Annotated in this window: 56 protein-coding genes (2 of these 56 running past the window's edge); 26 read left to right on the top strand and 30 right to left on the bottom strand. The window is 59.5% G+C overall.

Annotated features, from left to right (window positions below):
- Positions 1-244, bottom strand: partial view of a LuxR C-terminal-related transcriptional regulator gene (locus KI231_RS17505; RefSeq protein ID WP_103305735.1) — the beginning only. Its footprint begins 359 nt before the window's first position; the window shows 244 of its 603 coding nt (coding positions 1-244); it begins with the start codon at positions 242-244; its stop codon lies off the left edge, out of view.
- Positions 245-358: 114 nt separating this feature from the next.
- On the opposite strand from KI231_RS17505, the gene KI231_RS17500 reads away from it, so the two are divergent.
- A complete protein-coding gene (locus KI231_RS17500) occupies positions 359-1,987 on the top strand; it encodes an ATP-binding response regulator (RefSeq protein ID WP_212809243.1) in 1,629 nt (542 codons plus the stop codon).
- A 35-nt stretch (positions 1,988-2,022) separates the two neighbouring features.
- Here the strand turns inward: KI231_RS17500 and yecR are convergent, their stop codons facing one another.
- The 4 genes from yecR to KI231_RS17480 form a co-directional block, all read right to left on the bottom strand.
- Entirely contained in the window at positions 2,023-2,331 is a 309-nt protein-coding gene (gene yecR / locus KI231_RS17495) for a YecR family lipoprotein (RefSeq protein WP_212809242.1), read from the bottom strand.
- A 33-nt stretch (positions 2,332-2,364) separates the two neighbouring features.
- Positions 2,365-2,679: a hypothetical protein gene (locus KI231_RS17490; RefSeq protein ID WP_103305738.1), complete on the bottom strand. Its 315-nt coding sequence runs from the start codon at positions 2,677-2,679 to the stop codon at positions 2,365-2,367.
- An 825-nt stretch (positions 2,680-3,504) separates the two neighbouring features.
- Positions 3,505-4,677 carry a cystathionine gamma-synthase gene (locus KI231_RS17485; RefSeq protein WP_103305739.1) on the bottom strand — a complete coding sequence of 391 codons (1,173 nt, stop codon included), beginning with the start codon at positions 4,675-4,677 and terminating at the stop codon, positions 3,505-3,507.
- Complete coding sequence (locus tag KI231_RS17480) at positions 4,674-6,050, bottom strand: pyridoxal-phosphate dependent enzyme (RefSeq protein WP_103305740.1); 1,377 nt, start codon at positions 6,048-6,050, stop codon at positions 4,674-4,676. The genes KI231_RS17485 and KI231_RS17480 overlap by 4 nt, the downstream gene beginning before the upstream one ends.
- 234 nt (positions 6,051-6,284) lie before the next feature.
- Between KI231_RS17480 and KI231_RS17475 the strand changes: the two genes are divergently transcribed.
- From KI231_RS17475 to KI231_RS17460, 4 genes are read left to right on the top strand one after another with little or no spacing between them, the layout of a single operon-like run.
- Positions 6,285-6,482 carry a hypothetical protein gene (locus KI231_RS17475; protein ID WP_212809241.1) on the top strand — a complete coding sequence of 66 codons (198 nt, stop codon included), beginning with the start codon at positions 6,285-6,287 and terminating at the stop codon, positions 6,480-6,482.
- A 48-nt stretch (positions 6,483-6,530) separates the two neighbouring features.
- Positions 6,531-7,757, top strand: coding sequence for a YcaO-like family protein (locus KI231_RS17470; RefSeq protein WP_212809240.1), 1,227 nt, complete (start codon positions 6,531-6,533; stop codon positions 7,755-7,757).
- Positions 7,750-9,195, top strand: a complete 1,446-nt coding sequence (locus KI231_RS17465) for an ABC transporter transmembrane domain-containing protein (protein ID WP_212809239.1) — start codon at positions 7,750-7,752, stop codon at positions 9,193-9,195. The genes KI231_RS17470 and KI231_RS17465 overlap by 8 nt, the downstream gene beginning before the upstream one ends.
- Entirely contained in the window at positions 9,192-9,458 is a 267-nt protein-coding gene (locus tag KI231_RS17460; RefSeq protein ID WP_212809238.1) for a hypothetical protein, read from the top strand. Before KI231_RS17465 ends, KI231_RS17460 begins: the two co-directional genes overlap by 4 nt.
- Before the next feature lie 123 nt (positions 9,459-9,581).
- Here KI231_RS17460 and KI231_RS17455 read toward each other — a convergent pair whose 3' ends face one another.
- The gene (locus tag KI231_RS17455; RefSeq protein ID WP_212809237.1) at positions 9,582-10,517 is read right to left on the bottom strand and encodes a Ppx/GppA family phosphatase; all 936 of its coding nucleotides are present in this window, start codon (positions 10,515-10,517) and stop codon (positions 9,582-9,584) included.
- Positions 10,518-10,825: 308 nt separating this feature from the next.
- Here KI231_RS17455 and KI231_RS17450 point away from each other — a divergent pair, with 308 nt between their 5' ends.
- Both KI231_RS17450 and map read left to right on the top strand, forming a co-directional pair.
- A complete protein-coding gene (locus KI231_RS17450) occupies positions 10,826-11,053 on the top strand; it encodes a ParD-like family protein (RefSeq protein WP_007918027.1) in 228 nt (75 codons plus the stop codon).
- A complete protein-coding gene (map, locus tag KI231_RS17445) occupies positions 11,050-11,841 on the top strand; it encodes a type I methionyl aminopeptidase (RefSeq protein ID WP_212809236.1) in 792 nt (263 codons plus the stop codon). Before KI231_RS17450 ends, map begins: the two co-directional genes overlap by 4 nt.
- Before the next feature lie 172 nt (positions 11,842-12,013).
- On the opposite strand, the gene KI231_RS17440 is transcribed toward map, so the two are convergent.
- The 5 genes from KI231_RS17440 to ribBA all read right to left on the bottom strand — a co-directional run bounded on the left by KI231_RS17440 (position 12,014) and on the right by ribBA (position 17,400).
- A complete protein-coding gene (locus KI231_RS17440) occupies positions 12,014-13,168 on the bottom strand; it encodes an ABC transporter ATP-binding protein (protein WP_212809235.1) in 1,155 nt (384 codons plus the stop codon).
- A gap of 17 nt (positions 13,169-13,185) precedes the next feature.
- Entirely contained in the window at positions 13,186-13,995 is an 810-nt protein-coding gene (locus KI231_RS17435) for an ABC transporter permease (protein ID WP_007918021.1), read from the bottom strand.
- 6 nt (positions 13,996-14,001) lie between these two features.
- Positions 14,002-14,949 carry an ABC transporter permease gene (locus KI231_RS17430; protein ID WP_194934423.1) on the bottom strand — a complete coding sequence of 316 codons (948 nt, stop codon included), beginning with the start codon at positions 14,947-14,949 and terminating at the stop codon, positions 14,002-14,004.
- Complete coding sequence (locus tag KI231_RS17425; RefSeq protein WP_212809234.1) at positions 14,946-15,971, bottom strand: ABC transporter substrate-binding protein; 1,026 nt, start codon at positions 15,969-15,971, stop codon at positions 14,946-14,948. The genes KI231_RS17430 and KI231_RS17425 overlap by 4 nt, the downstream gene beginning before the upstream one ends.
- Before the next feature lie 319 nt (positions 15,972-16,290).
- Positions 16,291-17,400 (bottom strand): bifunctional 3,4-dihydroxy-2-butanone-4-phosphate synthase/GTP cyclohydrolase II, encoded by a 1,110-nt coding sequence (gene ribBA / locus KI231_RS17420; protein WP_212809233.1) that lies wholly within the window; start codon positions 17,398-17,400, stop codon positions 16,291-16,293.
- Between the two features lie 68 nt (positions 17,401-17,468).
- On the opposite strand from ribBA, the gene KI231_RS17415 reads away from it, so the two are divergent.
- Positions 17,469-17,765, top strand: a complete 297-nt coding sequence (locus tag KI231_RS17415) for a DUF1330 domain-containing protein (RefSeq protein ID WP_103305747.1) — start codon at positions 17,469-17,471, stop codon at positions 17,763-17,765.
- Between the two features lie 162 nt (positions 17,766-17,927).
- Here the strand turns inward: KI231_RS17415 and KI231_RS17410 are convergent, their stop codons facing one another.
- The 7 genes from KI231_RS17410 to KI231_RS17380 all read right to left on the bottom strand — a co-directional run bounded on the left by KI231_RS17410 (position 17,928) and on the right by KI231_RS17380 (position 23,259).
- Positions 17,928-18,491 (bottom strand): NUDIX hydrolase, encoded by a 564-nt coding sequence (locus tag KI231_RS17410; protein ID WP_212809232.1) that lies wholly within the window; start codon positions 18,489-18,491, stop codon positions 17,928-17,930.
- A gap of 1 nt (position 18,492) precedes the next feature.
- Entirely contained in the window at positions 18,493-19,245 is a 753-nt protein-coding gene (locus KI231_RS17405; protein ID WP_103305749.1) for a GntR family transcriptional regulator, read from the bottom strand.
- A gap of 58 nt (positions 19,246-19,303) precedes the next feature.
- Positions 19,304-19,693: a carboxymuconolactone decarboxylase family protein gene (locus tag KI231_RS17400; protein WP_212809231.1), complete on the bottom strand. Its 390-nt coding sequence runs from the start codon at positions 19,691-19,693 to the stop codon at positions 19,304-19,306.
- Between the two features lie 134 nt (positions 19,694-19,827).
- Positions 19,828-20,313 (bottom strand): flavin reductase family protein, encoded by a 486-nt coding sequence (locus KI231_RS17395; RefSeq protein ID WP_194934316.1) that lies wholly within the window; start codon positions 20,311-20,313, stop codon positions 19,828-19,830.
- 12 nt (positions 20,314-20,325) lie between these two features.
- Entirely contained in the window at positions 20,326-21,807 is a 1,482-nt protein-coding gene (locus KI231_RS17390) for an aldehyde dehydrogenase (RefSeq protein ID WP_212809230.1), read from the bottom strand.
- Positions 21,804-22,637 carry an alpha/beta fold hydrolase gene (locus tag KI231_RS17385; protein WP_212809229.1) on the bottom strand — a complete coding sequence of 278 codons (834 nt, stop codon included), beginning with the start codon at positions 22,635-22,637 and terminating at the stop codon, positions 21,804-21,806. Before KI231_RS17385 ends, KI231_RS17390 begins: the two co-directional genes overlap by 4 nt.
- A gap of 31 nt (positions 22,638-22,668) precedes the next feature.
- Positions 22,669-23,259, bottom strand: a complete 591-nt coding sequence (locus KI231_RS17380; protein WP_007917992.1) for an amino acid synthesis family protein — start codon at positions 23,257-23,259, stop codon at positions 22,669-22,671.
- Positions 23,260-23,709: 450 nt separating this feature from the next.
- Between KI231_RS17380 and KI231_RS17375 the strand changes: the two genes are divergently transcribed.
- Together KI231_RS17375 and KI231_RS17370 are read left to right on the top strand one after the other, a co-directional pair.
- Positions 23,710-24,753, top strand: a complete 1,044-nt coding sequence (locus tag KI231_RS17375; protein WP_212809228.1) for a WD40/YVTN/BNR-like repeat-containing protein — start codon at positions 23,710-23,712, stop codon at positions 24,751-24,753.
- Positions 24,750-27,134, top strand: a complete 2,385-nt coding sequence (locus KI231_RS17370) for an efflux RND transporter permease subunit (RefSeq protein ID WP_212809227.1) — start codon at positions 24,750-24,752, stop codon at positions 27,132-27,134. Before KI231_RS17375 ends, KI231_RS17370 begins: the two co-directional genes overlap by 4 nt.
- 178 nt (positions 27,135-27,312) lie before the next feature.
- Here KI231_RS17370 and KI231_RS17365 read toward each other — a convergent pair whose 3' ends face one another.
- Both KI231_RS17365 and KI231_RS17360 read right to left on the bottom strand, forming a co-directional pair.
- A complete protein-coding gene (locus KI231_RS17365) occupies positions 27,313-28,032 on the bottom strand; it encodes a FadR/GntR family transcriptional regulator (protein WP_103305757.1) in 720 nt (239 codons plus the stop codon).
- A gap of 187 nt (positions 28,033-28,219) precedes the next feature.
- A complete protein-coding gene (locus KI231_RS17360) occupies positions 28,220-29,956 on the bottom strand; it encodes an IlvD/Edd family dehydratase (RefSeq protein WP_212809226.1) in 1,737 nt (578 codons plus the stop codon).
- A gap of 193 nt (positions 29,957-30,149) precedes the next feature.
- Between KI231_RS17360 and KI231_RS17355 the strand changes: the two genes are divergently transcribed.
- The 8 genes from KI231_RS17355 (at position 30,150) to KI231_RS17320 (ending at position 37,001) form a co-directional block, all read left to right on the top strand.
- On the top strand, positions 30,150-31,472 hold the full coding sequence (locus KI231_RS17355) for an MFS transporter (RefSeq protein ID WP_103305758.1): 1,323 nt from the start codon (positions 30,150-30,152) through the stop codon (positions 31,470-31,472).
- Between the two features lie 153 nt (positions 31,473-31,625).
- Positions 31,626-32,618 carry an AraD1 family protein gene (gene araD1 / locus KI231_RS17350; RefSeq protein WP_212809225.1) on the top strand — a complete coding sequence of 331 codons (993 nt, stop codon included), beginning with the start codon at positions 31,626-31,628 and terminating at the stop codon, positions 32,616-32,618.
- Between the two features lie 9 nt (positions 32,619-32,627).
- Entirely contained in the window at positions 32,628-34,208 is a 1,581-nt protein-coding gene (locus KI231_RS17345) for an aldehyde dehydrogenase (NADP(+)) (RefSeq protein ID WP_103305760.1), read from the top strand.
- Positions 34,209-34,389: 181 nt separating this feature from the next.
- Entirely contained in the window at positions 34,390-34,680 is a 291-nt protein-coding gene (locus KI231_RS17340; RefSeq protein ID WP_103305761.1) for a DUF5629 family protein, read from the top strand.
- Positions 34,667-35,842, top strand: coding sequence for a lactonase family protein (locus KI231_RS17335; protein WP_212809224.1), 1,176 nt, complete (start codon positions 34,667-34,669; stop codon positions 35,840-35,842). The genes KI231_RS17340 and KI231_RS17335 overlap by 14 nt, the downstream gene beginning before the upstream one ends.
- A gap of 156 nt (positions 35,843-35,998) precedes the next feature.
- Entirely contained in the window at positions 35,999-36,178 is a 180-nt protein-coding gene (locus tag KI231_RS17330) for a hypothetical protein (protein WP_007917967.1), read from the top strand.
- A 356-nt stretch (positions 36,179-36,534) separates the two neighbouring features.
- Positions 36,535-36,747, top strand: coding sequence for a hypothetical protein (locus KI231_RS17325; protein ID WP_212809223.1), 213 nt, complete (start codon positions 36,535-36,537; stop codon positions 36,745-36,747).
- Positions 36,744-37,001 (top strand): hypothetical protein, encoded by a 258-nt coding sequence (locus tag KI231_RS17320; protein ID WP_212809222.1) that lies wholly within the window; start codon positions 36,744-36,746, stop codon positions 36,999-37,001. The genes KI231_RS17325 and KI231_RS17320 overlap by 4 nt, the downstream gene beginning before the upstream one ends.
- A gap of 203 nt (positions 37,002-37,204) precedes the next feature.
- On the opposite strand, the gene KI231_RS17315 is transcribed toward KI231_RS17320, so the two are convergent.
- Genes KI231_RS17315 through KI231_RS17305 form a run of 3 tightly spaced genes read right to left on the bottom strand, consistent with a single transcriptional unit; the run spans position 37,205 to position 42,668 of the window.
- Positions 37,205-37,789, bottom strand: coding sequence for a glutathione S-transferase (locus KI231_RS17315; protein WP_212809221.1), 585 nt, complete (start codon positions 37,787-37,789; stop codon positions 37,205-37,207).
- Positions 37,786-41,427: an AAA family ATPase gene (locus tag KI231_RS17310; protein WP_212809220.1), complete on the bottom strand. Its 3,642-nt coding sequence runs from the start codon at positions 41,425-41,427 to the stop codon at positions 37,786-37,788. Before KI231_RS17310 ends, KI231_RS17315 begins: the two co-directional genes overlap by 4 nt.
- The gene (locus KI231_RS17305) at positions 41,424-42,668 is read right to left on the bottom strand and encodes an exonuclease SbcCD subunit D C-terminal domain-containing protein (RefSeq protein WP_212809219.1); all 1,245 of its coding nucleotides are present in this window, start codon (positions 42,666-42,668) and stop codon (positions 41,424-41,426) included. The genes KI231_RS17310 and KI231_RS17305 overlap by 4 nt, the downstream gene beginning before the upstream one ends.
- Before the next feature lie 295 nt (positions 42,669-42,963).
- Here KI231_RS17305 and KI231_RS30355 point away from each other — a divergent pair, with 295 nt between their 5' ends.
- From KI231_RS30355 to KI231_RS17275, 7 genes are all read left to right on the top strand, one after another.
- The gene (locus KI231_RS30355; protein ID WP_492577971.1) at positions 42,964-43,233 is read left to right on the top strand and encodes a DUF8617 domain-containing protein; all 270 of its coding nucleotides are present in this window, start codon (positions 42,964-42,966) and stop codon (positions 43,231-43,233) included.
- 312 nt (positions 43,234-43,545) lie between these two features.
- Positions 43,546-43,932 carry a hypothetical protein gene (locus tag KI231_RS17300; RefSeq protein WP_212809218.1) on the top strand — a complete coding sequence of 129 codons (387 nt, stop codon included), beginning with the start codon at positions 43,546-43,548 and terminating at the stop codon, positions 43,930-43,932.
- Positions 43,933-44,114: 182 nt separating this feature from the next.
- The gene (locus KI231_RS17295) at positions 44,115-44,576 is read left to right on the top strand and encodes a PM0498 family protein (RefSeq protein WP_212809217.1); all 462 of its coding nucleotides are present in this window, start codon (positions 44,115-44,117) and stop codon (positions 44,574-44,576) included.
- A gap of 124 nt (positions 44,577-44,700) precedes the next feature.
- The gene (locus KI231_RS17290) at positions 44,701-45,114 is read left to right on the top strand and encodes a hypothetical protein (RefSeq protein WP_212809216.1); all 414 of its coding nucleotides are present in this window, start codon (positions 44,701-44,703) and stop codon (positions 45,112-45,114) included.
- Positions 45,115-45,123: 9 nt separating this feature from the next.
- Complete coding sequence (locus tag KI231_RS17285) at positions 45,124-45,357, top strand: hypothetical protein (protein ID WP_212809215.1); 234 nt, start codon at positions 45,124-45,126, stop codon at positions 45,355-45,357.
- Between the two features lie 71 nt (positions 45,358-45,428).
- Entirely contained in the window at positions 45,429-45,821 is a 393-nt protein-coding gene (locus KI231_RS17280; RefSeq protein WP_212809214.1) for a hypothetical protein, read from the top strand.
- 60 nt (positions 45,822-45,881) lie between these two features.
- Positions 45,882-46,367 carry a hypothetical protein gene (locus KI231_RS17275; protein ID WP_212809213.1) on the top strand — a complete coding sequence of 162 codons (486 nt, stop codon included), beginning with the start codon at positions 45,882-45,884 and terminating at the stop codon, positions 46,365-46,367.
- A gap of 345 nt (positions 46,368-46,712) precedes the next feature.
- Here the strand turns inward: KI231_RS17275 and KI231_RS17270 are convergent, their stop codons facing one another.
- The 7 genes from KI231_RS17270 to KI231_RS17240 form a co-directional block, all read right to left on the bottom strand.
- Positions 46,713-48,350, bottom strand: coding sequence for a BatD family protein (locus KI231_RS17270; protein WP_212809212.1), 1,638 nt, complete (start codon positions 48,348-48,350; stop codon positions 46,713-46,715).
- Positions 48,347-50,083, bottom strand: a complete 1,737-nt coding sequence (locus KI231_RS17265) for a tetratricopeptide repeat protein (protein WP_212809211.1) — start codon at positions 50,081-50,083, stop codon at positions 48,347-48,349. The genes KI231_RS17270 and KI231_RS17265 overlap by 4 nt, the downstream gene beginning before the upstream one ends.
- Positions 50,080-51,159 carry a vWA domain-containing protein gene (locus tag KI231_RS17260; protein ID WP_212809210.1) on the bottom strand — a complete coding sequence of 360 codons (1,080 nt, stop codon included), beginning with the start codon at positions 51,157-51,159 and terminating at the stop codon, positions 50,080-50,082. Before KI231_RS17260 ends, KI231_RS17265 begins: the two co-directional genes overlap by 4 nt.
- Positions 51,152-51,649, bottom strand: coding sequence for a DUF4381 domain-containing protein (locus tag KI231_RS17255; protein WP_095050116.1), 498 nt, complete (start codon positions 51,647-51,649; stop codon positions 51,152-51,154). Before KI231_RS17255 ends, KI231_RS17260 begins: the two co-directional genes overlap by 8 nt.
- Positions 51,646-52,590, bottom strand: a complete 945-nt coding sequence (locus KI231_RS17250) for a DUF58 domain-containing protein (protein ID WP_103305775.1) — start codon at positions 52,588-52,590, stop codon at positions 51,646-51,648. Before KI231_RS17250 ends, KI231_RS17255 begins: the two co-directional genes overlap by 4 nt.
- Before the next feature lie 5 nt (positions 52,591-52,595).
- Positions 52,596-53,555 (bottom strand): AAA family ATPase, encoded by a 960-nt coding sequence (locus tag KI231_RS17245; RefSeq protein ID WP_003218556.1) that lies wholly within the window; start codon positions 53,553-53,555, stop codon positions 52,596-52,598.
- Positions 53,556-53,889: 334 nt separating this feature from the next.
- Positions 53,890-54,243, bottom strand: coding sequence for a hypothetical protein (locus tag KI231_RS17240; RefSeq protein WP_212809209.1), 354 nt, complete (start codon positions 54,241-54,243; stop codon positions 53,890-53,892).
- A gap of 504 nt (positions 54,244-54,747) precedes the next feature.
- Here KI231_RS17240 and KI231_RS17235 point away from each other — a divergent pair.
- A protein-coding gene (locus tag KI231_RS17235; protein ID WP_103305777.1) for an NAD-glutamate dehydrogenase crosses the window boundary here: on the top strand, positions 54,748-55,993 show its start. Its footprint extends 3,650 nt past the window's final position; the window shows 1,246 of its 4,896 coding nt (coding positions 1-1,246); the start codon lies at positions 54,748-54,750; the stop codon falls past the right edge of the window.

Raw genomic sequence — 55,993 nt, 5'->3', positions numbered from 1 at the left:
CGATCAGCGTGGTGCGCGGCAAGCGGCGACGCAGTTCGGCGAGCTGACTGACGCAGGTCAGGCCGGGAAAGCGCAGGTCCAGAATCAGGCTATCCGGCTCGTCGCCACAGGGCAGCAGCGCCAGTACGGCGTCGAGGTCGCCAGCCTGTTCAATATTTGCGTCGGGGAGCAGGCGCTGCACCGTGCGCAGCATCGCTTCGCGAAACATCGGGTGATCGTCGGCTATGATAATTCGGCATGTCATGGCGTGACCCTCCCTGGGCCGGGTGTTGCTGATGGCATGCACCTTAGCACCCGGTGCGGGCATTGCCTGTCGGTTTGTGCTGATTATGACGATTGCGGCACAAGGACGTTCACCATGAAGTTCGAGAAGAACACCGAGCTCGATCAGGCCAATCTGCGCATTATCATCGCCAGCATCGCGTTGGTTTACATTGGCGTACTGGGCGTCTTACCGGCCCAGCGCTTCGATACCTATCTGCCGGTTGTCACCTATATCTGCGTGTTTTTGCTGGCCTCGATTGTGCTGCGCCAGACGATTGTGCGTTGGCCGGGGCATTATCCGGCACGGCGGATTTTCGCCATGGTCCACGATTACACCGGCACCTGCTTCGGGCTGGTGGTCGGTGGCGAAGCGGCATTGCCGCTGTATGCGGTGATTATCTGGGTCAACCTCGGCAACGGCATGCGTTACGGCTCGCGTTATCTGGCAATTGCTACGGTGTTGGCATTGCTGGCGTTGCTCGCGGTGTATCGGCTGACGCCCGTGTGGCAGGCGCAACCGTTCATGGTGTTGATGCTGATGATCACCAGTACGGTGATTCCGTTTTATGCGCACTTGTTGCTTGAACGCACGCGCAAAGCGTCCGAAGAAGCGGTCGCGGCCAATCTGGAGAAGTCGCGGTTTCTCGCCCAGGCCAGCCATGACCTGCGCCAGCCGATCCACTCCATCGGCCTGTTTACCGCGTGCTTGCGTGAGTCACGATTGGGTGAGGAAGAGCGACGCTTGGTCGACAACATCGACCGTTCACTGCTCAACGTGTCGCAGTTGTTCCGTTCGATTCTCGATCTGTACACCCTCGATAACGGGCGGATCCTGCCGAAATTGCAAACCGTGCATCTGGGCGAATGGCTCGCGGATCTGATTCGCCAGAACGCCGAAGCGGCGCGTTGGGCGGGGGTGGAACTGCGCTTGCGACCTTGTGAATACTGGGTGCGCACCGATCCGGCGCTGCTGGCGACCATGGTTCAGAACGTACTTTCCAACTGCTTCAAGTACGGCGCGCAGCGACCGGTGCTGATCGGTGTGCGCAGGCGCGCAGCCGGGCTGGCAATCGTCATTTACGATCAGGGCAATGGCATCGCCGAGGAGCATCTGCCGAAGGTGTTCGAGGAGTTTTACCGGGTTCGCCAGGTGCGCGATAAAGACGTCGAGGGTGTGGGGCTGGGCCTGTCGATCGTCAAGCGCCTGGGGCAATTGATCGGGTTGGAGGTCGCGCTGCGCTCGCGGTTGGCGCGCGGGACGGCGGTCACTTTGTCCGGGTTGCCCATGGCGGCACCACCGCTGCAATCAGTCAGTCGCGATGATGCGCGACAGGTCGGTCTGCTGACCGGGTTGAAGGTGTGTCTGGTGGAAGATGATCGCAACGTGCTGATGGCCACGTCGGCGTTGCTGGAGCGTTGGGGCTGTGTGGTGCAGGCCGAACTGACGGGTCGCGACTTGGTCACCGATTGCGACATCATCGTCGCCGACTATGATCTCGGTACCCATGCCACGGGGATCGAATGCATTGACGATGTGCGGCGCCAGCGCGGCTGGGCGGTGCCGGCGATGATCATCACCGGGCATGACATCGAAAAAATACAGGCGGCCTTGCACGACCGCCAAATTGCCATCCTGTCCAAACCGGTACGCCCGGCCGAGCTGCGCACGACCTTGCGAACCCTGCGCGACCGGCAAGCAGCGCCCGTCGCGGAAACGCTGTAGGCGCTGCGGCACGCTGCGCCTACATGGGCCAAGTATCAGCGTTTGCAGAGATAGTCCTGAGTGATGGTAGTTTGCAGGCAGTTGTACTGGCCCATGGTGCGGCAGATGTTTTTCTCCGAGCCGGTGACCTCGGCGTTTTTGTAGCCCCAGGTCTTGCAGCGTTGTGCGGCGACGGTCAGGCCTTGTTCGGCGCTGGTCTGGCCGCTTTCGAATTGACCCAGTTCATAGGAGATCTGGACGACGCCATCGTTTTTGCTGCCGCCGGTGGCTTCCCATTGTTTCGGGGTGGCGCAGCCGGTGAGGAACAGGGTGGCGAGGGTGAGTGTTGCGATCAGGGTTTTCATGATGGAACGCAGTCCTTTACCGAGGAAGTGGGATTATTGGAATGGAATCGGCGAGGCGCCTTTGGGCAGGCATGACAGCGGCGGCGTCATGATGCCCATGCTCGCGACCGCGATGATGGCGCCGCTTGGTAATTCGCAGTTGTACTCACCGGCCGGGGTGTAGGCGGTGTAGTAGGTGAGGGTGCTGTCGCTGCGGACGTTGTCGATTTTCGACACTGGTTTGCCGATGACGGTCTGCGCGCGCTCTTTCATGCTGGCTTCGCTGGGCTTGACGGTCTGGCAACCGCCGACGCCGATCAGGAGGGCGCCGACAACGGCGACTTTGCAGAGCTGGGTATGCAGTTTCATGGTGTTTCTTCCTTGGTGTTGTTCTGATTTCCAGGCACAACGATCCCGCACGCTGCGCAAGGGCAACGTTGGGGAACATCGAGGGTTGCAGGGGAATATAGCGTCGGGTTGCTCAGCGGTCGATTAGCACAAATGTGCTACTGCGGCGCCGAACAGACGGCAAGTCGAAGCCGTCCGTTGGGCCGAAAAAGGTATTACAGAGTGCTGTTGAACTGGTCGGAATAACTGCCGGTCATCAATGCCGAGGCGACTCGATCAGAGCCGACGCCTACGCGGGAGTAAGCGAGGCGGTTGGCCTTAATCCGATCAGCACCGTCCGCTGCGACGGCGCCTGCGATCAAGCTGTTTGGCAATTGGCACGGGTGCACCCTTCAGTGCACGGGTGTCGACGATTTTGATGACACTGGGAAACGCGACTGAAGCAGTATGGATCGGCATCGACTGCCCATCCTGCCGGGGACGAGGGGACAATCAGCGATTAGTCGTTTCACTTCCTTGCAGGCAGGGGCAAGAAGGAAATCGGTCTAAAAACGCCAGCCCGGACTTCCGGCCTTTTGCTAGGCTGAAGAATGTAGGCGAAGACGCAGACTGATGCGCAAACGGATAGCAAGGGGACGTGGGGCGCGTTCCGAAGGGTACACGGTTAGAAAGATCTCCGCGCTGAGATCCAGCCCTTACGCCGTGTGAAGCAGCCGAGGCACTACTTTTTCAATTTCGCCCGGTACTGTGAGAAGCCTGATAAACCTTGTAAGCCAGAGACCAGCACTGGCCGCCTGCTCAAACAACCAAAGCCCGCATCGTGCGGGCTTTGTCGTTCTTGCCTGATCAGATTTTTGTCAGCGCGTGCGCCAGATCGGCGCGCAGGTCTTCGACGTCTTCGACGCCCACCGACAGCCGCACCAAACCATCGCCGATACCCAGTATGGCGCGGGTTTCAGGTGGAATGGTCGCGTGCGTCATGATCGCCGGATGCTCGATCAGACTCTCGACACCGCCGAGGCTTTCAGCCAGAGCGAAGATCTTCACGTTCTCCAGGAAACGCCGTGCGCCGGCCAGATCAGTGTTCAGATCCACCGAAATCATCCCGCCGAAACCGCGCATCTGCCGCTTGGCCAATTCATGCTGCGGATGCGACGCGAGGCCCGGGTAGTAGACGCGGTTGACCTGCGGCTGCTGCTCCAGCCACTGCGCCAGATCCAGTGCGTTGCTGCAATGCCGCTCCATGCGCAGCGCCAGGGTTTTCACCCCGCGCAAGGTCAGAAATGCATCGAACGGCCCGGAAATAGCGCCGACCGCGTTCTGCAAAAAGCCCAGGCGTTCGGCCAGTTCGGCGTTCTGCCCGACCACGGCAATACCGCCAATGACGTCGGAGTGACCGTTGAGGTATTTGGTGGTCGAGTGCAGCACGATGTCGAAACCCAGCTCCAGCGGGCGCTGGATGTACGGGCTGGCAAACGTGTTGTCGGCCACGCTGATGATCCCGCGTGCGCGGCAGATCCGCGCGATGGCCGCCAGATCCGACAGGCTCAGCAGCGGATTGGTCGGCGACTCGACGATGACCAGGCGCGTGTCGTCCTGCAGCGCCGCTTCGAACGCCGACAGGTCAGTCAGGTCGACGTAGCTGAAACGATGCCCGGCGCTGCGTTGGCGCACCTTGTCGAACAGGCGGAAGGTGCCGCCGTACAGGTCGTTGCCGGAGATGATGTGCGAACCGGCATCGATCAGTTCGAGGACGGTGGAAATCGTCGCCAGCCCGGAAGCGAAAGCAAACGCCTGGGTGCCACCTTCCAGATCCGCCACGCAACGCTCAAGGGCAAAACGCGTCGGGTTGTGCGAGCGGCCGTAGTCGAACCCTTTGTGCACACCGGGGCTGTCTTGCAGGTAAGTCGAGTTGGCATAGATCGGCGGCATCAGCGCGCCGGTGGTCGGGTCAGGCTCTTGCCCGGCGTGGATCACCCGGGTCGCGAAGCCTTGGGAATTCTTGTCGTGCTGACTCATGCGAGGGATCTCCGTAATTGGTTGAGCATGTCGGTGCGGGTGATCAGGCCATGGAAGCCCGACGCGTCGGCGACGATGGCCACGAGGCCACGGCTGAGCACCGATTCCAGTTCCGCAAGGGTAGCGCCTGGTGCCAGCGTTTGCAGTTTATCGGTCATCACGCTGGAAACTGATTGGCTGAAGCGTGCAGCGTCTTCGTGAACGGCCAGCAGGATGTCGGATTCATCGATAACGCCAACCAGCTCCTTGCCTTCAACCAGCACCGGCAGTTGCGAAACGTCTGCCAGACGCATGCGCTGGAACGCGGTCAACAAGGTGTCGTCGGGGCCGACGCTGATCACCCGGCCATCCTCGAAGCGACGGGCAATCAGGTCGCGCAAGTCGCCATAACCCTTGCGTTGCAACAGGCCCTGATCGGTCATCCACTGGTCGTTGTAGACCTTCGACAAATAGCGAGTGCCGGTGTCGCAGACAAAACTGACGACGCGTTTCGGCTCGGTCTGTTCGCGGCAATAACGCAGCGCAGCGGCGAGCAAAGTGCCGGTCGACGAGCCGCCGAGAATACCTTCGGCCTTGAGCAGTTGGCGGGCGTGATCGAAGCTTTCTTCATCGCTGATCGAATAGGCGTGACGCACACTGGAGAGATCGGTGATCGACGGAATGAAGTCTTCGCCGATGCCTTCGACCGCCCACGAACCAGGCGTCAGCATCGAGCCGTCACGGCTGTATTGCGCCATGACCGAGCCGACCGGGTCGGCCAGGACCATTTCCAGATCCGGTTGCACGCGCTTGAAGAAACGGGTCAGCCCGGTCAGGGTCCCGGCCGAACCGACGCCGACGACGATGGCGTCCAGGTCATGCTCGGTCTGCGCCCAGATCTCCGGTGCGGTACTGCATTCATGGGCCAGCGGGTTGGCCGGGTTGTTGAACTGGTCAGCGAAAAATGCGCCGGGAATGTCTTTCGCCAAACGTGCGGCGACGTCCTGGTAATACTCGGGATGGCCCTTGCCGACATCGGAGCGGGTGATATGCACCTCGGCGCCCATGGCTTTCAAGTGCAGGACTTTTTCCGTGGACATCTTGTCCGGCACCACCAGCACCACGCGGTAGCCTTTGGCGCGCCCGACCAGTGCCAGACCCAGGCCGGTATTGCCGGCAGTGGCCTCGACGATGGTGCCGCCGGGTTTGAGGCGACCATCACGTTCAGCCGCATCGATCATTGCCAGACCGATACGATCCTTGATTGAACCTCCGGGGTTTTGCGATTCGAGTTTGAGAAACAGTGTGCACAGGCCGGTATCGAAGCGGGTCACTTGTACCAGCGGCGTATTGCCGATCAGCCCAAGTACGGCAGGGCGTGAATCCTTTGACATTTCTTCACCTTTTTTTGTGGTGTTGATCGCGTTCCATTCGCGGGGAATAAGCTCGCGTGCAACATAGGCTCAGACATCATCTGTCGCAACCTTTTGTCGCTCGGAATTACTGCCATTTCGATCTAACTATAGAACTAAAAAATCCTATAAAAACCGATCTCTAATCGCACAACGAGAAGAGCGCGGGACATCCGCGCTTAAACCCGAAACTCATTGATTAGAGGAAGTACAACGATGGGAAGCAAACGTACAGAAATTACCTGCGAAGGATCGGCGGCTGGAATCTCCGCACGAATCTGCCTGGAAATCGAAGCCTCGTTCTTTACGCCTCTGGCAGAAAATGACGAAGCGTTGCCACGCCTCGCAGACAGGGAGGCGCTCGATCCGGAACAACAGTTTGATCGGCGTACGGTAACCCGGCCTTCTCTCTAAACAGGCGATGGCCGGATGAAGTGCATCCGGCCATTCGGGGGTATGTCCATGTTCAGCGAGCGCGAATCTGCGGGTGAAGAGCGGGTGGCAACGTTTTTGCGGGTGATTAGCGAGGAAGCCGGATTGTCCGTCAATTACTACGAATCCGGTGCCAATGTTGCCGCCGTGGAGTTGAAAGACGAACGAGGAAGAGTGGCCGCTGCCGGTGCCGGGAAAGGCCGCGCGCGAACGGTCGGCGCCTTGGCCGAGGCTCTGGAACATTACAGCTTTGCCCACAAGGTCGAACCTTTGCGCCGTGTGCCGGTCAGGCAACTGCTGGCACAGGAGGCGACGCGCAACGATGGCTATCTGCAGAGTCTTGGCGATAGCAGCCACCAGGACGATTCGGTTCAATGCCTGCGTTTTTATCGTATCAATCAGCGTAACCATTGCATCCTGGTACCGGCATCGCTGGTGTCGCTGGCGTACCTGGGGCAAGAGGGCGCCGGCGGCGAACAACGCAACGCCGGTCCCGATGCGCATTTACTCAAATATTTCACCAATTCGGGCGTAGCCACGGGTTACGGCTGGCGCGAATCCGTCCTCCACGGGCTCAATGAAGTGATTGAGCGCGACGGGTTGTCCTCGATCTACGAGCAACTGGTCGCTGGTCGCCGACCGGATCTGGCCGAGGTCCATCCACACTGGCTGGCGGCGCACTTTCAGGACAATGCGGAGCTGCTCGGCTTCGTCAGCAGTGCGCGGGTTTTTTTTGGCGAACACAAAGGCATGCCGTTCGCGATGGCACTGAGCAAGGCAAACCATGAGGGCAGACTGGCATTGATCGGTTCCGGCTGCTCGATATCGCCGACCCAGGCAGTTTATCGGGCGGTGACCGAGTTGTTGCAGGTGTCGAAGCTTCAGGACGATGTCACGCGGCGCGAGGACGAACGCGTCAAGGCGCATCTGCTAAGCGGGCGTGGCTTGCATCGTTTGATTGAGTTGGCGGACTGGCTGGCTGGCCCGTTTCCACTGCTCGATTCGTTGCATGCGTCGGGGGGCTTGAGTGTTGCCCAACAGTTGGCCTGGGTCGTGCGCCGACTGCGTGAACATGGACTCGCGGCATACTTTCGCCCGATCAAAGTGTTCTCCGATCGAGTGGTGGTTACTCAGGTTTACGTCCCGGGGCTGGAACGGTTCAATCTGGTGCGCAGCGGTCTTCGCGTCGTCCCTCAGCGTATCTTGTTCGCCGCCGCGCAGTGCCGTGGCGCAAAGGAAGAAGCCAACCATGTTTAAGGAAATGAAACAGGCGGTGGTGACGCATCGTTCAGCGTTTGCCCTGGTTTTGTTGATTGTGGTGCTGTCGAAAATCGCGGGTGTCATGCCCACGTTGATTCTCGGTCGGGTGGTCGACAGTTTTTCCAGTGCTGCTCAGGGCGTCGGTGCCAGTGGTTACCTGCTGGGTTTTGTCTTGCTGGGGCTGTTGAACGTGCTGTTACTGCCCGTTCAGGGGTTGCTGCTGACGCGCTTCATCCAACAGGCGCTCTATGACGCCTCCATGCACTGGATGGGCATGCTGATGAAAAAAGACTTCGGCCTCTATTCCTCGGTCAACGTGGGGAAAATGCTCAAGTCGGTAGAACGCGGCATCCTGGCCAATGAAAAGATGCTGGGTTACGCCCTTGGAACCGTATTACCGTTGGTGGTCGAGTTTGTGGCGATAGCGGTCTGGCTGGTTTATATCGCCAACGTGCTGTTCCTGGCGGTGGTTATTGCACTGTCAGTGGCCTATCTGTTGGTGACACATCGGCTGATCCGCTGGCGACGCAAGCACATTGATGAAGTCAACGATGCCGAAGACGAGCAGGGCGGCGTTTTTGCCAATACGATTCAGGCGACCAAGCAGATTCGCCTGGAAGTGGCGCAGCACGCTGCACTGCAGCCATTGGCCGCAACCTTTCGGCGCTACGCCGATGCTGCAACCCGGGTGGGGTTTTCCGGGGCCATACTCAACGCCTCCAGAACCTTTTTCCTGACGGCGACCACCGGCCTGGTGATTCTCTACGGGATGACCGATCAGGCAGCATTGACACCCAATCTCTCGGTCGGTGAGTTCGTGGCGTTGTTCTCGTTGTCCGGGATGTTTTTCAACGGCGTGTTCAATGTCGGTGAAACCTATCGCTTCGCCGATCAGTTCGCCGCGGATCAGGCGCGGCTCAAAGAGCTGCTGTTGTTGCCGGACTTCAAGCAAACCGATCATCCCGAGGTAGTCGGGTTCGCTCCCCAGACACTGGTTTTTCCTGGCATACAGTGGGAAAGCAATGGCAAGCGGGTGTTGCACATCCAGCAGCCACTGACGTTTTTCGCCCATCAGCGGGTGGCCCTGATCGGGGCCAGCGGTTCGGGAAAAACCACTTTTCTCGAAGTGTTGAGTGGAATCAGAAAAGTGCCCGGTGGCGTTGTTCGACTGGACAGCACGCCGCTGGACAACCTGCCGGAAAGCACACATTTCAACGTTTTGCGCTATTGCCCCCAGTTGCCACGGTTTCTGGCTGGCTCGCTGGAAGATGCGGTGTTTTTCTACACGCCCAGACATGCACGCTTTCGCCAGGAAGCCACAGCGCTGGGCCTGGAGAACCTGTTCCTCGGGGATAAGGAAAAAGTGGTGAATGAAGACGCCAGCAGCTTGTCCGGGGGGAGGCGAAAAAGCTCTCGCTGCTGCGATTATTGTTGAAACCTGGAACCTTCAACCTGTTCGACGAGCCCACCGCCTCTGTGGATGCAAAAGGTGCCTCACTCATCTGGAATGCACTGTTTGAAAGACTCGCATCGCGCGCATTGATTTGTGTCACCCACGATCTGCAAGGGCTGTCGCGCTTTGATCGGGTGCTGGTGTTCGAATGTGGAGAGGTGATTGCCGATGGCCCGTGGCAGCGCATCGCAATGACGGAACGGGTTCAGGACGTTATCAGCCGAATCAGGACCGAAGTGCTTTGAAGGCAGTGCAACGGGGAGTAACAGCACAAATCCAGTGTGGGAGGGGGCTTGCTCCCGAAGGCGGAGTGTCAGGCAGCCTCGATGTTGAATGTGCCGGCCCTTTCGGCAGATGTTCTGCAATTGTCAGTGATTGCTCATCAGCCCATGCAGCACGCCCAGCCTCAATCCCGACTCGGAGGGCACCATCTGCGAGATGCCAAACACCTTGAATGCCGCCAGCATCAACACCAGTCCGCCGGGCAGGATGCTCTGGCGATGAGGTTGCAGACCGGCGAGCTTCAACTGTTGGACGTTGCTGACCTTCAGCAACAGCAAGGAAAGACGCAACAGGCCAGCGTAGGTAATACCGTCCTGAGCGAAATCGTTAAGTCGATTGGCCTTGAGCACTTTGGCGAGCATGCGCGCAGTGCCCGAAGAGCCAATGGTCTGCTGCCAACCCTGAGCGCGATAGCGGCGGGCGACTTTTTCAAATTGCAGGATGGCCACGCGTTCGGCTTCTTGCAGCGCACCGGGGCTAATGGCGCCACCGCGAAAGAATCGCGTACTTAACGTGCCGCTGCCGATGGCGATGCTTTCGGTCAGCAGCGGTTGCGAGCCCTGGCCGAGAATCAGTTCGGTGGAACCGCCGCCGATGTCGACCACCAGGCGCATATCTTCGACGCCCGGTAACGTGTGCGCCACGCCGGCGTAGACCAGACGAGCCTCTTCATGGCCGGAAATGACGTCGATGCGAAAACCCAGATGCCGCTCGGCACTGGCCAGAAACAGCGGCGCGTTATCGGCCTCGCGCACTGCGCTGGTCGCCACTGCCCGCACTCGACCCGGGTCGAACCCGCGCAGTTTCTTGCCGAATCGCGCCAACGCCTGCCAGCCTCGATCCAGCGCCATCGTATCCAGTGCGCCACCGTCAAAGCCCTCGGACAAACGCACCGGCTCGCGCAAGGTTTTGACTTCCTGAATCATCAGGCCTTTGCGACTGCGTACCGACTGGCCGATCATCATGCGAAATGCATTTGAGCCCAGGTCGATGGCGGCGAACAGCGAGGCGTCTTCTTTCATGGGAGTCCTTGCAAAGCATCCGTCGAAGGCTCAAGACGGTTTGCGAGGATTCTGCCGTCGGCTTGATTACATCCTGATGACGACACAGGGGCGATTGAATGAATTTGCCGCTGTCATGACACTGTCATTTTCCGGCGCCTACACTTTGCTCAATACATCGCGTGTTCTTAAAGTTTTTGCTGCCATTTCCGGCAGCTTTTTTTTGCCTGAAATTCGTCACCCCATTACCCGCCACAGGTGTTGGTTTGCAATTCCTCATAGAGCTTGGCTAATATACGATCCATATACACATCGTATTGGATTCATATATGGGCATCGTAAAGATTTCAGAGGACATGCACGAAAATCTGCGCATCTCCAGTAACGCCCTCAGCCGCTCGATCAACGCGCAGGCTGAGCACTGGATGCGCATCGGCATGCTCGCCGAGCTGCACCCCAACCTCGACCACAGCGCCATTTGCCGCTTGCTGATCCGCGCCGAACAGAACGGTGGGCTGGATCTGCAACAACTGACTCAGGAAGCCGTCAGCGCATGAGAAACCAGATCAAGATCAACACCCCGGCCGATATCGCCCAATCGCGTGCCGCTGGCAAACTCGCTGCAGAAGTACTGGCAATGCTGGTGCCGCACGTCAAGGCTGGCGTCACCACCGATGAGCTGGATCGGCTGTGCAACGACTACATCGTTAACGTGCAGAAAGCCGTGCCGGCCAACGTCGGTTATCACGGCTTTCCGAAAACGGTTTGTGCGTCGGTCAACGATGTGGTCTGTCATGGCATCCCTTCGGGCACGCCGTTGAAGGATGGTGACATCGTCAACCTCGACATCGCGGTGATCAAGGACGGCTGGTTCGGCGACACCAGTCGCATGTACGTGGTCGGCGAGGCAACGCCTGAGGCGCAGCATCTGATCAAGACCACTTACGAGGCGATGTGTGCGGGTATTCGCGTGGTCAAGCCGGGTGCGACTTTGGGCGATATCGGCCACGCGATCCAGACGCTGGCGGAGAAGGAGGGCTTTAGCGTGGTGCGCGAGTATTGCGGGCATGGGATCGGCAAGGTGTATCACGACGAGCCGCAGATCCTGCATTACGGTTTTCCCAATCAGGGTATGAAGCTCAAGGCCGGGATGATTTTTACCGTTGAGCCGATGCTCAACGCGGGCAAACGTCATGTGAAGAACATGCCGGACGGCTGGACGGTGCTGACCAAGGATGGCTCGTTGTCGGCGCAGTGGGAGCATATGGTCGCGGTGACTGAGACCGGGTTTGAAATTCTTACGGCGTGGCCGGATGAGATTGAAGGGTTTGCGCCCATCGTCTGAAAAAAAGGGCCACCGCAGCCCGACGCTGTGATGACCCGAGGGGTACACGCAGTTCAACTGTAGGAGTGAGCCTGCTCGCGATAGCGGTTTATCAGTCAACATCGTTGTCGTCTGACACGCCGTCATCGCGAGCAGGCTCACTCCTACAGGAGTTGTGTGTTGCCAGTAAAGCTCAGTGAGAACCGGCAGCCTTGTTGAGATCGCTTTCGGTCCATTCGGTGTAGACGCACGCATCGGCAGTGGCCCAGCGTACTTGCACCGGATCGCCGGCCTTGAGCGGCATGCCGGCCGCGGACAATGCCTTGACCGTCATCGAGGTGCCGCCCGAAGTCACCACGCTGCAAGTCTGGCTTTCTCCGAGAAACAACACTTCTACCACCTTCGCTGACACCTCGTTCCAGCCCGACGGCAGCGGTTCGCTGATCGCCTGCGGCACGCTCAAGGCCAAGGCTTTTTCCGGCCGCACCATCAGCAATACATCCTGATCCGTGTGCAAGCCCGCCGTCAGCCGAATCGACAACGACTGCCCTTCAAAACTCGCCGCTGCATTGCCCTGGGCCTTGAGTTTGAGGAAGTTCGAGTTGCCGAGGAACGAGGCGACAAAGGCATTCGGCGGATTCTGATAAAGGTCATATCCGCTGCCCAGACCGACAATCTTGCCGTGACTGAAAATTGCAATGCGTTGCGACAAGCGCATGGCTTCTTCCTGGTCGTGGGTCACATAAACAATGGTGATGCCCAGACGACGATGCAGTTGGCGCAATTCGTCCTGCAAGTCTTCACGCAGCTTTTTATCCAGCGCACCGAGCGGTTCGTCCATCAGCAGAATGCGCGGTTCGTAAACCAGCGCCCGGGCGATGGCGACACGCTGTTGCTGGCCGCCAGACAATTGCGAAGGGCGGCGATGGGCGAACTGCTCAAGTTGCACCAGTTTCAACATCGCGTCGACACGCTTGTCACGTTCGGCTGCGGCAAGTTTGCGAATCGCCAAGGGAAACGCGATGTTGTCGCGCACCGACAGATGCGGGAACAGCGAGTAGCGCTGGAACACCATGCCGATGTCACGCTTGTGCGGCGGCACGTTGACCAGCGACTGACCGTTGACGAGGATCTCGCCACTGCTCGGCGTTTCGAACCCGGCAAGCATCGACAGCGTGGTGCTTTTGCCCGAGCCGCTGGAGCCAAGGAAGGTCAGGAACTCGCCGTCCCTGATGTCCAGCGAGATGTTGTCGACGGCGGCAAAGTCGCCGTAATGCTTGTTCAGGTTGCGCAGGCTGACCAGGGGTTTGTCGTTCTGCTGGGATGCGTCTTTGATCACGGCACTCATGTCGTACTCCTGGGCGCTCAGGCGCTGATTTCGTTGCGCCGGCGCAGTGCGGCGGCGATCACCATGACCAACACTGACAAGCCGATCAGCAGCGTCGAAGCGACGGCGATCACTGGCGTCAGGTCCTGGCGCAGGGTGGTCCACATTTTCACGGGAAGGGTTTGCAGGGTCGGGCTGGCCATCATCACACTGAGCACCACTTCGTCCCACGAAACCAGAAAGGCGAAGAGGGCGCCGGCGACCATGCCCGGACGAATCGCCGGGAAAGTCACCTTGAACACTGCTTGCAGACGCGAGGCTCCGCAGATCACTGCCGCGTCTTCAATCGACTGATCGAACAGCTTCAGCGAGTTGATGATCGAGATGATGGTGAATGGCAGCGCAACAATCACATGGCTGACCACGAAGGCGAACATCGTCCCGGTGTAACCGAGTTTGAGGAACAGCGCGTACACCGCCACGGCGATGATCACCAGTGGCACGATCATCGGCAGGGTGAACAGGCCGTAGAGCATTTCCCTTCCGGGAAAACGCCCGCGAACCAAGGCAAAAGCGGTCGGCAAACCGAGGGCCACGGCGCAGATTGTGGTCAGCACGGCGACCTTGAGGCTGGCCGCTGCGGCGTTCATCCAGTCCGGGTTGGAGAAGAACTGGCCGTACCATTTCAGCGTCCAGCCCGGCGGTGGAAACACCAGCCACTGCGACGAGCCGAACGACAGCAGGACGATGAAGACGATCGGCAACAGCAGGAACAGACCGATCAGCCCGGTGGTGGCGTAGAGGCCGAAACGCATGCGCCGGCTCATGGCATTGGGAGTCAGGAGCATGTCGGCTTACCTCGCATTACTGGCGCCAACCGGGGATTCCGGCTGAAGCTTCAGGTAGAAGTAGAACAGCACCAAAGTGATCGCGATCAGCAACGCAGCGCCGGCACTGGCCAGGCCCCAGTTGAGGAACGATTGCACCTGCTGAATGATGAACTCCGGCAGCATCATGTTCTGCGCGCCGCCGAGCAGTGCCGGGGTGACGTAGTAACCGAGCGACATCACGAACACCATCAAGCCGCCGGAGGCCAGACCCGGCCGGCACAGCGGCAGGAACACCCGGAAGAAGTTGGTCCACGGACTGGCGCCACAGATCGAACCAGCCTGCAGAATCATCGGGTCGATGGCCTGCATGGTCGCCTGCAGCGGCAGCACGATGAACGGGATCATGATGTAGCTCATGCCGATCACCACACCGGTGAGGTTATGCACCATTTCCAGCGGCTGATCGATGATGCCCAGCGCCATCAGAGCCTTGTTGATCACGCCCGAAGCTTGCAGCAACACCAGCCATGAATAGGTGCGGGCGAGCAGGCTGGTCCACATCGACAGCAGAACGATGTTGAGAATCCAGCGACCCCAGCCGCGCGGCACCAGAGTGATCGCCCAGGCCAGCGGAAAGCCCAGCAGCAGGCTGAACAGCGTCACCAGCCCGGCCACCGAAAAGGTGTTGAGCAGCACCCGTGCATACGCCGAGTTGGCGAACAGTTGTTCGTAGTTGCCAAGGCCCGGGGTCGGTTCGAGCACGCCGCGCAACAGCAGGCCAATCAACGGCGCGAGAAAGAACAGGCCGATGAACAGCAGCGCCGGTGCGAGGTTGCCGGCGCCGCGCCAGCGTTGTCTGAGGGACGGGGCTTGCTGCATCGCAACCGCCTGTGTTCCGTGGGCCGAGCCGGCAGCGCTCGCGGCGCTCCCGGTGGCAGTGGAGGGACGGGACGCGGTGGCCGCCATTTTCATTTGACCAGCCATTCGTTCCACCGTGTCGCGATGGCCTGGCCGTTTTTGGCCCAGTACGCGAAATCAAGAGTGATCTGATCCTTAGCGTAGGCAGTCGGCAGGTTGGGGGCCAGCGTCGAATCCAGACGCTCCACACTGTCGAGGTTGACCGGGGCGTAGGCGGTCAGGTTGGAGAAGTCGGCCTGGCCTTTGGCGCTGCTGGCATTGGCCAGAAACTTCATCGCCGCGTCCTTGTTTTTCGAGCCTTTTGGAATCACCAGAATGTCGGCCATGACCAGGTTCTGTTTCCAGCTCACGCCAACCGGCGCGCCGTCTTCTTGCAGGGCGTGAATGCGGCCGTTCCAGAACTGACCCATGCTCGCTTCGCCAGAGGCCAGCAGTTGCTGCGACTGCGCGCCGCCGCCCCACCAGACGATGTCTTTCTTGATGGTGTCGAGTTTCTTGAAGGCGCGATCCAGATCCAGCGGGTAGAGCTTGTCGGCCGCGACGCCGTCGGCCAGCAGCGCCAGTTCGAGCACGCCGGGGCTTGGCCATTTGTACAGGGCGCGTTTGCCGGGGTAGGTCTTGGTGTCGAACAGTGCCGTCCAGTCTTGCGGCTTGGCAGCGCCGAGTTTGCCCTCGTTGTAGCCGAGGACGAAGGAGAAGAAGAACGAGCCGACGCCGTAATCGCTGACGAAACGCGGGTCGATCTTGTCGCGCTGAATCACTTTGAAATCGAGGGGTTCGAGCAGGCCTTCAGCGGCGGCGCGCAGGGCGAAATCGGCTTCGACATCGACCACGTCCCACTGCACGTTGCCGCTCTCGACCATGGCTTTGAGTTTGCCGTAGTCGGTCGGCCCGTCCTGCACCACGGTGATGCCGCTGGCTTTGCTGAACGGATCGGCCCAGGCCTGTTTCTGCGCATCCTGGGTGCTTCCACCCCAGCTGACAAAATTCACGCTTTCGGCAGCCATTGCAGCCTGGCCGGTGACGCTGAGCAGTCCCGCAAAAAAGATCGCGGTTGCAGCTTTGTTCAACACCATTTTTACGCCCTCATTGTTGTGTTTTTGAGCGGGCTTGCGTTGTTGCCCGCCTATCGGGAGCAGTAGATGGACGTTCGTTGGAGTGTCCGGTCTATGGAATATCATATTATGGTATTCCAAACTTTGTGCAAGCACTTTGCCTTACCGGTTATCTGGCGAATCTGTTTTTTGGAAGCTCAGAGGAATCAGTTTGAAATGCAAAACCCTGTAGGAGTGAGCCTGCTCGCGATAGCGGTGTATCAGTCAACATCATTGCTGAATGTCACACCGCTATCGCGAGCAGGCTCACTCCTACATTTGGATTTGTGCTCGACGTGAGTTACTCGGTGAACGGAATACTCTCGACCACTTCCAGGTCATACCCGGTCAGGCCAGCGTATTTCAGAGGAGGGCCCAAGTGACGCAACTTACCCACCCCAAGATTCTGCAAAATCTGCGCCCCAGTCCCCACCTCGGAATAAATCCGCGATTGCGAGCGGCTGAACTGTCGCGGCGGCTGGGTCAGTTGCGGCACGCGCTCAAGCAACGCCTGCGACGACTCATGATTGGCCAATACCACCACAACCCCATGCCCTTCAGCGGCAACCCGTTGCAGCGCCGCCCACAGTGTCCAGTTGCTCGGCCCGCTGTACTCGGCACCGACCAGATCACGCAGCGGATCAATCACATGCACGCGCACCAGCGTCGGCTCTTCGCGGCGCAGATCGCCCATGACCATGGCCATGTGCACGCCGCCCTCGATGCGATCCTCAAAGGTGATCAAGCGGAACGTGCCGTGCACCGTCGGCAGCTCACGTTCGCCAATCCGTTCGATGGTGTGTTCGGTGCTGAGTCGATAGTGGATCAGGTCGGCGATGGTGCCGATCTTGATCCCGTGCTTGCGTGCAAACACTTCCAGATCCGGGCGACGGGCCATGGTGCCGTCGTCGTTCATCACCTCAACGATGACCGAGGCCGGTGTGAAACCGGCGAGACGCGCTAAATCGCAACCCGCTTCGGTATGACCGGCGCGGGTCAGCACGCCACCTTCCTTGGCACGCAACGGAAAGATATGGCCCGGCTGTACCAGGTCTTCGGCGCGAGCGTCTTTGGCTACGGCGGCGGCAACCGTGCAGGCGCGGTCGGCGGCGGATATGCCGGTGGTGACGCCAACCGCCGCTTCAATCGACACCGTGAAGGCTGTGCTGAACACGCTGCCATTGGCCGGCACCATTTGCTCAAGGCCCAAACGCTGACAATGTTCGTCAGTCAGCGTCAGGCAGATCAGCCCCCGCGCTTCACGCGCCATGAAGCTGATCGCCTCGGGCGTGCAGCAGTCGGCGGCCAGCAGCAGGTCGCCCTCGTTTTCGCGATCTTCGTCATCGACCAGCAGGACCATTTTGCCGAGACGATAATCTTCGATGATTTCTTCGATGCTGTTGAAGGCCATGCTGGACTCTCAGGGTTCGTTGGAAATATATTGGTATACCATAATACAAAATCAACAAAGAGGTCACTATGAAGGCGTACTGGATTGCTCATGTGGATATCGCCGATGCCGATCACTACAGCCAATACACCCAGCGCGCGCCGGCGGCCTTCGCCGAGTTCGGCGCGAAGTTTCTCGCGAGAGGCGGGCGCAGCGAGGCGATGGAAGGGCGCAGGACGCCGCAACGCAGTGTGGTGATCGAGTTTGAAAGCTACGAAAAAGCCGTGGCGTGCTACCAATCGGCGGCGTACCAGGAGGCGAAAAGTTACCGCGAGGAATGGGCGAAGGCGGAAATCATCATCGTCGAAGGCATCGCCCCACTCTGAACCCAGCGGAAGGGATTGTTCCCACGCAATGATCGTTCCCACGCTCCGCGTGGGAATGCCTCTTCGGACGCTCCGCGTTCGGCTTTTGAAGGGACGCGGAGCGTCCCGGGCTGCATTCCCACGCGGAGCGTGGGAACGATCAGGCAGGGGGGAATGCGGTCTTCAGCGGATAAAGTGGATCTTGCCGCTATCGTCATTGCCGATGTAGATCCCGTAAACCCCAGCCTGGCGCTCCTCGATATAGCGCTCGAGAATCTGCCGGATCGCCGGGTAATAGATCTGCTCCCACGGGATGTCTTCAGGCGCAAAGAACTTGTAGTCCAGCGTTTCCGGCCCGTACTGCCCGGTGATCTCCAGCGCAATGGCGCGGAAGATGATGTACACCTCGCTGATCTTCGGCACGCTGAAAATCGAATAGGGCGAGAGAATCTCCGCACGCACGCCGCTTTCTTCCCAGACTTCACGCAGCGCCGCCTGCTCGGTGGTCTCGCCGCTTTCCATGAAGCCGGCCGGCAGCGTCCAGGTGCCCGGGCGCGGGGGAATCGCCCGTTGGCACAAGAGGTATTTGCCGTCCTGCTCGATGATGCAGCCGGCAATGATCTTCGGATTGACGTAGTGGATGTAGCCGCAGCCGCGGCACATCAGGCGCTCGTGCGTATCGCCCGGCGGCACCTGCTGACCGAGGTCAGGGCCACCGCATTTCGGGCAATAGCTCGGGCTGGACATATCAGTGACCTATACGAGGTTCTTTCAGCGCAATCGGCAGGGTGATTGGCGGGGTAGCCCCGGTCTCTTCCTGCTTGCGCTTGAGATAGTCGAGGGCAACGGCTGCGGCAGCACGAACGTGATCAACACAGGCCTGATGCGCCGCCAGCGGATCGCCGCTCTTGATCGCCGCGACCATTTTTTCCATTTCCTGATTACTCGCGCCGCGACGGTTTTCCTGGGAAACCGAAGTCGCACGCAAGTAGCTGATGCGAGCCTGCAACTGACGCAACTGAGTCGCCGCGACATGGTTGCCCGAACCTTCCAACAGCACGTCGTAGAAACCCTGCACCGAGTCGATCACCTGTTGCAGTTCGCCGTCCTTGAGTGCCTTGCGGTTCTCGTCGAGGGCTTTTTCCAGGGCTTTGATGTCCTTGGCCTTGGCGCGCAGCGTGAACAGCTGGACGATCAAGCCTTCCAGTACGCAACGCAGCTCATAGATATCGACGGCATCGGCGAGGGTGATGATTGCCACGCGCGGGCCTTTGGCATCGGCGAATTCCACCAGGCCTTCGGATTCAAGGTGACGCAAGGCTTCGCGCACCGATGTGCGGCTGACACCCAGGCGATCACACAGATCGCGCTCGACCAGACGATCGCCCGGCATGAGCTGGAAATTCATGATCGCGCTACGCAGTTTATCCAGCACGATTTCGCGCAGGGTAACGGGGTTGCGATTGACCTTGAAGCTGTCGTCGAGTGGCTGGCGTTTCATGGGGTCCGCTCTTTACTGTGGCTGTCCATGCCAGACGGGCATCAAAACAGCCGAGGGGTTAACTGGAGGTCTCGGCGTCGGCTTCGGCGAAGGCTTCACGGGCGAGCCGGAAACTGTCCACGGCCGCCGGGACGCCGCAATAAATGCCGACCTGAAGCACAATTTCGCGTATTTGCTCACGACTCAGGCCGTTACGCAAGGCGCCGCGCACATGCAGCTTGAGTTCGTGCGGGCGGTTGAGCGCCGAGATCATCGCCAGGTTGATCATGCTGCGCTCCTTGAGCGACAAGCCTTCGCGGCCCCAGACATGACCCCAACAGTATTCGGTGACCATTTCCTGCAGCGGACGGGTGAAGTCGTCGGCGTTGTCGATCGAGCGCTGGACGTAGGTTTCGCCCAAGACCTGGGTGCGGATCTCCAGGCCTTTTTCGTACTTCTCGTTATTCATAAATCCTCCAGTCACCACAAATCCCTTGTCGGAGTGAGCCTGCTCGCGATTGCGGTGGATCAGTCGACATCAATGTTGAATGTCAGTCCGCTATCGCGAGCAGGCTCACTCCTACAGGGATTTGTGTGAATCCGTCAGGCCAGGGTCGGCAGGGGGCCGAGCTTGCCTTTGTGGTAGATCATCGGCGTCACCGGTTGCGCCGGCAGGATCAGGTTCTTCACCGCGCCCACGATGATTGCGTGATCACCGCCGTCGTATTCCCGCCACAGCTCACACTCGATGATCGCCGTCGCTTTGGCCAGAATCGGGTTACCGAGTTCGCTCAAATGCCACTCGATATCCTTGGCCTTGTCCTTGCCTTTACCGGCAAACGCATAGGCCTCGGCGGTCTGGTCGGCGGACAGCAAATGGATCGCGAACTTCTTGCTGTCGCGCAAAACCGGATAGGTGTCGGAAGCGTAGTTGGGACAGAACAGCACCAGCGCCGGGTCAATCGACAGCGCGCTGAAGGCGCTGGCGGTGATGCCGACGATGCCGCCTTCCGGGTCGAGGGTGGTGACCACCGTGACGCCAGACGGAAACGAACTCATCACGTCTTTGTAAATGCCGGGTTCGATCATTTCGCAGGACTCCTAGCGCATCACAAACGGATCAGGCATTGGCGCCTGAGAGAGGTTGATCCACACCGTTTTCAGTTCGGTGTAAGCCAGCACCGAGTCGATGCCGCTTTCGCGTCCATAGCCACTGTTCTTGAAGCCGCCAATCGGCGCCATCGCCGACACCGCGCGGTAAGTGTTGACCCAGATAATCCCTGAACGAACATCACGAGCGAGGCGATGGGCGCGACCGAGATCGCGGGTCCAGATGCCGGCGGCGAGGCCGAACTGCGAGTCGTTGGCGATCGCCAGCGCTTCAGCTTCATCTTTGAATCGAATCACCGAAGCCACCGGGCCGAACACTTCTTCCTGCATGATCTTCATCGAATTGCGGTCGCATTCGAACAGCGTCGGCTCGTAGAACCAGCCTTCACCAAGACCTGCCGGACGCTTGCCGCCGGTACGCAAACGCGCACCTTCTGCGATGGCATCAGCCACAAGACCTTCGACCACCGCCAGCTGCTGCGCAGTGGCCATCGGGCCCATCTCACTGTTGTCTTCCTGTGGGTTGCCGATGCGAATGCGTTGGGCGCGCTCGACCAGTCGGTTAACGAACTCGTCGTAGATTTCGTCCTGCACCAACAGGCGCGAACCCGACACACAACTTTGCCCAGAGGCGGCGTAGATCCCGGCGATGGCGCCGTTGATCGCGCTGTCCAGATCGGCATCGGCGAAGATGATGTTCGGCGACTTGCCGCCCAGTTCCAGCGACAGCTTGGCGAAGTTCTCGGCGCTGCTGCGCACCACATGCCGCGCCGTCGCCGCGCCGCCAGTGAAGGCGATCTTGCGGATCAGCGGATGACGGGTGAGGGCGGCGCCGGTGCTCGGGCCATACCCGGTGACGACGTTGACCACGCCCGGCGGAATCCCGGCTTCGAGGGCCAGACGCGCCAGCTCCAGAATCGTCGCCGAAGCGTGCTCGGACGGCTTGATCACAATCGTGTTGCCGGCGGCGAGGGCCGGGGCGAGTTTGATTGCAGTCAGGTACAGCGGGCTGTTCCACGGAATGATCGCGGCGACCACACCCATCGCTTCGTGCACGGTGTAGGCGAACAGGTCGGGCTTATCCAGCGGCAGCGTGCCGCCTTCGAGCTTGTCGGCGAGGCCTGCGGTGTAGTGGAAGAACTCCGGCAGATAACCGACCTGACCCCGGGTTTCGCGGATCAGTTTGCCGTTGTCGCGGCTTTCCAGCTGCGCCAGTTGTTCCTTGTTTTCCGCAATCAGGTCACCGAGGCGACGCAGCAGTTTGCCCCGTGCGGTGGCGGTGAGGCCGCGCCAGGCCGGGCTGTCGAACGCGGCCTGCGCCGATTGCACGGCGCGTTCGACGTCCGCTTCATCGGCGTCGGGCAGTTCGGCCCAGGCTTGTGCGGAGGCCGGGTTGAGGCTTTCGAAAGTCTTGCCGGAGAGGGCGTCGACCCATTCTCCGCCGATGCACATCTGGAAGCGTGCGAGTGTCATGCAACGATCCCCTTTATTTGGTTTTGTCGGGAGTGTGCGAATTGGAGAAATTCCAGCAGCGTCTGGTTGACCAGTCGCGGCGACTCTACGGGCATCATATGCCGTTGCTCGGGCAGCACGGCAACCTTCGCGCCGGGGATGCGCCGGGCCAGTTGCTCGGCCATTTCCGGGGTCGAACCCGGGTCGAGTTCGCCGGTGGCAATCAGCGTCGGCGCCTGAATGCTGCCCAGGTCGTCGGCGCGGTACATGTCTTGGGTGGCGAACAGCTCATAAGTGGTCAGATAGCCTTGCGGATCATTGCCGGCGAGGGTCTGGCGGATCGCGGCGATCTGCGCCGGGTTAGCCGCCTGATATTCACGGCTGAACCAGCGTGACAGCGCCGCTTCGGCATTGGCGTCCGGTCCATGTTCGGCAGCCTGAGCGGTGCGGGCGATAACGCCGGCACGCTGCTCTTCGCTGCGGTTGAACACACTGTTCAACACCACAAGGCTTTGCAGGCGCTGCGGGTAATGCAAGGCAAACGCCCGCGCCACCAGCCCGCCCATGGAAAAACCGATCACCGCTGCCTCAGGCAGGTTCAAGTGATCGAGTAGTTCCAGCAACTGATCAGCGTACCCGAGCAGGTCGGTGCCGCTGGCCGGTCGCGGGCTGGCGCCGTGGCCGAGCATGTCGTAGGCGATCACCTGATATTGGGCCGACAGGCCAACGATCTGGCCGCCCCACATTTCTTTGTTCAGGCCCACGCCGTGGATCAAGACCACGGTCTGGCCTTGGCCGGTCGCCAGGTAACTGGTGCCAGCCGGGGTGAGTTCAGCGGTGAGCCGAATCATGGAGCGCTCCTGCAATGCCTTTTTATTGTGATTACTGGGCTTTTTCGGCGGCCAGTTCTTCCAGATCGATGTAACGGTTGCCGATGCGCGGATGCAGGCGACCACCGTCGGCGCAACCGAGCACCACGACGATTTCGTCGGCACGCGGCGCGTCTTCGATCTGCATTTCCAGGGTGATGTAGTGCGAACGCTGGCCTTCGTCGTCCTTGTGCATCATCGGGATCTGGATCGAGGTGCCCGGGCCGCCGCGCTTGTTGGTGAAGCTCAGATAGCTCTTGGCGTTGACCGCTTCGCGATAGTGATTGCCAAAGCGCAGGGTGTGGATCACGGCGGAGGCGTGTTCGATTTCGCCATCGGCGCCGACCACGGCCGCTTTGCCGTAGGCCTCGATCTTCTCGGCGCCGCCGATGATGCCAACCAGACGCTCGACCATCAGTGCACCGAGGTCGGAGCAATTGGCGCGGATCTGCGGCTTGAGGTCTTCAACGAAACCGTTACCCACCCACGGGTTTTTCATCACCACGGCGAGGCCGACCATGGTCACTGGCTTGTCAGTGGCCTTACCGCCTTCGATGAAGGTCTCTTCGACATAGCTGACGATCTTGCGAATTTCGAAACTCATGAGCTGCTCCGTTGGGGGATTGAGAGTGTCTGTGCGTATGATGGTATACCATAATACTGATCGTGCAAGTCCCCCTCACAAGATTTGCCGCATCACTCCGGCGAATGGTCATGCATTCAAATCCCGAAGCCCCCACGATCCCTTGTAGGAGTGAGCCTGCTCGCGATAGCGGTGTGTCAACTGAACAATTGCTAACTGACACACCGCTATCGCGAGCAGGCTCACTCCTACAAGGGGAATATCTCGGCAATAGCGGGCCGCTTTTGGTTAACAAAAGATAACGTGGCGCCGATTGTCAGACGTTTCTAAAGCCCGATAGGATGGGCCAGCTTCCGAAGTGGCTCTGGATTGCGGGTTTCAGGACTATGCTTCTGACCAGCCATCACTGGAGCACACTTGCGGCGCCCTTGAAGGCCAGATGGCCTAACAATAATAAATAGGGGAAGGTCTATGAGTCGTTGCCGCCCGCCGGCGTTACGCAACACCGCGTTGCTGGCCACAGCACTCTCTCTGCTGGGCTTCGCCACGTTGTCGGCACCTGTGATCGCCGCCGAGGCCCCGGCCGACGTGGTGTACGCCACCGAATCCGCCAAAGCCACGAAAAGCCTGATTCTCGATGTTGTCCACGCCGGAACGCGGCTGGTGGCGGTCGGAGATCGCGGGCACATCGTCTATTCCGATGACCAGGGCAAGACCTGGACTCAAGCCAAGGTGCCGAGCCGGCAACTGCTCACGGCGGTGTACTTTGTCGACGACAAGCACGGCTGGGCGGTCGGCCATGACGCGCAGATTCTCGCCAGCGAAGACGGCGGTCTGACCTGGACCAAGCAATTCGAAGACCTCAAACGTGAATCGCCGCTGCTCGACGTCTGGTTCAAGGACGTCAACAGCGGCCTCGCCGTGGGCGCGTATGGCGCGCTGCTGGAAACCACCGACGGCGGCAAACACTGGGAAGACGTCAGCGACCGCCTCGACAACGAAGACCAGTTCCACCTCAACGCCATCGCGGCGGTGAAAGACGCCGGGCTGTTCATCGTCGGCGAGTCCGGCAGCATGTTCCGCTCCGCCGACTGGGGCCAGACCTGGGAAAAACTCGAAGGCCCGTACGAGGGCTCGCTGTTCGGCGTGATCGGCACCGCGCAAGCGCAGACCCTGCTGGCCTACGGTCTGCGCGGCAACCTTTACCGCTCCACCGATTTCGGCAGCACTTGGGAACAGGTCGAACTGAAAGCCGCGCGCGGTGCGCTGGAGTTCGGCCTGTCCGGCGCCACGCTGCTGGCGGACGGCTCCATCGTCATCGTCGGCAACGGCGGTTCGGTGATCAGCAGTAGCGACAATGGCGAAACCTTCAGCGTGTTCAACCGCCCGGATCGCATTTCGCTGTCCTCGGTCACTGCGGCTGGCGACGGCAACCTGATTCTGACCGGGCAGGGCGGTGTGCACACCACACTGCCAAACGGCGCCGAGATCAATAATAAGAAGGCGGGGCTATGACTTCCTTGATCACTCCTCAGCAGGACAAGGCGACGTTCCTCGAACGTCTGATTTTCAACAACCGGCCGGCCGTGATCCTTATCTGTCTGGTGGTCAGTATTTTCCTGTTCTGGCAGGCCACGCTGATCCGGCCGTCTACCAGCTTCGAAAAAATGATCCCGCTCAAGCATCCGTTCATCGAGAAGATGATGGAGCACCGCAACGATCTGGCGAACCTGGGCAACACCGTGCGGATTTCGGTGGAAGCCACCGACGGCGACATCTTCTCCAAGGAGTACATGGAGACCCTGCGTCAGATCAACGACGAGGTGTTCTACATCTCCGGCGTCGACCGTTCCGGCCTCAAGTCGCTGTGGAGCCCGAGCGTACGCTGGACCGAAGTGACCGAAGAAGGTTTTGCCGGCGGCGAAGTGATCCCGCAGAGCTACAACGGCTCGCAGGACAGCCTCGACCTGCTGCGCAATAACGTGCTCAAGTCCGGTCAGGTCGGGCGTCTGGTGGCCAACGACTTCAAGTCGAGCATTGTCGACATCCCGTTGCTGGAGTCCTATCCGGACCCGGATGACCAGGGCAAGTTGCTGGCGCTGGACTACCGCAAGTTCTCCCATGAACTCGAAGACAAGATCCGCAACAAGTTCGAAGCGCAGAACCCTAACGTCAAGATCCACATCGTCGGTTTCGCCAAGAAGGTCGGTGACCTGATCGACGGGCTGGTGATGGTGGTGATGTTCTTCGGCATCGCCTTCGTCATCACCCTGATCCTGCTGTTGTGGTTCACCAATTGCTTGCGCAGCACCATCGCGGTGTTGAGCACGACACTGGTGGCGGTGGTCTGGCAGCTCGGCCTGATGCACTTCTTCGGCTTTGGGCTCGATCCGTATTCGATGCTGGTGCCGTTCCTGATTTTCGCCATCGGCATTTCCCACGGCGTGCAGAAGATCAACGGTATCGCCCTGCAATCCAGTGAGGCCGATAACGCCCTGACCGCAGCGCGACGCACCTTCCGGCAACTGTTCCTGCCGGGGATGATCGCGATTCTCGCGGATGCGGTGGGCTTCATCACCTTGTTGATCATCGACATCGGCGTGATCCGTGAACTGGCCATCGGCGCGTCGATCGGCGTGGCAGTGATCGTGTTCACCAACCTGATCCTGCTGCCGGTAGCGATTTCCTATGTCGGCATCAGCAAGCGGGCGATTGCCAAGAGCAAGAAGGACGCGAACCGCGAACACCCGTTCTGGCGCCTGCTGTCGAACTTCGCCAACCCGAAAGTCGCACGCATCTCGGTAGTGCTGGCGCTGATCGCCTTCGGCGGCGGCCTCTGGTACAGCCAGAACCTGAAAATCGGTGACCTCGACCAGGGCGCGCCGGAACTGCGCCCGGACTCGCGCTACAACAAGGACAACAACTTCATCATCAACAACTACTCGACCAGTTCCGACGTGCTGGTGGTGATGGTCAAGACCAAGGCTGAAGGCTGTTCACGCTTTGAGGCCATGGCGCCAATCGACGAGCTGATGTGGAAGATGCAGAACACCGAGGGCGTGCAGTCGGCGATCTCGCTGGTGACTGTGTCCAAGCAGATGATCAAGGGCATGAACGAGGGCAACCTGAAATGGGAAACCCTGTCGCGTAACCCGGATGTGCTGAACAACTCGATTGCTCGCGCTGACGGTCTGTACAACAACAGTTGCTCGCTGGCGCCGGTGCTGGTGTTCCTCAACGATCACAAGGCCGAAACCCTCGATCGTGCGGTGCATGCGGTGCAGGAATTCGCCAAGGACAACAACAAGGACGGTCTGGAATTCATCCTCGCTGCCGGTAATGCCGGGATCGAAGCGGCCACCAACGAAGTCATCAAACAGGCTGAGCTGACCATCTTGATCCTGGTGTACATCTGCGTGGCGGTGATGTGCATGATCACCTTCCGCTCGTGGGCGGCGACCCTGTGCATCGTGTTGCCGCTGGTGCTGACCTCGGTACTCGGCAACGCGCTGATGGCGTTCATGGGCATCGGCGTGAAAGTCGCCACGCTGCCGGTGGTGGCGCTGGGTGTGGGGATTGGTGTCGACTACGGCATCTACATCTACAGCCGCCTGGAAAGCTTCCTGCGTGCCGGTCTGCCGTTGCAGGAGGCCTATTACCAGACCCTGAAATCCACCGGTAAAGCGGTGCTGTTCACCGGTCTGTGCCTGGCCATCGGCGTGTGCACCTGGATCTTCTCGGCGATCAAGTTCCAGGCCGACATGGGCCTGATGCTGACCTTCATGCTGCTGTGGAACATGTTCGGTGCGCTGTGGCTGTTGCCGGCACTGGCCAAGTTCCTGATCAAACCGGAGAAGCTGGCGGGGCAGAAGGGCAACTCGCTGTTTGCTCACTGATCTGCAAGGCTGAAACGACAAAGCCGCAACCTCAGGGTTGCGGCTTTTTTACATCTTATGATCCACACAAAACCCTGTGGGAGCTGGCTTGCCAGCGATAGCGGACTAACATCCAACAGCAATGTTGAATGCTAAGCCCTCATCGCTGGCAAGCCAGCTCCCACAGGTTCTTTGGTGTTCAGGAAAGTTCTGTGCCTAGCACGACGCTGAGCGCACTCCGCGCATCATCCAACTGCACCAACGTCGCATGCCGTGCCCCCAACGCATCGCGATTTTCGATCGCGGTGAGAATCGCCTTGTGCCGAGGCAACGCCAATTCATGCAGATTCGGCCGTTGATTCGAATGCTTCAACGCTTCGGCAATCGCCACAGACAGCATGTTGCACAAGTTCGCCAGCAAATCATTGTGCGTCGCATCGGCAATCCGGCTATGAAAGTCCAGATCCGGTTGCAACAGGGCTTCCGGCGTCGGCGCCGCTTCCATGCGTTGGTAGGCTTCGCCGATGAGGGCAATGTCGGCCTCGGTCGCATGTTGGGCGGCGAGGGCGGCGGCGGCGGGTTCGATGATGCTGCGCACGCTGGTCAGCACGTTGAAAAACTCATTCTGCGGGCTGCTTTGCATCAGCCAGTGCAGCACATCCGGATCGAGCATGTGCCACTCGCGCCGAGCCTTGACCACCGTGCCGACACGCGGTTTGGAATACACCAGCCCCTTGGCCACCAGCACCCGCGTGGCTTCACGCAACACCGGCCGACTGACCGCGTACTCCTCGCAGAGCAAGGCTTCGGCGGGCAGTTTGTCATCGGGCAAAAAGCGTCCGGAGACGATCTGCATGCCCAGTTCCTGGACGATGCGCGAGTGCATGCTTTTACGGTCGGAAGGTTTGCGGTAATCCATGGGGAACGGCGCGATCCTGAGCGATGGAGATGGCGCGCATCATAGCAGGCACGACACAATCTTGAGGCGTATACAAAAAGCAAATGTGGGAGCTGGCTTGCCAGCGATGGCGGAGTGTCAGTCAACATGAATGTCAGCTGAAAGACCGTAATCGCTGGCAAGCCAGCTCCCACAGGGGACGGCGGTGTTAGTGGGAATGGCGTGGCACTTCGGCGCCTCGGCACCCGACCAGGAAGTCAAAATCACAGCCCTGATCCGCCTGCAGCACATGCTCGATGTACAGCTGACGATACCCGCCCACCAACAATTGCTGCGGCGGTTGCAGATCGGCCATGCGCGCCGCCAGCTCGGCATCCGGAATATCCAGATGCAAACGTCCGGTCGCGCAATCCAGCTCGATCCAGTCGCCTTCCTTGACCGTTGCCAAAGGCCCACCAGCCGCTGCTTCCGGCGCTACGTGCAAAACCACGGTGCCGTACGCCGTGCCGCTCATCCGCGCGTCAGAAATGCGCACCATGTCGGTCACACCCTGCGCCAACAGCTTCGCCGGCAGCCCCATGTTGCCGACCTCGGCCATGCCCGGATAACCCTTCGGCCCGCAGTTCTTCATCACCAGAATGGAATCTTTATCGACATCCAGTTCCGGATCGTTGATCCGCGCCTTGTACATGTCGAAGTTCTCGAACACCACCGCACGGCCACGATGTTGCATCAGTTCCGGGGTGGCGGCGGACGGCTTGAGCACCGCGCCGAGTGGCGCCAGGTTGCCGCGCAACACGCAAATCCCACCGTCGGCGCGGATCGGATTGTCGAGCGTGCGGATCACTTCGTCCTCGCCATAGATCGGCGCGTCCTTGGTGTTCTCGCCGATGGACTTGCCATTGACGGTCAATGCGTTCGGATTAGGGATCAGATTGGCTTCACCGAGACGGCGTAGCACCGCAGGTAGCCCCCCGGCGTAATAGAACTCTTCCATCAGGAAACGCCCGGACGGTTGCAGGTCGACGATGGTCGGCATGCCGCGCCCGATGCGCGTCCAGTCGTCCAGATCCAGCTCTACACCGATGCGTCCGGCGATGGCTTTCAAGTGAATCACCGCGTTGGTCGAGCCGCCGATGGCAGCGTTGACCCGAATAGCGTTCTCGAAGGCTTCCTTGGTCAGAATCTTCGACAGTTTCAGATCCTCGCGAACCATCTCCACGGCACGCATACCGGACATGTGTGCCAACACATAACGCCGCGCATCCACCGCCGGAATCGCCGCGTTGTGCGGCAGGGAAGTGCCGAGAGCTTCCGCCATGCAGGCCATGGTCGACGCGGTGCCCATGGTGTTGCAGGTGCCCGCGGAACGCGACATGCCGCCCTCGGCCGCCAGAAAATCGTCAATGGTGATGGTGCCGGCCTTGACCTGTTCGCTGAGCTGCCAGACCACAGTGCCGGAGCCGATGTCCTTGCCTTTGTGCTTGCCGTTGAGCATCGGCCCGCCGGTCACGACGATGGCCGGCACGTCGCAACTGGCCGCGCCCATCAGCAGCGCCGGGGTGGTTTTGTCGCAACCGGTCAGCAGCACCACGCCGTCAATCGGGTTGCCGCGAATCGCTTCTTCAACGTCCATGCTCGCCAGGTTGCGCGTCAGCATCGCGGTCGGGCGCAGGTTCGATTCGCCATTGGAGAACACCGGGAATTCCACCGGGAAACCACCGGCCTCGATCACCCCGCGTTTGACGTGCTCCGCGATCTGGCGGAAGTGCGCGTTGCACGGGGTCAGTTCCGACCAGGTGTTGCAGATGCCGATGATCGGCTTGCCATGAAACTGGTGGTCGGCGATGCCCTGATTCTTCATCCAGCTGCGGTACATGAAGCCGTTCTTGTCGGCCGTGCCAAACCATTGGGCGGAGCGCAGGGTGGGTTTCTTATCAGACATGATCGATTCTCTTATTGTATGACTATAGTGTTCGAGCTATGGCCTAACATAAGCGCAAAATCGACGGTTTGGAAGTGTTGTTGGGTAATTAGTATTACTATATAGTCGTTTTCGACGGAGGGATGGCCCTGACGGTTTTTCGTGAGAGGCGTCCCCCGAGGTTCTATAAAAACAACAATCGGAGACCGATCTCATGAGCCAGGAACTGCGGCTGATCCGGCGCATTACGCTGAAACTGATTCCCTTCCTGATCCTGCTATACCTGATCGCCTATGTGGATCGCTCCGCCGTCGGCTTCGCCAAGCTGCACATGGGCGCCGACATCGGCATCGGCGACGCCGCCTACGGTCTCGGCGCCGGGCTGTTTTTCATCGGCTACTTTCTCCTCGAAATCCCCAGCAACCTGATGCTCGAACGCTTCGGTGCGCGGCGCTGGTTTGCGCGGATCATGATTACCTGGGGCGCCATCACCATCGGCATGGCCTTCGTCCAGGGGCCGCACAGTTTCTACGTGATGCGCTTTCTGCTCGGCGCGGCGGAGGCGGGGTTCTTCCCCGGCGTTCTGTACTACATCACCCAATGGTTCCCGGTGCGCCATCGCGGCAAGATCCTTGGCCTGTTCATCCTCTCGCAACCCATCGCGATGATGATTACCGGCCCGGTGTCCGGCGGCCTGCTGGGCATGGACGGCATCCTTGGGCTGCATGGCTGGCAGTGGCTGTTCATCGTCATCGGCACCCCGGCGATCCTGCTGACCTGGCCGGTACTGCGCTGGTTGCCGGATGGCCCGCAACAAGTGAAATGGATGGATCAGGCCGAGAAAGACTGGCTGACCGGCGAGCTGAAAAAGGATTTGCAGGCATACGGTCAGACCCGTCACGGCAATCCGCTGCATGCGCTGAAAGACAAGCGAGTGTTGCTGCTGGCGCTGTTTTATCTGCCGGTGACGTTGAGCATTTATGGGCTCGGTTTGTGGCTACCGACGCTTATCAAGCAGTTCGGTGGCAGCGATCTGGTCACCGGTTTTGTATCGTCGGTGCCATACATCTTCGGGATCATCGGCTTGCTGATCGTGCCGCGCAGTTCCGACCGTATGAATGATCGCTACGGCCATCTCGCCGTGCTCTACGTGCTCGGTGCGATTGGCCTGTTCATGAGCGCGTGGCTGTCGTTACCGGTAGCGCAACTGGCGGCGCTGTGCCTGGTCGCTTTCGCGCTGTTTTCCTGTACGGCGGTGTTCTGGACTTTGCCAGGGCGGTTCTTTGCTGGCGCGAGTGCGGCGGCGGGGATCGCACTGATCAACTCGGTGGGGAATCTTGGCGGGTACATCGGACCGTTCGTGATTGGTGCGTTGAAGGAGTACACCGGGAATCTGGCTTCAGGTCTGTACTTCCTCTCCGGGGTGATGGTGTTCGGGTTGATCCTGACCGGAATCGTCTACCGTGTGCTGGAACGTAAACACGTCCTGCCAGTCGACCAGTTTGCTGCCAGCGCCCGTGGTGCCACGCGAACCTGATATCAAACGATCCATCACCGCAAACCCTGTGGGAGCTGGCTTGCCAGCGATAGCAATCTGTCAGTCACATCAATGCTGAATGTGCCGCCGCCATCGCTGGCAAGCCAGCTCCCACAGGGATCAGCGGTGTTTTCGAAGGAATAGGAGAAGAACATGCATCTGGTTCAATTCGAATTAAGCAACGGCGAGCGCCGCGTCGGCGTGGTCGAGGACGGTCTCGTGCGCGAAGTGCAAGACGCCCGCAGCACCCGCGATCTGGCGCTGGCCGCCATCGAGGCTGGCAGCACCCTCGAACGGCAAGTACACACCCTCGGCCTGGGTATCAGCCACGACTATGCGCAGTTGCTCAAAGACCTGCGCATCCTGCCGCCGCTCGATCATCCGGACCCGGCGCACACGCTGGTCAGTGGCACCGGTCTGACGCATTTGGGCAGTGCTTCGGCCCGGGACAAAATGCATCAGCAAGCGGGCGACGAAGCGACGATGACCGACACCATGCGCATCTTCAAATGGGGCGTGGAGGGTGGCAAACCGGCGGCGGGGCAGGCCGGCGTGCAGCCGGAATGGTTCTACAAGGGCGACGGCAGCATCGTCGTGCGTCCGGGCCAACCGTTCCCGCTGCCGCCGTTCGCCGAGGACGCCGGCGAAGAGCCGGAGATGGCCGGGCTCTACGTCATCGGGCAGGACGGCAAACCGTATCGGCTGGGCTTTGCGGTCGGCAACGAGTTTTCCGACCACATCATGGAACGCAAGAATTACCTGTACCTCGCGCACTCGAAACTGCGCAGTTGCAGTTATGGCCCGGAACTTCGCGTCGGCGAACTGCCTCAACATCTTGTAGGCAGCAGTCGCATTCTGCGCGACGGCGAAGTGCTGTGGCAGAACGAGTTTCTCAGCGGCGAGGCGAACATGTGTCACAGCCTCGCCAACCTCGAATACCACCACTTCAAATACAGCCAGTTCCTGCGTCCGGGCGACGTGCACATTCACTTCTTCGGCACCGCGACCCTGTCGTTTGCCGACGGCATCCGCACGCAACCGGGCGATGTGTTCGAGATCAGCCAGGCCGAATTCGGCGCCCCGCTGGTCAATGGCATCGCCCCGGTTGCAGCGGCTTTTGAACCGGACAGCATCGGCACCCTTTAAGGAGATCCCATGACTCAGATTCTCGGTCACAACTACATCGGCGGGCAGCGTAGCGCAGCTGGCGACGTCAAACTGCAATCCGTCGATGCAACGACGGGCGAGCAATTGCCTCACGATTTCATCCAGGCCACGGAGCAGGAAGTCGACGCCGCCGCCAAAGCCGCCGCTGCCGCGTACCCGGCTTATCGCAGCCTCAGCGCTGAACGCCGCGCACAGTTTCTCGATGCGATTGCCGATGAACTGGACGCACTCGGCGATGACTTCGTTGCCGTGGTCTGCCGCGAAACGGCATTGCCAGCCGGGCGTATTCAAGGTGAACGCGGGCGTACCAGCGGGCAGATGCGCCTGTTCGCCAAAGTGCTGCGCCGTGGTGATTTTTATGGGGCGCGGATCGATCTGCCGCTGCCGGATCGTCAACCGTTGCCGCGTCCCGATTTGCGCCAGTACCGCATCGGCCTCGGCCCGGTAGCGGTGTTCGGCGCCAGCAACTTTCCGCTGGCATTTTCCACCGCTGGCGGTGACACCGCGTCGGCCCTGGCCGCCGGTTGCCCGGTGGTGTTCAAGGCACACAGCGGCCATATGGCGACAGCGGAACTGGTCGCCGATGCGCTGATTCGTGCGGCGGAAAAAACCGCGATGCCCGCCGGCGTATTCAACATGGTTTATGGCGGCGGCGTCGGTGAATGGCTGGTCAAACATCCGGCGATCCAGGCTGTCGGCTTCACTGGCTCGCTCAAGGGCGGGCGTGCCTTGTGCGACATGGCGGCGGCACGCCCGCAACCGATCCCGGTGTTCGCCGAGATGTCGAGCATCAATCCGGTGATCGTTCTGCCGCAGGCGCTGGCCGAGCGCTCGGAAACCGTTGCCCGCGATCTCACCGCGTCGGTGGTGCAGGGCTGTGGTCAGTTCTGTACCAATCCGGGCTTGGTCATCGGGATCCGCTCGCCGCAGTTCAGCGCGTTCGTGCAGCAGGTTGCCGGGCTGATTGGCGATCAACCGGCGCAAACCATGCTCAACGCTGGCACCCTCGGCGGCTACGGCAAAGGTTTGCAGAAGCTGCTGGCGCATCCTGGCGTCGAGCATCTGGCCGGCAATCCACAGCAGGGCAATCAGGCGCAGCCGCAATTGTTCAAGGCTGATGCAAGCCTGTTGATCGAAGGCGATGAAGTGCTGCAGGAAGAAGTCTTCGGCCCGACCACGGTGATTGTCGAAGTCGCGGACAAGGCGCAACTCAGCGCGGCGTTGCTGGGGCTGCACGGCCAACTCACCGCGACGATTATCGGCGAGCAGGCGGACTTCGAACGCTTCCCGGAACTGACACCGCTGCTGGAACAGAAGGTCGGGCGGATCCTGCTCAACGGCTATCCGACTGGCGTTGAAGTGTGCGATTCGATGGTGCACGGTGGGCCGTATCCGGCGACGTCCGATGCGCGCGGCACCTCCGTCGGCACGCTCGCCATTGATCGCTTCCTGCGCCCGGTGTGCTTCCAGAACTACCCGGACAGCTTGCTGCCCGAGCCGCTGAAGAATGCCAACCCGTTGCGCATCCAGCGACTGGTCGACGGCAAGCCATCGCGCGACGCCATTTAAAGCAACCCCAATCCCCTGTGGGAGCTGGCTTGCCAGCGATGACTGCGGCACATCCAACATTGATGTGTCAGACAGATTGCTATCGCTGGCAAGTCGAATCGTCGCACCGCAGCTCCCACAGGGGTTCTGCGTCGCCAATGAGCTATCATTGGCCCTTTCCCCCCTAGAAAGACTGTTTGCCATGACTGCCCAAACCCTTCTCGACGTCCTCGAACACTCCGATATGGTCGAAATCGACGGCTTGCATGCCTTCGAATTTTCTCTCGACGAAGACGACAACCTGCACATCGAATGCATGGATGGCCGAGCGGCCAAGCACTGGGAGTTCACGCCGGCGCAGGTCGCAGCAGCAACCTTTGATAATGACCTGCAAAGCTGGTTGATCGTTGGTGATTCCGGTGAGCACCGCTTGGTCTGCAGCGAAGCCTTCGGCGGCAGCGACGATGAGGATGAAACCGATGAAAATGCGTAAATTCTGGCCGCTGCTGATGGCCGGCAGCGTCGGCGCGATGGGCCTTTCCAGCGCCAGCGCGGAAAACTTCCAGCTGCTGGTCGGCTCTTACACCGCAGGCACCAGCCAGGGCATCTATCGAATGAACTTCGACAGCGTCACCGGCCAGATCGCCACCAAACCGCTGCAAGTGATCAAGAGTGAAAACCCGTCGTGGCTGACCCTCTCCAAAGACCAGAAACGCCTGTTCGTGGTCAATGAAAATGGCCCTGGCCAGAAAGACCCGGTCGGTCGCGTCAGCAGCTATGCGATCGATCCGAAGACCCACGCGTTGAGCCTGATCAATCAAGTGCAAAGCCTGGGTAACGAACCCACCCATTCGAGCCTCAGCGCGGACGCCAGCCATCTGTTCGTCAGCAACTATTCGGTGATGGAAGATCCGGGCGGAACGCTGGCGGTGTTGCCGGTCGGCGCCGACGGCAAGTTGAAACCGGTGGTGCAGATGAGCGCGCACCCGGCGAGCCGGGTCAATCCCGAGCGTCAGGCCTCGAACCACGTGCACTCGACGGTATCTTCGCCGGACGGCCGCTATGTGTTCTCCAACGACCTGGGGGCGGACAAGGTCTTCATCTACAAATTCGACCCGAAAGCCAATCCTGACTTGCCGCTGACCCCGGCCAAAACCGCCTCGGTGACTTTGCCTGCCGGCAGTGGCCCGCGTCATCTGCTGTTCAGCGCTGACGGCAAACACGCCTGGCTGACCATGGAAATGAGCGCGCAGGTTGCGGTGTTCGACTACAACGACGGCGTGCTGACCCAGACGCAACTGGTCGATCTGGCCGCTGGCCAACCGACATCGGACAAGGCCGGGGCGGCGCTGCATGCTTCCGCTGACGGCAAATTCCTCTACGTCAGCAACCGTGGCACCGCTAATCAACTGCTGGTGTTCAGCATTGATCCGGCGACCGGCCAGCTCAAAGAGCTGCAAAAACGTGCGGTGGAAGGTGATCACCCGCGCGAATTCAGCCTCGATCCGAGTGGCAGATTCCTGCTGATCGCCAACCAGAAAAGCAACGAAATTGTCGTCGTCGAACGCGATGGCAAGACCGGTCTGCTCGGCAAAACCGTGCAGAAACTGCCGATGGATGCCCCGAGCGACCTCAAGTTTCTAGTGCGACAATAAGCCACAGGCCCCGGTTTACGGGGCCTGTCTCTTTGTATTAATCGCGCTGATAACTGCTAATGCTACAAAGCATTTCAAGCGATCAACCCTCGAGCGTTAAGTTTGCTCCACGGCCCAACCGGGCAAGCAAGCCAACCGAACACGAGGGTTACCGCCATGAACTTCAATCTCTTCTCCGTTATCGCCGCTTCCGCCATCTCCGCCACCGTGGTTCTGCCAGCCAGCGCCAACGTTGAAATCAACAGCAAAAAATCCCACACCCAGAGCTACACCCAGAAATACCTGCAACAGAGCGCCAACTTCTACGCCGCCCTGGATCACAAAGCCCAACACTGAAATTCCCGCCTCGCGCGACTCCCTATAGGAGCTGCCGAAGGCTGCAGTCTTGATCTTGCCCTTGGGATCGTTCCCATGCTCTGCGTGGGAACGCAGCCCGTGACGCTCCGCGTCACTGGACGCAGAGCGTCCCAAGAGGCATTCCCATGCTGAGCATGGGAACGATCAGATCGCAGCCTTCGGCAGCTCCTACACGTTTGCGTGTGTTTTTCGCGGCACGATAGGTTTCTTCAAACTCGCAAATAGACTGGCTAAATAATCAACGAAGCTGATGGTTACTATGGGAAACGCTGAGTGGTTAGCTGAAGTTTTTTGATCGATTCTGTGGCCATCGAAACATGCCCACGGAGAACACCATGGCCAGCGCAATCATCTCTTCTGCCAAATTCGGCGCCTACCTGGCCATCGGTCTTTACCTGGCTCTGGTGCTCGTCGTCAGCATCTCATCGCAACTGGAACACACCTTCGAAGCGCCGATTCAAGTCGCAAACCCCGGCATCCAGTTTGAACACCGTTCGCACAGCGTGATGGTTGATAGGACTGAACTCGCAGGAGTCGGCGGAGCATGAAAGGCTACAGACTCTGGGTGATTGCCGGTCTGGCATTAATCACCAATGGCGCTTCATTACTGGGGATTGGTCAAGGCTCGGTCGGTGCATTGGCCCGGGCCATAGAGGCCAACCACAACATTGCGCACAACATTGAGCGGGCAAATACGCTGGGGCTGCTGGCCGGTAATCCACCGGCAAAGGTCTCGGTCGATTTCCTCGGGCCGTTTGAAGTGGATTGCTCGGCGTTGGGTATGTGCGATGCGCTGGCGTAACCCAATAACGGGCTGAACACCCATTCTGAAGAAGTACTCATTTGTGGCGAGGGGATTTATCCCCGATGGGCTGCGAAGCAGCCCCAAAACCAGCAAACCAGATTAATCTGACTCACCGGGGCATCTGAATTCAGGGCCGCTTCGCAGCCCATCGGGGATAAATCCCCTCACCACAGGGTTTACCCTGTGCAGGAGAAATGGTGCTACTTCTTCATGATCGAGGTGAAGAGGTCGGATTCTAGAAAGTGTTGTAACCAAGCCTGTAATCGTACGAAAGGCGTCTGCGCAAACCACTCGCGATCAACATGGGCGAACTGACGTACGAACGGCAGCAAGGCGATATCCGCCAGGCTCGGGTGATCCGCCAGCAAGTAATCGCGATCTGTCAGCAGTTCTTCCAGCTTCTGCAAATACACCGCGCCCTCGGCCCGATAAACCTCCATCGGTTGCTCTGGATAGCGCTCGGCATATTTATAGCGATTCAACTGCACCTTGAACCCCTGATCATTCGCTTCGATCAAGTCGGCAATTCGTGAATCCCCGTCAAGCAACCATCCCTGCGGATCATTCTGCGCCAGCGCCCAGCGCATGATCTCCAGGCTCTCATCAATCACAAGACCACCGGCATCCAGCACCGGTACCGTGCCTTTGGGCGAGATCGCTAGCATCTCGGCCGGTTTGGCCTTGAGGCTGACCTCAACAATGTTCACCGCCACGCCCGAATAACGCAGCGCCATCCGCGCACGCATCGCGTACGGGCAACGGCGGAAGGAGTACAGCGTGTTCATTTCACCTCCAATGTGCTCAAACCATTGCCCTGACGCTGCACCTGAATCTGCACCGGGATCCTTTCGTGCATTTCCTGTACGTGGGAAATCACCGCGACCTTGCGACCCTGCGCCTGCAAGCCATCGAGGGCGTCCATCGCCAGTTGCAGGGATTCCGGGTCGAGGCTGCCGAAGCCTTCGTCGATGAACAGCGATTCGATTTTCAGCGTGCTCGATGCCATCGATGCCAGGCCCAACGCCAGAGCCAACGACACCAGGAACGTCTCGCCGCCGGACAGTGAATGCACCGAGCGCAGTTCGTCGCCCATTTCCGTGTCCATCACCAACAGCCCCAACATGCTGCCGCCGCGCTTCAAACGGTAGCGCTTGACCAGTTGACGCAACTGCACGTTGGCGTGGTGCACCAGCAAGTCGAGGTTGTAGGCCTGGGCGATCTTGCGGAATGTGTCGCCAGTCGCCGAACCGATCAATGCGCTCAGGCGTGCCCAGCGCTGGTATTCGGCATAGGCGTCGGCGATCTGCTGCGCCAGCGCCTGATTGGCGTTCTGCCGACGCTGGTCTTCAGCCTGTTCGGCACGCAGTTCGGCGCATTGCTGCTCACTGACGTTGAACTGGTTTTGCAGGTCGGCAAGGGCGCTGGCCAGTTGTTCGGCGTCGAGATTGCCGTTGTGCTGGGCCTGATGATCGAGCAAGCGCTGCTCACGCTCCTGCAACAGAACATTCGCCTGTTCGATGGCTTTTTCATTGAGTTGCAGGCGTTGGCGCAGTTCAGTGAGTTGCCCGTCGTCGACGCGCAACAGCTCTTCGAGGCCGCCGTCGTCCAGTTCGGGGTGACGGGCGCGCCAGTCGGCAATCTTGCCGGCCAGATCCTTGTCTTCAGTGTCCAGCGCCTGCAAGCGTTCCTGCTGCGCCTTGAGCTCGGCAGCGATCTGCACAAGTTGCGTGCGCACGTTTTGCAGTTCCTGGGCAGTCGTGGTTTCTGCGTGACGCGCCTGCTCCACGGCCTGTTCCAGTTGCTGCTGCCAGCGCTCGGCGCTGCTGTGCTCGCCGAGCAGTTGCGCGAGTTTTTCCTGACAGGCCCGCTGTTGCTCGGCCAGCGCATTGAACTGCTGTTCGGCGGCTTGCGACTGTTGCACGCGGCTCTGCTGACGATCCTGTTCTTTCTCCAACGTCTGCTGACGTTGTTGCTGTTCGGCCAGCTCTTCCTTTTGCTGATCGACTTGCTCAAGGCGCTCGGCGATCTGTCGGTCGAGTTGCATGAACGTTGCCGCAGGCTCTACACGCAAGGCCTCAAGAGTGTCCGCTGGCAGCAGACTGGCGAACGCGCTGAGTTCTTCTTCAAGCCGCTGCCGGTCGCTGTTCAGCTCGCGCTGTTGGTTGCTCAGATGCTGCGCCGCTTGCTGATGCGCGGTTTCGGCCTGACGCAGTTGCTGGGTCAGCCGCGCGGCATCCTGCTGCAAGGTGAGCAGGGCGCTTTGGCGTTGTTCGTCCTGAGTGATGCTCTGGTGTAACTGCTCGTTCTGCCGGGTGAGCCAGGCGTCGCGCTTGTCGGCGTCCTGATTCATCAGTTGCACGGTTTGCGGATGAGCGTCGAGGCTTGGTGCCAACGCCTGCTGCTGATTCGCCAAATGCTCCTGCTGTTGCAGCAGTTCTTTCTGCTGAGCGATGACGCCAACCACTTCGGCGCGCAGTTCCGTGAGTTTTTCCTTGAGCTGATCGACCACTCGCTGGGCGTTGGCCTGCTCGCTTTCATCGTGTTTGCCAAGGCTTTGCCACAGCGCCTCGGGCTGGTGGTACGGATGTTCGTTGCTGCCGCAGACCGGGCACGGCTGGTCGTCCTGCAACTGCGCGCGCAACTCCTCGACACTGGCACTGCGGGCCAGACGCTGACGCTCAAGCAGTTCGCGGGTAACCGTGAGAGTTTGCTCGGCGATGGTCAGTTCGGCCTTGGTTTTAACGCCGTCTTGAGTCAGGCGCTCGCGCTCCTGCTGAGCGTTGAGCTGACGCTGTTGCAGCTCGGCGCCGCGTTTGTCCAGATCCTGCCGCGTAGCCCACAGCCGCGACAGGTCTTCAATGGCACGCAACTGTTTGCGATTGTCCTGCAACAGGTTGCCGAGGATGCCGATCTGCTCGGCAACGGCATCCGGCTCGGCGCCAGCCTCTTTGAACAACACTTCCAGCTGCTGCTTTTGTGTCGCGAATGCTTCGGCGCTGCGAGTGGCGTTTTCTTCGAGCGAAGCCAGTTCTGTCTGGCCCTTGCTCAAGCGATTGCCGATCAGCATCAGCTGTTGCAGGCGATCGCGGTAGGCATTCCATGCATCGCTCAGCGGCGCGAGATGAGCGCTTTGCTCAAGTCCGGCGGCAATGCGTTGCAGGCGTTCGGCGACCTGGGTCTGCTTGTCCAGCAAGGCTTGAATGGCGCTCTGACCCTGGCTGCAGGCTTGCTCCGCGTTGTGTTTCGCTTCGCTGCTCTGGGCCGTGTCTTTGGCCAGACGGGCGAGGGTGCTTTGCTCTTCAAAAGCCTGACGCAACAACGCTGCACTTTCGCTTTGCTTTTGTTGAGCGTCGCTCAGGGCGACTTTCGCAGCGTCGAGGTTTTGCTCCAGCAGTGTCTGGTGCTCGGTCAGCTCGGCGAGTTGCTGCGTGTGCGCGGCAATCTGTGCGGCCAACGGGGACAAGAGCGCGTCGAGTTCAGTCTTGCGGGCGAACTGGTGCCGTTGCGGGCCGAGCTGCTCCAGTCGCGTCAGTTTGACCCGTTCACCGGCCAGACTTTCCCACTGCTGTCGGGCACTGCGCAGTTGTTCGGCTGCCGCTTGCTGCGCGTCCTGCAACTGGCGCAGATCCTTGAGCCAGCCGTGCTGCTGCTCAAGCTGCTTGAGTTGCGCCTGTTGCAGTTTCAGCTGTTGCTGCGCTGCATTGAAACGCTCATCCAGTTCGGCGCGGGCTTCAGGGGCCAGCGGAGTGACGCCGGTCGCCTGATCCTGCAACAGCTTGTGCGCCTCGCGGGCTTCTTTGGTCTTGTCGAAAGCACGACGGCCGAGACGGGTGTACAACGCAGTGTCGGTGAGTTTTTCCAGCAGTTCGCTGCGGTCGTTGTCATCAGCCTTGAGGAACGCACTGAACTCACTTTGGGCAAGAAGCACGGCGCGGGTGAATTGTTCGAAATTCAGACCCAGCGCGGCTTCCAGTTGCGTCTTGTATTCGCCTTTCTGGCTGGCGAGCAGTTGATCCTGATCGATGTCGCGCAGGCTCTGACGGCTGGCCTGCAACTTGCCGCCGGCCTTCTCGCGGGCGCGGTTGGCTTCCCAACGTGCGCGATAGCGACGGCCGTCGACACCGACGAAATCGACTTCTGCGTAGCCTTCACCCGTGCCTCGACGGAGTAGCGTGCGTGGGTCGCCGGTGGCGATTTCGCCGTCGGCATCCGGCACCTTGGCATCGCGGCCCGTGTTGTTCAGGCGTGGAACCGCGCCGAACAGCGCCAGGCACAAGGCGTCGAGCAGGGTGCTTTTACCGGCGCCGGTCGGGCCGGTAATCGCGAACAGACCGGCGCTGGCCAGCGGCTCGGCGGTGAAATCGATCTCGAACGGGCCCGCCAGCGAGGCGAGGTTTTTCAGCCGAATGGCGAGAATCTTCATGGCTGCTCGCCCTCCAGTTGCACGTCTTGCAGCAGTTCGGCGAAGTCCTTCAGCGTCTGCTCATCGACCTCGCTGCCGTAGTTGTCCAGCCAGGCGCGGCTGAATAATTCCTGCGGGGTGAGTTGATCGAGTTCGATCAACGCGGTGCCGTCCTCGCTGCCGTCCGCGCCACGGTTGCCGGCGTATTCTGCGGCGATGCGTACCAGTCGAACGGCTTTGCCTTGCAAGGCGTTTTCCACTTGATGGCGCAGATCCGGTTGCGGTTCGTCAAGGCGCACGCGCACTTCCAGCCACGGTTGCCGCTGGGTTTCGGCGAGCAGATCGATGTTCGGCAGGTCGGCCAGTTGCAGCAGGATCTCCGCCAGCGGCGCCGGGCCGATACGTTGCAGGTTGACCGAGCGCGGGATCAGTTTTGGCTCGACGCTGACCAGCGTTTCACCATCAAGGATGACGTCGAGAATCTGATGCTGATAGCTGATTTCCGAAAACGACAGCGGAATCGGCGAACCGCTGTAGCGAATGCGCTCCTCACCATTGACCTTCTGCGGCTTGTGCAAGTGGCCGAGGGCGACGTAGCTGATGCTCGGCCCAAACAGGCTGGCGGGCAGGGCTTCGGCGTTGCCAATGATCAGGCTGCGCTCGGAGTCCTCGGACACCGAACCACCGGCCATGTGCGCGTGGCTGATGGCGATCAGCGCTTGGCCGGGCTTGCGCTTGGCGTTGGCCGCTTCGATCAGCCACTCATGCACCTGACCGATACCGCGCAAATAGTTGTCGCCCAAATGCGCGCCAGTCACCTCCGCCGGGCGCAGGAACGGCAGCGCCAGGCACCACGCAGCGATTTCACCCTGTGCATCCGGTAGCGGCAGCAAAAGACGTTCGGCATCGAGTTGGCCGTCATCCAGCCACAACACCCGACCCAACGCATGGGTGCGCAAACGCCGCATCAACGGCGCGGGCAGTTCGATTCGCGAACCGGAATCGTGGTTGCCGGCGATCATCACGATGGTCAACAACGGCTGCTGCTCGTGGGCGCTGACGATGAAATCGTAAAGGCGTTCCTGGGCTTTGACCGGCGGGTTCACCGTGTCGAAGATGTCCCCGGCAATCAGCAGCACATCCGGCTGCGCCAGTTGCAGTTGGCGCAGCAGCCATTCCAGAAAGCACGCATGCTCGAAATCGCGCTCCTGGCCGTGCAGGTTTTGCCCAAGGTGCCAGTCGGAGGTGTGAAACAGACGCAAGGTGGACTCCGCTACAGATAAAGAGGTGATGGCCGCAGGGACATGAAGGGCGGCGAAAGAGGGGAGAGTTTACAGATTATTGCGGCGTGAGGGCTTGTCGGGGTATCGCGCGGCTGGGCATTACGGTGACGCCTGACAGCGGTTATCTGGTATTTGGCTATCATATTGATATCATTGGCGGTAGGTGCGGTATGCTTTTCGCGTTTTAGAAAACTACCAACAGTTTCCGATGAAGCTGTGCTTCTAAAATGGGCATAAGACGAAGCTTGAACAGAAAGAGGACGCTTCAGTAATCATGCCGAAATTTGCTTGTGTCTGCGGTCATGTAATCAACCTGTCTCAAGGGACCTCCGAGTGTGAAATGTCTCTGGTCGCTGAACAGAAGATAGATGAAATTGGCTGTGCGCTATCAAATCGTTGGCTGTCTGAAGACGAGTTCTACGAAACGATAGATCAAGGGGCTGTGACGGTTTATCGATGCCAGCAGTGCGGGCGGCTGCATGTGGATCAAGGTGGTGGACAGTTTTCTTCCTATATAAAGGAAGTAAGTCAGTCTCGCCATTGAAAAAAATGGTTCAGAAATCTGGGACGCTGAAAACGATTTCAACCATTCGAAAATCTATGCGATTGTAGAAAAATTACACGAGATTGCAGTCGCTCGCGGCGAGCCATGGATATCCTTTGTCCTGTCCTGTCCTGTCCTGTCCTGTCCTGTCCTGCCGCGAAGGCGAACAAGTGACAACGAAATTCAACCATTGATTTGATAATAAACGTGATCGGTCCCGGTTTTATTGCAATAACGCTCACAATGACCACCTTAAGGTCTTCGATAAATTTAACGATCTGAAAGTTGTGTTGAACCTCGATGGTCCGGTAAATGAAGCAAAAACAAAAAAGCCCGCGCGGAAAAGAGAAAGTTGAGATGAATGATTTCCAGTCGGTGAAAAACCTGATCATCCAATTGGTTAAAGAAAAAACCGGTGGTTTTGATGATGACAGTTGGGAGGCTGATTACAAGCTGAATTGGGAGGCCGAGATGTCGGAAAGACTTGAGAAAGCTCTTTTCAATATGTCTAAAATGGCCTCCGCCAGGGAGAGTGGGGATGATGTCATGTTGACGGCGGCGCTGGTGCATTCACGTATGAATTTCATGGATCTTGCGAATTTTTTCAGGGATATCTATGACGATCTGGATGCGTTGCTCGTAAAGCCAGTTTGGCCTGACATTCCCGAAGGGTTTGATTATGGAAAGAGCTCCAATTAACGGGCCGCACTCTCTGACTGGCGGAGTAAGCAATAAATTTTGGGGGGGCAGACTACGTTTAAATAAACTGTAGTCTGTCCTCGGTGCAGGGTCCCCGGTTCTGTATTCTGCATTTGTCCGTGCGCGATACACCCTTGCAGCCCTGGTGCTTGGCGAAGTGGCGTGATGCTTGAGGGACGTGTGTGAAACTTAACTGTGAAATGCAGCAAATGCTCGCTCGTGTGGGGTGTGCTTCTCTGGATGGCGAGTTGGCGGATATCGCAAGGTCCGGTTTCGTGGAACGGGATGGTTGTGTTTTTTTGACGAGTCTGGAGAGCTTCCAGAAGCATGTAAGCCTGAAGAATTTCCCAGATAGAACGGGATATGAATGTTTCGTTAACTCGATCCATGCCGATGATTATGTAACCGCTGATTTTTTGGCATGCGCGCTCTCGTACTTGTTTTTAGTGTTTGAGGCGTGGAACAAGTCAGGTCAGCCGGGAGTTCTGCAGGGAGTCATTTCGGGTGACGAATTCGATGCGACGGTGAAGTTTCATCTGCTGCGCCCAGGGGAAACCTGGCTGAGCGATGACCTTGAGGGGTATGAGGATGCAGTGCTTACCGTTGAATCGAGTGACAAGGGATTTCTTGAGACATACGGGTAAATGATGGGGACAGACCACGTTTAGGAAGCTCCGAAAACGTAGTCTGTCCCCGTTTTACTATCGGACATGGAAGCCGTACGAAACTTTTTCTTCTTTAGAAGTCGGTAGGTGGTTTCTTCACGGGGTGAGCCAAGCGACGATGTTTATTAAGTTTGATAAATTTATCGAGATGTTTGCTGATGAAGAGTATCCAAACGATTACTGGTCTGATGTCGCCATTATCAACGCCTCTGAAATGCTGGATGGCTTTTCTGATGCGGATTGGCAGGCGCTATTGACAGTTGTAGACAGCAAAAGCGATTTCTGGATATCGCGGTTATGCGAGACGTTGGGAGACCCGGATGAAAGAGCACTGGTCGTATTGCTGAAGGTGACTTCACGTCACGGCAGTCAGGCGATTTACGTCGCATTGGAATCGATCAGGTCGATGATCAGTCTGGGTCTGGACGTGTCGGCGTATGCGGATGAGATCAATGCTGCGACTGAACGTGCGAGGCAAACGACGGGGAAAGTGAGTTTGCTTTCGACCTTCCAATGAGGAAGCGGCGTGGATAACGTGTTTTTCAAATTTCGCGATGTGGAAATTTACCTGCGCCATGAGCGTTATTTCATCAAGTACGACGCGGGCAGTCTTGTGGATGTCATGCGTGAGGATGAGATTTCGGAGCAGGAGGCGCTGACCGCAGCTATGGGTGAGGAAGCAGTTATGAAGCTTTTGTTTGAGCTGCAGGAGCGATTGATCCGTGAGGGTGTTGACCCTTATGTTTCAAATATTGAATGATTGAAGATGCTCGGTTAATGAAGGTTGTCTGTCCCGGCTCTATATAGCGCTATTGTGATTGGGGAGTAACAGTGACTGTTGGCGATTGTGTTGACTTGCAAGGATGGTTGGTAATTATAGATTACAGATTGTTTCTTATTCCGGAAAACCACTCGGAAAACTATGAGGAAGGTGATAGGTATGAAGTTTCAAAGCCGGAGATAATATTTGCCGTTGCAGAGCTAATTCTTCCGCTGGCGGGAGGGAAGAGCTTTATATTTCATCGGTCAAAATTGTCGGGGGTTGTGGTAAGCGGTGCTCCGATAAAAATAGATCCAGTGTCTTTGTCTGTTGAAGAGAGACAGAGCGGATTTGTTTTCATAAACGTTTCAGATGTTTCTCTAGATAAATACAGGGAGCGCTACAAGGCTTTCCTTGAAAAGGGACGCTCTGTTAATTCTGATGACTGGATGGACTATGTTTAGGCTGCAGAAAATAGAAAAAACCACTTCGCAAAACAGGTCCGTTATCTGTACCGGGCTCTCATGAGCAATAGATATGCTGTTGTATTGGAACCAGGGGCTCACTTGCCTGAGAGAGACGCTTTGGTCAGTCAGGCATGGGGAAGCGTTCCCGTTTCTTATTTTCAGGATAGAGAGGTTTTTAGCGATTGCAGTTTTTTGGATTTGAAAGTCAATAAATGGGAAGTCAATCGTGAGTGGAGCAGTAAGCAGAGCTCTGAGCCGTGGATAAGAATTGAAAAATTTAAAGGGCAGAGTCTAGAAGAATTTCTGCGAAAAGAAGGCGCTGTGTTGCCAGTAGATATGGCTGGAATAACGCTCATGATTATTGAAATGGACGAGGGTGGGATTGCGCTGGACTATTGTCTGTTGCTGCGCTTGGTGTCGGGATTCCTTGATCAGTTCAAGGTCTATAGATGGTCTGGCAGCCTCGAGGAGGTATTTCAAAATACTATTGTTTCCTTACCTGATCGGCATGGAATTCTAGAGCAGTTGATCAAGTGTGAATAAATTGGCAGGGGGTAAATAGAGTGATCACTGAAAATATAAAAAATTGCCCAGGAAATTTTCCAGCTGGTCGAAACCGGCGTAGTTCATGGCTATGATGCGTTTCGTTATGGTGTCGAACTGGGTGAGGATATATTGAGACGCAGCTGTGCGTTGAGAAGGACGGCGTAGAGGCCTAGAACGTCGAGAACGACATCAACGGCGCGATCATTCTTCGTCTGGTAGGCGAATTACAGGCCAGCGCAGGCAAGCGCGGTGAACACTGGAAGGCTTTTGTTTTCTCCTATCGCGAAGGCGAGCAAGTAACAACGAATTCAACTATCGATTCCGATTTTCCTCAGCTATTTTTTACTTCGGATAAAGCGGCGGCAACCCGCTGTCACCCACCGGATCCTGCACCCGTTCCGCCGCCGGAATCGCGCGGATCGCCCGCCACAAATCCTCACCTTGCCAATGCTGCCCCGTCTCGCTGTACAGCGCACCATTGAGCCCATCCAGCGCATCCGACAACGGCACAAACCGCGCCGCCATGTCCGCCAGCGTCTCCGGCTGCTGCCGCGCCCACGCATCCAGTGCCTGCCGCGTTGCTTGCGGGTCATTCGCCTGGCTCGCACGCTTGATGTCGTCCATCAAGGTGCGCGGGCTCGGCCCGGTTTGCGCGGCGCGATGGATCGCCGGTTGCCAGCGCGCGCGCCACCACAGACCGAAGCCGAGCAGGGTGGTGCAGGCGAGGATCAGCGTGCTGAGTTTCCACCACCACAGCACGTCGTTATCGACGACGCTCGGTTGCAGATTGCCGGCCGGGGTGTCGACTTGCAGGCTCGGGTTGTTCGCCACTTGCAGGGTGCGCGCCGGCAGGCTGCTGTGTTCCAGGTGATCTTCGAAGGTGTTCCACCAGACCACGTCGACGGTCGGCAATTCGATTGCGCCGCTGCGGCTCGGCACCAGCGCTTCGCGTTCTTCACGGCTGCCGATCAGGCCCCGGTCGCTGCTCTGGTTGCTCAGCACCGGTTGATCCGGATAGCGGCGCAGCCCGTTGACTTCGGTGGCGGGCAGCGCTGGCAGTTGCGAGCTGGCGAGGCCTTCGACTTTCAGCGTCAGGCTGCGGGTCAGGGAGTCGCCGACCTGGATGTGCTCCGGCTCCGGGTTCCAGCTCTCGCTCAGGCTCAGGCTGCGCGCCGGTAGCCACGGCGCATCGGCGGGGTAGGTCAGCGGCTTGGGCTTGACGGTCAGGGGGATTTCGGCGGAACTGACGCGCATCAATTTGCCGGCCTTTGGCCCTTGTGCGCTGGCGTCCTGGGCCGGCTGCGTGTCGACCAGCGTCGCGCTGAACGTCTGCGGCGCAATGGTCAGCAAACCGCTGTGCTGCGGATAGATCGCATAGCGCATCTCGATCACGCCATGGCGCACACCGTTGATGTCTTTTTCGTATGTGCGGGTGTCGCCCAACTGCTCAACCCGCGCATCGGCGATTTGCAGCGGGGTCAGGCTGCTGTCGTCATACAACGAGACCGAATGGTAGATGCGCAGGGTCAGAATCGCCTGGGCCTGTACGTAAACACTGGACTGGTCGAGGCTGGCCTCGATGAACACCGGATCAAGGTTGTTCTTCTCGTCACGGGTGTCACTTTCGACCACTTGCACGGTGATCGGCTGGCTCTGCACGTCACCCACTTGCAACGGCGGAATGACCACGCTGCCGTTCTCTTTCGGCAACAGTGTGATGATCCAGCGCGTGGTCGCGCGGTTGTCGCCATTGAGGGTGTTGAGCTGGTTGACTTGCCGCGTGCCGCGCACTTCGAACAGCTGTTCCAGTGGGGCCAGGTCGGGTTTGCCGAACTGGGTGACGTCGCTGGTTTCGAGAGTGAGTTCGACCGTCTCGCCGGAATTCAGGCGGCTGCGATCCACACTGGCGGTCAGCTCGGCTGCATTGGCGGTGGCCGTGCAGAGCAGCAGGGGCAGCAAGAGCGCGGTGAAACGGTTCATCGAGTGTTTTCCTGATCCTGATGTTGTTGCTGTTCGTACCAGAATTTGCGTCGCAGCAATTCGCCCGGATCGTCCGGGATCTTGCCCAGCCATTGTTCCAGTGCCTGGCGTTGCTCGCCTTCGAGGTTGTCCTCGCTCGGGCGCAGGGTCGGCACGGTGTCGGTTTGTTCTTCCTCAACGCTGCCCGGTAGTTCGTCGGGGCCTGGCTGCGGAGGTGTGGTTGGCGGCGGTTCGCTGGCCGACTCGGCGGGCTGCGCCTCGCTTTGTGTTTCACTTTTCACTGCCGGCGGCGGTGCAGTCGCTGGCGGCGGTTCATCGCCGGGCAGGTTTTGCTCGCTGGGCTTGTTTTCCGGCTCGGCGGGCGGCGGGGTGTTTTTCTGCTTCAGCAGGTTTTCCACCAGGGCCTTGTTGGTCTGTGCCGGGCGCAAATCCGGTTGCAGTTCCAACGCCTGTTCATAGGCGTCGATCGCTGCGTCCAGCTCGCCGCTTTTCGCCAGCGCGTTACCACGATTGTAGTGAGCGCGGGCATCGCTGCCTTCGGCGAAACGCTGGGCGGCGCCACTGTAGTCGCCGGCCTCGTACAACGCCACCCCTTGCCACTGGTGATCGTCAAAATGTTGCGCCGCTTCGGCCGGGCGTTTCTGTTTGAGCAGATGCAGGCCTTGCTGGTCGGGGCGCAGCCAGAGGTCTTCGAAATCGAAAGCGTAGCTCGGTTGCGGCAGGCAAAACAGCAACGGCAAACAGAACAGCCAGCCGCGCCGTCCGGCACACGCGGCCAGCAATAACAGCGGCAACAGCAGCCAGTAACCCTGATCGGCCCAGGTATCCAGGCGTACGGTCTGGCCGTCGTCGCGCAGGCTGCGCGGGCCGTCGAGCAGGCCGAGGGCAGCTAGATCGCCTTCGTCCAGACGGGCAGGGTGGTATTCGCCGCCGACGCTATTGAGGAATGCGCTCAGGCCTGGACTGTCGAGTTGCGGCACGCGAATCGCGCCTTGTTCGTCCTTGAGGAAACTGCCGTCCTCCTGAGCGATCGGTGCACCTTCAGCGGTGCCGATGCCGAGCATCAACAATTGCGCCGATTGTCCGCTGAGTGCGCGGCGAATGCCTTGGCGTTCCTCTTCGCTCAGCGATGAGCCGATCAGCAGAATCCGCCCCTGACCCAGCGCGCCCTGTTTCAGCAGCGCCAGTGCTTTGCCAACGGCCAGATCGGCGCGATGACCGCTTTCCGGCATCAGCGACGGCTTGAGCGCATCGAGCAGATTACGACTGGTCGCGAGGTCATCCGACAGCGGCACCAGCGTGTGCGCGCTGCCGGCGTAGACGACGATGGCGGTCTGCGCATCGCTGCGCGCCTGCAACAGATCGAACAGCTTGCGCCGCGCCTGTTCCAGTCGCGTCGGCGGCGAATCGGTGGCGAGCATTTCCGGGGTCAGTTCCAGCACCACCACCAACGGGTCGGCAGGTTTCTGGCTGGTCTGTTCGACGCGTTCCCAGCTCGGCCCGAGCAGCGCCAGAATCGTCAGCAGCCACGCCACACCCAGGGCGACCCATGGCAGTTTGCTGTCGCGACCATTACCGCCGCTAAGCAGCGTGGCATGGAACGCCGGCGGCAGAATCATCTGCCAGCGCCCGGCGCGTTTCTGCCGGTGCCAGAGTTGCCAGAGCAGCCAGCCAAGCAGCGGCAACAGCAGCAGCCACCAGGGACGGAACCAGTGCGGCCAGAGGGCGATCATCGACGCCTCCGCAGACGCAGGCGCTTGAGGCGCTCGCGCCAGTCAGGCAACGGACTTTGCAGATACAGCTCCTTGGTGAACAGGCGTTGCAGCGGGTTATCCGGCCACAATTCGCGCGCGACCAGCAGCAGGCTCAACCACAAGGCCAACGCCAGCGGCCAGTGATACAAGGCTTGCGCCGGCCGGGCCTGGGTCGGTTGCTGGGTGACCGGTTCGAGCTGGTCGAGGGTGTCCTTGATCGCTTGCAGCTCTTTGCCGTCGTGGGCGCGGAAATACTGGCCGCCGGTTACTTCGGCGATGGCTTTGAGCGCCGGCTCGTCGAGATCAAGGCTCGGGTTGACCCCGAGCAGCGCTGTGGAGCCACTTTCTTCCGGGTTGGCGCCAATGCCGATCGGGTAGATCTTCACGCCTTCACTCGCCGCCAGTTTTGCCGCGGTCAGTGGATCGATTTCACCGCCATTGTTGGCGCCGTCGGTGACCAGAATCAGCACGCGACTTTGCGCCGGGCGCATGCGCAGGCGTTTCAGGGCCAGACCGATGGCATCGCCAATGGCGGTGTTCTTGCCGGCAATGCCGATGCGCGCTTCGTCGAGCCAGACGCGCACGGTGTGGCGGTCGAAGGTCAGCGGCGCCTGCAGATAGGCCTGACTGCCGAACAGGATCAAGCCGACGCGGTCGCCGTCACGGCTTTCGAGGAAATCGCCGAGCAAGTGCTGCACAAGATTCAGTCGGCTGACGTCTTCGTCCTGCCATTGCATGTCGGGGAAGTCCATCGAACCGGACACGTCGACGGCAACCAACAGATCACGCCCACTGGCCGCAATCGGCAGCGGCTCACCGAGCCATTGCGGACGCGCAGCAGCGATCAACAGCAGCAGCCACAGCAGCATGAACGGTGCCTGTTGGCGCCACGCCGGCAGGTTGGCGCGGGCGCGACGGCGGGCGAGGCCTTCAAGGTCGGAGAGGAAACTGACTTTCAGCGCGGGCTCGCCGCTGTCGGCCACCGGCAATACAAGGCGCATCAACCACGGCAGCGGCAACAGCGCGAAAATCCACGGCCAAGCGAACTCAAACATGTTTGCGAATCCACGTGTCGACGGCTTGGGTCAGGCCGGCGATGGCTTTGTCGTCGAGTTTGCATTCCGGTTTGTACGCGCCTTCGACCAGCACCATCCAGCGTGTCAGGCCGGCGGCCGGGCAGCGGTTGTCGAGGAACGCCAGCCATTTACGGCCATTGAGTGTGTGGCTCTGGCTGTAGGGATAGTGGTTGCGGCACAAGCGCTTGAGCAGGCCGTTGAGCTGTTGCAGCCACGCCCCGGCCGGGGCGCCGTCGTAAGGTTTGGGCATCTGCGCCAGTTCGGCGAGGGCGGCGATGCGCACCGGGTCGAGCGGTTGTTCGGCGCGGACGATCGGGCGTTTCTTCATCGGAATGAAACGCCGCAGGCGCCACACGGCGAAACCGAGCAGCGGCAGCAACAGAAGCAGCAGCCACCAGCCCGGCGCCGGTGGCCAGAAGGCAATCGGTGGCGGCGAGATAAGCGGTTGCAGTTGTTCGAGGCCGTTCATCGACCTTTCCCCGGGCGCTGCGGATTGAGGAACTCGCGCATCTGCTCGACCATTTCACTCTGCGTGCTCAGCGGCATCAGCAGCACCCGCAACTTCTGCGCGAGCAATTCCCAACGGGCGATTCGCGCTTCGGCCTGAGCGCGATAGGTCTGGCGCAGGTCGAAGTTGAGGGTGTCGAGTTCCAGTTGCGCGCCGCGTTCGGCGAATCTTAAAAGCCCGGCAGCGGGCAGGGCGTGATCGAGCGGATCGGACAACGGCAGCATCAGCAGGTCGCAGTGACGCGACAGCAGGCTCAGTTGCTGCTCGGCGCTGTCGGACAGCGCACGCTCATCACAAATCACGATTACCAGACTGCCCGGGCGCAGCACCTCACGGGCACGGCGCAGGGCAACGCCAAACGCATCGCGATCCGGCTCACGCTCGCTGTGCAGCGACTGATTGACCTTCACCAAGCGGTTGAGCAATTGCAGCAGGCTTTGTTTGCTGCGCCGTGGCTTGATTTCGTAGTGCTCGTTGTCGCCGAACACCAGCCCGCCAACGCGATCGTTATGGCCAAGCGCGGCCCAACCGATCAACGCCGCCGCTTGCGCCGCCAGCACCGATTTGAACATCAGCCCGGAGCCGAAAAACAGCCGCGTGCTTTGCTCGACCATGATGAAAATCGGCCGCTCGCGTTCCTCATGGAACAGCTTGGTGTGTGGTTCTTGCGTGCGTGCAGTCACCCGCCAGTCGATGGTGCGCACGTCGTCGCCGGCCTGATAGACCCGCACCTGATCGAAGTCGACCCCGCGACCACGGAATTTCGAGTGATGCAGGCCGATCAGCGGGCTGCGCTGACTTGGCGTGGAAAACAGCTGCACTTCGCGCACCCGGTGGCGCATCTCGATCAGCTCGGCGAGGCTGACGCGGATGCCCGGTTCGGACGGCAGAGGGGCGTTCATGGGGGTCAAGCGACGGCTACGACGTCGAGAATCCGCTGCACCACCCGATCCTGATCGATGCCGGCGGCTTCGGCTTCAAACGACAGAATGATGCGGTGACGCAACACGTCGAACAGCACCGCTTGGATGTCTTCCGGGCTGACGAAGTCGCGACCGGCCAGCCAGGCGTGGGCGCGGGCGCAGCGGTCGAGGGCGATCGAGCCGCGCGGGCTGGCGCCGTAAGCGATCCACTCGGCCATCTCCGGGTCGAACTTGGCCGGGGTGCGCGTGGCCATGACCAGTTGCACCAGGTATTCCTCCACGGCGTCGGCCATGTACAGACCGAGGATTTCCTTGCGCGCGGCGAAGATCGCCTGCTGGCTGACCCGGCGCTCGGGCTTGGTCTCGCCGTTCAGCGCTTCGCCACGGGCCTGCTGGAGGATGCGGCGTTCGACGGCAGCGTCCGGGAAACCGATTTTCACGTGCATCAGGAAACGGTCGAGCTGGGCTTCCGGCAGCGGGTAAGTGCCTTCCTGCTCGATCGGGTTCTGCGTGGCCATCACCAGAAACAGCGGCGATAGCTCGTAGGTGCTGCGTCCGACGCTGACCTGACGTTCGGCCATGGCTTCGAGCAGCGCCGATTGCACCTTGGCCGGGGCGCGGTTGATTTCGTCCGCCAGTACCAGGTTGTGGAAGATCGGCCCTTGCTGGAACACGAAACTGCCGGTTTCCGGGCGATAGATCTCGGTGCCGGTGATGTCGGCGGGCAGCAGGTCAGGGGTGAACTGGATGCGATGGAACTGGGCTTCGATGCCCTCGGCGAGTTCTTTGATCGCTTTGGTCTTGGCCAGCCCTGGCGCGCCCTCGACCAGCATGTGGCCGTCGGCGAGCAGGGCAATGAGCAACCGCTCGATGAGTTTTTCCTGGCCGAGAATCTGCGTTGAAAGAAAGGTTCGCAGCGCCAGCAGCGCTTCACGATGTTCCATCGATGACTGTTCCTGGAAAGGGATGGCCACGGGCGTTCGGATAACGCCGGGGCTGGGGGCGTTACTTTAATCCATCGCGGGGGGTGGCGACTAACGGCATTTTGCGCAAAGTGCGGGAAATGACTGGGGGAATTGTTGGATTTTTGTAGCAGCGGAGTGTTGGGGTGACTGTTCTGACCTCATCGCTGGCAAGCCAGCTCCCACAGGTTCAGGGTTGTGCATGCGATTTGTGCAACACAGCTCCCACAGTTACCTGTGGTCTGCATGCGATTTGTGCAACACATCGATCACTGTGGGAGCTGGCTTGCCAGCGATGGGGCCAGCCCAGGCAACATCAAATCTCATTAATGAAGGTACCCGTCCCATCAAGGATGTTCGTCAAGGTCTCGACAACCTCATCCATATCCACCATGTCCGGGTTAAAGCTGATCTCCAGCACATCATCCCCGTTCAACGCATCGGCATCCGCTGCAGCGATTTCGATCTTCAAGAGATTCGAGGTCAGGGTGACTTTCACCCCATCCAGCGTCGAAGGCTCGCCATCCAGCGTAATCTCCAGCTCATCCTCATCCGGATAACGGCTCATCAGAAACATGTCGCCCTTGTCGCTGTGGCAGCAGAGCATGGCCATGTTGTCTTCTTCGTCATCGCACGGGTTGACGATCAGTAGGGCGGTGGTCATTTGCATGGGGAATTCCTGCCTCGTAGGGCGTGTTGGTCGCAATTGGGCGCGATTCTGCCAGCCCTCGGGAATTTCTGCATGTGAGAGTGTCAGAGGATGTGTCGTGTACGCGACACAGGTCAATGGTCATTTCTGGCACGCATGTACCGTAAATACGGGCATTCAGACCAGCATTTTCCACCATGGCTGCTAGTGTTTACCGGTGCCAAAGCCTTGGTTTACGTGCCAATGACCGAATATGTCGCAGCACCGCAAGCAGACACATTGTCGCACCCATTAAGCTGCGCAACGGATGAGCACCCGTAAAGGCATTGTCGGCAGCCCCGACAGTCGTTTTTGCAGATGCTCATTCTATGGAAGGTGAATGTGACCTGAGTGTCCCGTCCAGCTTCACCCACCTGTCCCCCTGTTTCCTCTGCCCGAGAATCAGGAGCAGGGTGACTTGAACCCCGAAAGGGGTGTTGCACGCGACGCTTTCCATCAATAACAAGCTTAAGCGGAGTACCACAGATGGCGTTCTTCACCGCAGCCAGCAAAGCCGACTTCCAGCACCAACTGCAAGCGGCACTGGCGCAGCACATCAGTGAACAGGCACTGCCACAAGTGGCGCTGTTCGCTGAACAATTCTTCGGCATCATTTCCCTGGACGAGCTGACTCAACGTCGCCTCTCCGACCTCGCTGGCTGTACTCTTTCTGCGTGGCGCCTGCTTGAGCGCTTCGATCACGCGCAACCGCAAGTGCGCGTCTACAACCCTGATTACGAACGTCATGGCTGGCAGTCGACCCACACCGCGGTCGAAGTCCTGCACCACGACCTGCCATTTCTGGTCGACTCGGTCCGCACCGAGCTGAACCGCCGCGGCTACAGCATCCACACTCTGCAAACCACCGTGCTCAGCGTACGTCGTGGCAGCAAGGGCGAACTGCTGGAAATTCTGCCAAAAGGCAGCACCGGCGAAGGCGTTCTGCACGAATCGCTGATGTACCTGGAAATCGACCGCTGCGCCAACGCGGCCGAACTGAATGTGCTGAGCAAAGAGCTGGAACAGGTTCTCGGTGAAGTCCGCGTCGCGGTCGCCGATTTCGAGCCGATGAAAGCCAAGGTGCAGGAAATCCTCACCAAGCTCGACAACAGCGCGTTCGCCATCGATGCCGATGAAAAGAACGAAGTCAAAAGCTTCCTGGAATGGCTGGTGGGCAACCACTTCACCTTCCTCGGCTACGAAGAATTCGTGGTCACCGATCAGGCCGATGGCGGCCATATCGAGTACGACCAAAACTCCTTCCTCGGCCTGACCAAACTGCTGCGCACCGGCCTGACCTACGAAGACCTGCGCATCGAAGACTACGCCGTTGCCTACCTGCGCGAACCGACCCTGTTGTCGTTCGCCAAGGCTGCGCACCCGAGCCGCGTACACCGTCCGGCTTACCCGGACTACGTGTCGATCCGTGAAATCGACGCCGACGGCAAAGTCATCAAGGAACACCGCTTCATGGGCCTGTACACCTCGTCGGTGTATGGCGAGAGCGTGCGGGTCATCCCGTTCATCCGCCGCAAGGTCGAAGAAATCGAAACCCGCTCCGGCTTCCAGTCCAAGGCTCACCTGGGCAAGGAACTGGCGCAGGTCCTCGAAGTGCTGCCGCGTGATGACCTGTTCCAGACCCCGGTCGATGAACTGTTCACCACCGTGATGTCGATCGTGCAGATCCAGGAACGCAACAAGATCCGCGTGTTCCTGCGCAAAGACCCGTACG

It is taken from the genome of Pseudomonas sp. Seg1 (genome assembly GCF_018326005.1).
Lineage (GTDB): Bacteria > Pseudomonadota > Gammaproteobacteria > Pseudomonadales > Pseudomonadaceae > Aquipseudomonas.
This window is presented reverse-complemented; position numbering and strand designations above follow the sequence as displayed.

Excerpts from the sequence above, each read along its gene's own strand:
- KI231_RS30355 (WP_492577971.1), top strand. The coding sequence starts at position 42,964 with ATGCCGAAATTTGCTTGTGTCTGCGGTCATGTAATCAACCTGTCTCAA.
- KI231_RS17360 (WP_212809226.1), bottom strand. The coding sequence starts at position 29,956 with ATGTCTGATAAGAAACCCACCCTGCGCTCCGCCCAATGGTTTGGCACG.
- KI231_RS17475 (WP_212809241.1), top strand. The coding sequence starts at position 6,285 with ATGGGAAGCAAACGTACAGAAATTACCTGCGAAGGATCGGCGGCTGGA.
- KI231_RS17485 (WP_103305739.1), bottom strand. The coding sequence starts at position 4,677 with ATGAGTCAGCACGACAAGAATTCCCAAGGCTTCGCGACCCGGGTGATC.
- KI231_RS17265 (WP_212809211.1), bottom strand. The coding sequence starts at position 50,083 with ATGATCGCCCTCTGGCCGCACTGGTTCCGTCCCTGGTGGCTGCTGCTG.
- KI231_RS17465 (WP_212809239.1), top strand. The coding sequence starts at position 7,750 with ATGTTTAAGGAAATGAAACAGGCGGTGGTGACGCATCGTTCAGCGTTT.
- KI231_RS17395 (WP_194934316.1), bottom strand. The coding sequence starts at position 20,313 with ATGATCGAACCCGGCATTTACAAAGACGTGATGAGTTCGTTTCCGTCT.
- KI231_RS17440 (WP_212809235.1), bottom strand. The coding sequence starts at position 13,168 with ATGAGTGCCGTGATCAAAGACGCATCCCAGCAGAACGACAAACCCCTG.
- map (WP_212809236.1), top strand. The coding sequence starts at position 11,050 with ATGAGAAACCAGATCAAGATCAACACCCCGGCCGATATCGCCCAATCG.
- KI231_RS17405 (WP_103305749.1), bottom strand. The coding sequence starts at position 19,245 with ATGAAACGCCAGCCACTCGACGACAGCTTCAAGGTCAATCGCAACCCC.
- KI231_RS17435 (WP_007918021.1), bottom strand. The coding sequence starts at position 13,995 with ATGCTCCTGACTCCCAATGCCATGAGCCGGCGCATGCGTTTCGGCCTC.
- KI231_RS17345 (WP_103305760.1), top strand. The coding sequence starts at position 32,628 with ATGACTCAGATTCTCGGTCACAACTACATCGGCGGGCAGCGTAGCGCA.
- KI231_RS17450 (WP_007918027.1), top strand. The coding sequence starts at position 10,826 with ATGGGCATCGTAAAGATTTCAGAGGACATGCACGAAAATCTGCGCATC.
- KI231_RS17240 (WP_212809209.1), bottom strand. The coding sequence starts at position 54,243 with ATGCAAATGACCACCGCCCTACTGATCGTCAACCCGTGCGATGACGAA.
- KI231_RS17320 (WP_212809222.1), top strand. The coding sequence starts at position 36,744 with ATGAAAGGCTACAGACTCTGGGTGATTGCCGGTCTGGCATTAATCACC.
- KI231_RS17455 (WP_212809237.1), bottom strand. The coding sequence starts at position 10,517 with ATGAAAGAAGACGCCTCGCTGTTCGCCGCCATCGACCTGGGCTCAAAT.
- yecR (WP_212809242.1), bottom strand. The coding sequence starts at position 2,331 with ATGAAAACCCTGATCGCAACACTCACCCTCGCCACCCTGTTCCTCACC.
- KI231_RS17330 (WP_007917967.1), top strand. The coding sequence starts at position 35,999 with ATGAACTTCAATCTCTTCTCCGTTATCGCCGCTTCCGCCATCTCCGCC.
- KI231_RS17490 (WP_103305738.1), bottom strand. The coding sequence starts at position 2,679 with ATGAAACTGCATACCCAGCTCTGCAAAGTCGCCGTTGTCGGCGCCCTC.
- KI231_RS17335 (WP_212809224.1), top strand. The coding sequence starts at position 34,667 with ATGAAAATGCGTAAATTCTGGCCGCTGCTGATGGCCGGCAGCGTCGGC.
- KI231_RS17260 (WP_212809210.1), bottom strand. The coding sequence starts at position 51,159 with ATGTTTGAGTTCGCTTGGCCGTGGATTTTCGCGCTGTTGCCGCTGCCG.
- KI231_RS17270 (WP_212809212.1), bottom strand. The coding sequence starts at position 48,350 with ATGAACCGTTTCACCGCGCTCTTGCTGCCCCTGCTGCTCTGCACGGCC.
- KI231_RS17245 (WP_003218556.1), bottom strand. The coding sequence starts at position 53,555 with ATGGAACATCGTGAAGCGCTGCTGGCGCTGCGAACCTTTCTTTCAACG.
- KI231_RS17255 (WP_095050116.1), bottom strand. The coding sequence starts at position 51,649 with ATGAACGGCCTCGAACAACTGCAACCGCTTATCTCGCCGCCACCGATT.
- KI231_RS17340 (WP_103305761.1), top strand. The coding sequence starts at position 34,390 with ATGACTGCCCAAACCCTTCTCGACGTCCTCGAACACTCCGATATGGTC.
- KI231_RS17470 (WP_212809240.1), top strand. The coding sequence starts at position 6,531 with ATGTTCAGCGAGCGCGAATCTGCGGGTGAAGAGCGGGTGGCAACGTTT.
- KI231_RS17315 (WP_212809221.1), bottom strand. The coding sequence starts at position 37,789 with ATGAACACGCTGTACTCCTTCCGCCGTTGCCCGTACGCGATGCGTGCG.
- KI231_RS17300 (WP_212809218.1), top strand. The coding sequence starts at position 43,546 with ATGAAGCAAAAACAAAAAAGCCCGCGCGGAAAAGAGAAAGTTGAGATG.
- ribBA (WP_212809233.1), bottom strand. The coding sequence starts at position 17,400 with ATGGCCTTCAACAGCATCGAAGAAATCATCGAAGATTATCGTCTCGGC.
- KI231_RS17480 (WP_103305740.1), bottom strand. The coding sequence starts at position 6,050 with ATGTCAAAGGATTCACGCCCTGCCGTACTTGGGCTGATCGGCAATACG.
- KI231_RS17390 (WP_212809230.1), bottom strand. The coding sequence starts at position 21,807 with ATGACACTCGCACGCTTCCAGATGTGCATCGGCGGAGAATGGGTCGAC.
- KI231_RS17415 (WP_103305747.1), top strand. The coding sequence starts at position 17,469 with ATGAAGGCGTACTGGATTGCTCATGTGGATATCGCCGATGCCGATCAC.
- KI231_RS17385 (WP_212809229.1), bottom strand. The coding sequence starts at position 22,637 with ATGATTCGGCTCACCGCTGAACTCACCCCGGCTGGCACCAGTTACCTG.
- KI231_RS17325 (WP_212809223.1), top strand. The coding sequence starts at position 36,535 with ATGGCCAGCGCAATCATCTCTTCTGCCAAATTCGGCGCCTACCTGGCC.
- KI231_RS17275 (WP_212809213.1), top strand. The coding sequence starts at position 45,882 with ATGAGCAATAGATATGCTGTTGTATTGGAACCAGGGGCTCACTTGCCT.
- KI231_RS17410 (WP_212809232.1), bottom strand. The coding sequence starts at position 18,491 with ATGTCCAGCCCGAGCTATTGCCCGAAATGCGGTGGCCCTGACCTCGGT.
- KI231_RS17400 (WP_212809231.1), bottom strand. The coding sequence starts at position 19,693 with ATGAATAACGAGAAGTACGAAAAAGGCCTGGAGATCCGCACCCAGGTC.
- KI231_RS17355 (WP_103305758.1), top strand. The coding sequence starts at position 30,150 with ATGAGCCAGGAACTGCGGCTGATCCGGCGCATTACGCTGAAACTGATT.
- araD1 (WP_212809225.1), top strand. The coding sequence starts at position 31,626 with ATGCATCTGGTTCAATTCGAATTAAGCAACGGCGAGCGCCGCGTCGGC.
- KI231_RS17250 (WP_103305775.1), bottom strand. The coding sequence starts at position 52,590 with ATGAACGCCCCTCTGCCGTCCGAACCGGGCATCCGCGTCAGCCTCGCC.
- KI231_RS17365 (WP_103305757.1), bottom strand. The coding sequence starts at position 28,032 with ATGGATTACCGCAAACCTTCCGACCGTAAAAGCATGCACTCGCGCATC.
- KI231_RS17500 (WP_212809243.1), top strand. The coding sequence starts at position 359 with ATGAAGTTCGAGAAGAACACCGAGCTCGATCAGGCCAATCTGCGCATT.
- KI231_RS17310 (WP_212809220.1), bottom strand. The coding sequence starts at position 41,427 with ATGAAGATTCTCGCCATTCGGCTGAAAAACCTCGCCTCGCTGGCGGGC.
- KI231_RS17370 (WP_212809227.1), top strand. The coding sequence starts at position 24,750 with ATGACTTCCTTGATCACTCCTCAGCAGGACAAGGCGACGTTCCTCGAA.
- KI231_RS17375 (WP_212809228.1), top strand. The coding sequence starts at position 23,710 with ATGAGTCGTTGCCGCCCGCCGGCGTTACGCAACACCGCGTTGCTGGCC.
- KI231_RS17430 (WP_194934423.1), bottom strand. The coding sequence starts at position 14,949 with ATGAAAATGGCGGCCACCGCGTCCCGTCCCTCCACTGCCACCGGGAGC.
- KI231_RS17425 (WP_212809234.1), bottom strand. The coding sequence starts at position 15,971 with ATGGTGTTGAACAAAGCTGCAACCGCGATCTTTTTTGCGGGACTGCTC.
- KI231_RS17380 (WP_007917992.1), bottom strand. The coding sequence starts at position 23,259 with ATGAGTTTCGAAATTCGCAAGATCGTCAGCTATGTCGAAGAGACCTTC.